We start from the raw sequence: 55,640 nt of genomic DNA, 5'->3' as shown, positions 1-55,640 counted from the left end.
CCGGCTCGTCCAAGACCAACGTACCGCCAGTCTCTGCCAGCCGCGCAAGAGTGCCGCCAACCGCCCCCGCGAAGCCGCCCGGACCACCGCGCAAACCTTGTGCCTCCAGCAGGCTGCAATCCACCACCTCCAGCGGCAGTTTTGCAAGCGGACCCGCACCGTGCAGCGCGCGGGCCAGCGTTTCTTTGCCGCTGCCTGCCCTCCCCTCGATCAACAGCGGCACCCCGCTTTTGACGAGGTCCAGCGCCTCAGCACAGATCGCGGCCAAGGTCGGGCCTGTTTCCGCGATGGCGGCAAGGTCTCCTCGCACCGTGGTGCCGCGTGGGCGCGCAGCTGTAAAGGTAAGCATCAGTCCAAAGGCCTCACCGTTTTCTGAGATCAGGCTCACATCGGCCTCGGGTAACGCCTCACGCATCCGCCCGGCCAGAGCACAGGGATTACCCTCGTCGCCAGGGAGCGCGATGGCGGCAAGCTCCTCCAGCATTCGTTCGCCAACGCGGAAATGTTCCTCGACGCGGTTGAAATTCTCACTGGCCCAGATCCGGTTGCCGTATCTGTCCAACAGCAGCAGTTCCTCACCGCCACGCCCCCGCCGCGACAGCAGCCGATCGAGGAGGAACTGATGCTCCTGCAAACCAAGCCGACGCAGCGACTCCTCTATCTGCATGGCTAGGCTGACCGACAACGCGGCGCCCTGGCGCATGTTCTCATCTGATGGGGCCGAGATATCGACCACGCCCAGGATACCGCCGGTGATCGGATCGCGAACTGGGGCCGCCGCACAGGACCAGCGCTGAATCGCCTCGCAGAAATGCTCGACCCCGGTGATGCTAACCGGCTTGCCCAGGTGCAACGCTGTGCCTATCGCATTGGTGCCGATCGCTCCTTCGTCCCAGCGTCCCCCCGGATGCAGATGGTTTTCCTCGCCACGTGAACGAACACTTGCATCGCCAGTGGCATCCAGCACCATTCCTGCCCGGTCGCACAAGAGCAGCATCGCCCCGGCACCGTCGAGCATATACCCCGCGCGACCGACCGCATCCCTCGCCGCACGCCGCAGCCGGGCGTTATGCAAGCGGATGGCGTACAATTCCTCATCAGCGACCAACGGAGCACGCTTCAGACGCTGTAGCCCGATGCTGTCGCGTGATCTGACCCATGACCTGAGCACGATTTCGCGAATGCTTGGGGGTACGCTCCCCAAGGCCCGAAAGCGCTCCCAGTCCTCCTTCTGGATGCTTTCCGCCATGTCTGACCTCTTGTGAATTGACAAACATAAGGCGGTCCCAGGACACCGATGTCAAGAAACGAATCCAGCCAGATGATCGCCCTGGAAGCCCGGGAAGACGAACTCACCAGAGCCTGCTGAGCAACCGGCCGGCCGAAGAACCGGCCCTGCATCCCAACCTGGCGACAATCTACAGGGACAAGGTGGCGGCGTTGCATGACGCCCTGGCCGACCCATCGACCAAGGACGAAGCCTTCGGGATTATTCGCGGCCTGATCGAGGAGGTGCGTCTTGTTCCTGAGAATGGAGAACTGCGCGTTGAGATCCGTGGTGCTTTGGCTGGGATTCTTGTGCTGGGTGCTGCAAACGGCAAAACCGCCCACATGTTTGCGGACGGTTCTATTTCTGTTCTTGCATCGCAAATGAAGTTGGTTGCGGGGGCACGATTTGAACGTGCGGCCTTCAGGTTATGAGACGGAATGGCATTAAATTTAATCAAGTATATTCTTCTATCTTTCGAAACCGCGCGTGCACTACCCTAAATAATACACTTAGAAATCCTCGCTCGCTTCGATTTTTGGCTCAAAATGCCCTAATTGGCCAACATAAACACCATGCCCGCACCGTTTAACGCGAGGGGTATCCAAACTACCCGTTGGTTTCCCAAAAACCCGGAGCGGGCTGAAAGATGTCACTTCGAAAAATGCAAACATATCTGGCCTTCGTTTGCTCCCGCCCTTCAGCATTCCTTCACCCGAAACACGTCCCCTGTCCCCGCATCGCGGACCAAATCAACGCGAGCCCCATCCCAATGATAATCAAGATGGCGCCCTTGCACAGGCGGCGAGGCTAGATCCGGATAAAACAGTCCTACACAAACACCGTTAGGATCGCGCCTGCTGGGATAAACCAGCCCTTGGGACCCGCCGCCCCGTAAGGCCACAGCCAATTGTTGCGCCATGGTGTAATCATCCGGGTCTAGTGCGGATGCGAATGCGTCAATCCCGCCCCGCAGGTCATGCAGCGAGGCCTGGATATCCAACACAAGCTCCCGGAACTGCGATGTCCAGCCAGGCGGTTGGCCGGTCTGTGCCATGAAGCGGGCGTGGTGGTGAATGGTTTCAAGCAGGGCCGTCTCATATGTCCGCGCGGCGTACAGCACACCATAAGCCCCTGCGCTGAACCGGCTCGGTCGCTCAGGGCTGACATGCGTGAAAGGGGCCATGAGGTAACTCGCCCCCGGCCCAGAAACGCGCCGCGTCACCGGTACCAGATCAAGGGCGCCAATCGTTTCCATGAGGCGCGGATTGGTCTTCTGCTCAGCGGCAATCAATAAGGGCCAATCTTCTGGATCGGCGATATCCTCGAACAAATCGACAGGCGGATACAGGCTGCGGATGATCCGCCTGGCACCAACCCAATGAACCGGCGAGATGGGGACGATCGACGGGTCGATCACCAGCCGCCACGCTCCGCATCCAGATAATGCCGCACCCGCATGAGATCGGTTAATTCGCCATGGAGCATGACATCCAGAGCCGAGCGGCCGCTAAATGCCGCATTTGGGGCCTTGATCCAGCCATAGCCGCGCGCCGGCTCCTTGAAAATGATCCGCAAGGCTTTGTGGATCCCCATGAGGTTGGAGAGCCTGGCCTTGCCGTCACGGCCAATCCGGCCAATCTCGCCTGCCTTCCAGCGGGCAAAGGTACGGCGGGGCAAGTCAAGAATGATCGCGGCCTGGTCGTCTGTCACCTCCCATAGGCGGAAGAGGTTCAAGGCCGCGCGGAACATGGCGCCTGCCTCTTCATCGGTGATCGGGTCAGGCGAAAAGGGCTTCGGCGCAACGATGATCTGGCTAAGCACAGACATAGGCAGCTCCTGTCATATGGCTATATATAAGAAATATATCGCCATATGGCAACAAGTTCTCTTCCCCGGCGGCGCTTAGCGAAGTTGATCCTCAGAATTATACGCCACTGGGCCGGGCCTTACGCCACCAGGCTCCAGAACGCATTTTTGCGGCCATGCTCCCGCCGTAGCCGGGCCACATAGGCATCGTGCGGTTCCAAGCCCCCGCATGTCTCAACTCCGGCAGACAGGCTGGTGCAGCTCAGCAAATGCCGAGCGGCGTGCTTGTAGCTGCTGGAACGGTTGTGGGTGAGCGCGAAATCGATCATCGCCCGCAGCACCAGCACGGCCGCTAGCTTATGCTTGCCCGCCAGCGCCTCTGATGCCGGGGTGAGGATTTCATACCGATCTCCGTCCAATTCGCGCCTGCGCTCCATTACCAGAGCCGCCGCGCGGTTCAGATCCGGCCATGAGATAAGAAATCCAAGCGCGCCCGAAAAATCCTTGTCATTCTTGACAAGATCAAGCGTCTTCGAAGGGCAATTGTATGGTGGCCAAAAAATGATAGGTCATGGGCGTTTCTCCGTTCTGTATCAGATGATGTCGTTCAGAGGCTGTTTTAGGATTCCGCGATTGATCTCGGTCATGTTGGGCAAGGAAAGCGCAATGCTCATGCGATTCCCAGCCATTTGAAAAGAGGGGCTTTCAATGCATCGAACAGAATGGCGAACAGCGCCGCTGCCCCGGCGATTTCCATGAGAAGCAGGGCGTTTAGCGGCGGTGTCAGCCAACCGGTCAGCGCGACAAGGGTGCCAATGCTAATATCCAGCGCGCTGGAGGCCAGCACCCAGCCGCCGGGCATGGATGACCACATCCGCCGGCGTTCGCGCACTGTGTAGACAGTGATTTGGGCATCGATCACCATGGTGAAGAAGGCAAGCGTGCGAAGCGGTTCGATCTCCAGATTCAGCTCAAAATGCCCGAAGGCCAGCACACCGATGAGGAATACCAGCTTGACCAAACCAAGCAGCACCGCCGCCGCGCTGACTGGACCGATCCTCCAGAGTTCTGGACGCGGGGATGGATGGGCGCGGTCGGTCGTGAGCGACATGGTCAGAAAATCGTTCACCACAAGCAGCAGCACCATCAACATGGGCGTCAGCACGGCGTGGCCGGTCATCAGCAGGCCAGCGGCAAGGAACAGCACCAGCTCAACCTTCCGTAGCAGCGCGTTCATGGTATAGGTCAAAATGCGTTGAAACGTGGCCCGGCCTTCCTTGATCGCGGTCACGATCCCGCCAAGCCCTGGCTCGGTCAGCACCAGCCCCGCCGCGGCTTTCGCAACATCGGTAGCCGTAGCCACGGCGATGCCAATTTGCGCCTGCCGTAAGGCTGGCGCGTCGTTCGCACCGTCACCGCACATGCCAACCGTATGGCCGCCCTTTTGAAAGGCTTTGACAAGGCGGAATTTGTCCTCGGGGAAGACGCCCGCGAAGACTGCGTAATCGTCCGGTGCAACTTGGGTGGGAATGCTACCTGCCGGGCATATATTGCCGTCGATGCCGACAGCGTGTGCGATAGTTTCGGCAGTGGCGGCGGCATCACCCGTTACCATCACAGTGGCAACGCCGAGATTGACCAGTTCGGTAATCAGCGGCGCGGCATCGTCACGCGGGCTGTCGCTCAAAGCCACAAGCCCCGCGATGTGCAGTGCGCCCATTGGTCCGCAGGCTACGGCCAGTACACGATTACCGTCGGCCGCGAGTTCATCAGTCATGCGTGCTGCCTCTGGGGGCACCGTTGTGACAGCCGCCAGCGCCGAGTATGCACCTTTCATCACCACCCATTCGGCACCATCCTGCCATATCAGCGCTTCAGATGCTTTCCGGGCAGGATCAAAGGGAACGAAGCGGCGTATGGGCAGTGGCGCGGCTCCGCTTTCGTGTGCGGCAAGCCGGATCGCCGAATCCACGGCATCCTTGCCGCCTTCGCTGCTCGTCGCGGCGGCCAGGGCCAAAACGCTGACCATGCTATCGCTGCCAAAGGCTCGCACCGCGCTTACGTGGAGCTGATTCTGGGTCAATGTGCCCGTCTTGTCGGCGCAGAGGACATCCATGGCGGCGGCTTCGTGCACGGCGGACAAGCGTGTTGGCAGCACGCCGCGGCGGGCAAGGCTTTGCGCGCCAAGCGCCGTGGCAAGGGTGAAGGTGGCCGGCAGAGCGACTGGAACGGTGGCCAGAATAACGGTCAACGTAAGCGCGATAAGATGCGTGACCGGCATGTCATGTTCGCGCGCATAGCCGATCATCAGCAGCAGCACGAAACCATTGAACACGGCAAGATTTCGTACAACGCGGAGGATCGCGGATTGTTCTGCGCTGGGCCCATGGGCAATGCGCACCAATTCGGCAGCCCGGCCGGAATAGGTGCGCGCGCCGGTAGCAATCACAAGCGCCTGCGCCTCCCCCCGGCGCACCATAGAACCCGCATAGCTTATTGCACCAATGCCAGCGTCAATGGGCAGCGATTCTCCGGTGATCATCGACTGATCGAGCAGCACATTGCCGCTGGCGAGGCGCACATCGGCAGGCACGATCGCACCGAGGGACAGCTTTACCAAATCCCCGGGAACAATCTCGCGCGCGGGCAGGGTGAGCCAGGCGCCATCACGCCGGACCGAGGCCGTGAGCGCCAAGCGCGATTTGAGCGCGGCCAAGGCGGTATCAGCCCGCCTCCCCTGCGCAAAGGATAGCGCTGCGTTGAATAGGAGGAGTCCGGCAATAACGGCCGCCTCCAGATAGGCCCCGGTGAGAGCCTGCAACAAGACCGCCGCCTCCAGCATCCACGGCACGGGCGCCCAGAAATTGCCCAATAAGGCCGTCAGGGGGTTGCGCCTGGGCTCGGCAACCTCATTGGGGCCATGTTCGGCCAGCAGCCGGCCCGCCTCCGCGCTGGATAAGCCCATAGGGAGGTTCGAGGGGGTGGCGGGACTATTCTCCAGCATGACAAGCGCGTTATGCCGCAAAATGGCAGGCTTTGCCCAGGAGTGTCCCCTCTCAGCCAGGCACAGAGCCTTGCCCGGCCCATGGCCTTGGCTCAAGCTCCATACATGCGTGTATTGCTGATCGAGGATGATGCGTTAATCGGCGCCGGCCTGGTCGCCGCGCTAAAGGCGGCTGGGTTGGCGGTGGATTGGGTCAGAGACGGTCTGACCGCCCAGGAGGCACTGCATGACACCGCCTATACAATTGCGCTGCTGGATCTCGGCCTGCCCGGCATGGATGGCATGGCCGTGCTGAAATCCGCCAGGCGGCAGGGGGTGGAGACACCCGTGCTCGTGATCACTGCCTGGGATGCGGTCGAGAGCCGGGTCGCAGGGCTGGATCTCGGCGCCGATGATTACCTGGTCAAACCGTTTGAGGTGCCCGAACTACTGGCCCGCATGCGTGCCCTCATGCGCCGTAGTGCCGGAAAGGCCACATCGCGGTTGAGCACAAGAGAGGCGGTACTCGATACAGGCACGCATGAATTTTCCCATGGCGGACGGACGGAGCTTCTGCCCGCGCGGGAATACGCGCTGATGCGGGCGCTGATGGAACGGCCCGGGCACATCCTCTCACGCGCACAAATCGAAGAACGCCTTTACGGCTGGGGCGAGGAGGTGGAGAGCAACGCGGTGGAGGTGCTGATCCATTCCGTCCGCCGCAAATTCGGCAAGGGGGTTATTCTCAACATCCGCGGCGCCGGGTGGATGGTAAAAAAATGAGCCACCGCCCCTCCTTGCGCCGGACTGCCCTGATCTGGGTGACCGTGCTTCTCGCCGCCGCCGGGCTGATCGCCGCCGGTGTGGCGTATCTGGACAGCGAAAGCGAGACCGCCGATTTTCTTGATGGGCAGCTTCGCCAGATCGCCCTGAACGCTGGCCCGGGGCCAGCCGCGGCCAACGCTCCTGCCGCGCCTGACCAAGACCCGGAGGATCGTTTCGCCGTGACCATCTGGAATGCGGAAGGGCAGATCGTGCATCAGTCCCTTCTTGGCGTGGCCATTCCAATCCCGCCGGCGTCCGGATTTTCCAGCGCCCAGATCAACGGCGAAGCTTGGCGGGTTTATACGCTGCGGGGCACCGCCCAGACGGTGGAAGTGGCGCAGCGCGTGACCGTGCGCGATGAAATCGCCAGCAATGCCGCCATCGGCGCGGCCCTGCCGGTGCTGCTGCTGATCCCGCTTTCCTGGCTGGTGGTGGGTTTGGCTTTGCACCGCACCTTGCGGCGGCTCGATGTTCTGGTCACCGAACTCGCCACGCGCAGCACCATGGCCAAAGAGCCCTTGCCGCTTACGGATATCCCTGTCGAGCTGACGCCGCTGGTAACCGGCATGAATGGCCTGATCCTGAGGCAGCACGATGCGCTTATGGCGCAAAAACGCTTCCTCGCCGATGCCGCCCATACGCTGCGCACACCGGTCGCCGCGATGCAAATCGAGATCGGCAACCTCACCGTCGAGGTGCCGCCGGCCCGCGCGCGGCTGGACGCGCTGGCGGCAGGCGCGCGCCGAGCCGCTCAGCTGGTGGATCAACTCCTGCGTCTTGCCCGGCTCGACGAGCCGCAACGTCCTGCCAGTATCCCATTTGATGCCGCCGCCTTGTTGCTCGACTGCGTTGCGGATCACGCCGCGCGCGCCGCGCGTAAAGGCATTGATCTGGGCGCGGAAATTGTCCCGCCGGTCATGATCAACGGCGCCGAGAATGAAGTGCGCACGTTGTTCAGTAATTTAATCGAAAATGCGCTGATCTACACGCAACCGGGTGGCAAGGTCGATGTGTCCCTGCGGCGGACCAAGAGCGGTTTTTGCGCGGAAGTGCTGGATACCGGCCCCGGTTTCCCCGCAGGTGCGGAAGCACATATTTTCGAACGTTTCTTTCGAGCGGCCCCCGAAGCGGCGGAGGGGACTGGCTTGGGCCTTGCCATCGCGCGCCGCATTGCCGATCGCCATGGCTTCGGGCTTGAGGTGCGCAACCGCACAGATGGCATAACCGGCGTTATGGCGCGCGTGACCATGCCCGGCGTGAGGAGCTAAGTTTCACCTAAGTCTTCTCCGGCAAAAGGATTGCGAGGCGTTCGGCGAGACCGACGCTGCGATTGAACTGTTGATGGAGAATGACGATGAAGTTTTCATACCCGGCCCGCACACTTGGTGCTCTTGCGATCCTGGCCGGATTTGCTGCCCCGGCGCTCGCCTATACCGGCCAGGATTTGGCCGGTGGCACCAAAATCAGCATCGATGCGGCGCGGGCAACTGCGCTGAAGGCACAGCCTGGGACCATTGCCGATGAAGAGCTGGAGAAGGAATCTGGCGGCAGCGGCCTGCGTTATTCGTTCGACATCAAGTCCGGAGCGGCGACGCATGAGGTCGGCGTCGATGCTGTGACCGGTGCCGTGCTCGAGAACAGTGTCGAAGGCCCGAACGCCGACTGACCAAAGCTGATGGCCAGATAGCCTGCTCCGATACGCATCGGCGCAGGCTATTTCATGGATAAAAGGGGGCGTTATGACCGGCATTGTCAAACAGGGGCTCAGCAAGGTGCCCGAAGTTGTACTGAGTTTTTGGATCATCAAGATTCTTGCCACCACGCTCGGCGAAACAGGTGGCGACGCGGTGACGATGTCAATGCATCTTGGCTACGCGGCAGGCACGATGATTTTCGCAGCCATTTTCGTGATAGCTGTCATCGGGCAGATGCGTGCCGAGCGCTTCAACCCCTATCTCTATTGGCTGACCATCGTGGCCACCACGACGCTTGGCACGACCATGGCTGATTTCGCGGACCGTTCGCTCGGCATCGGCTACGCCGGCGGTTCCTTTATCCTGGCATTGCTTTTGGCCACCTCACTCGCCGTGTGGCGCTGGACTGAGGGCAGCGTCTCGGTGAATCGCGTGGCGACGCCCCGCACTGAAACCTTCTACTGGATCACCATCCTGTTCTCTCAAACTCTGGGAACGGCGCTGGGCGACTGGATGGCGGATAGCAACGGCCTGGGTTTTGGCGGCGGCGCCGTGGTGTTCGGCACGGCTATCGTCCTGATTGCGGCGGCGTATTACTTCACCCGCATCTCGCATGTCATGCTGTTCTGGGCGGCGTTCATCCTCACCCGTCCGCTAGGCGCCACGGTTGGCGACCTGCTCGACAAACCCCTGGCCCAAGGCGGGCTTGAATTGAGCCGAATGGGAGCCTCCGCGGTGCTCATTGGTGCGATGCTCCTGCTGATTGTCGCTCTGCCGCAACGTGCTGGGTTGCACCCGGCACCGCAACGGATCAGTTAAGCGGTTTAAGACTGTCCAAGCAAAACCTCGCCATTCCATTCCGGCACTGTGAGCGAACGATTTTCCAATTCTATTCCCGGCAAGGCGGTTCGGAGCGTTTGCAAAGCGCCGTTCACGTCATTCCGCTCATCGACAAGGCTGGCGAATGGCGTCAAATGCTCCACTTTCTCCGCAACCACAGTGCCAATCCAAAGCGGCTGCGTAAGTCCTGCGTTGGTCAGCACCATGCCGGAAGGCCAAACCCTTAAAATCAACCGCTGGCCGAGTGGCACGTTGCCGCCAGTTTTAATCATCACCAATGCCTCTGACCGGCCATTATCGAGATGCGGCAGCACGGGCAGAGCGTCTGCCTTGGCGTTGGGCAATAGCCATTCCGCAGATGACGACAAATTCCACGGTACCGGCACCTGCCAGCTATGTTTCAGCAAGGTGGCTTTCAAGGGCGCCAAGGATCCTGCCCATTGCAGAACAAACGGCTCTTCATAATCGCCGGTGAGATCGACACGCCACACCGGCAGATTGGCCCATCCGCCGTGGCGCCAATCCGTGAGGGACATCTCCCGCACGGGCAAAGTGAGCGCATAGCGTCGCATATCCACGGCGTGTTTGGTTCCGATATGCAGCCCACCTGCCACGAGCAGCACGGCGAGCCCCGCCGTCGCGAGACCAGGGGCGCGCACCTCCCTGCGCGCATGCTGTAAATAGACGATCCCTAGTAATGCGACCCAGGCTACGCCAAAGGCCAGTCCCGCCGTCACGTCGGAAAGCCAGTGCGCGCCGAGATAAAGCCGCGAGAAGGCAATGGCGCCCACGAGCAGGACCGCGGCGAGCGTGACCGCCACCCGGGCTCGGGCGCCCACCTCGCGGCAGATCAACACCACCAAAAATCCATAGAGAGCCGCGCTGGCCGTGGCATGCCCACTGGGAAAGGAATAGGAATTCCACCCGGCAAAAATCGCGTCCGGACGGGTTTGCCGCAGGGTGATCTTCATCAGGAATGCGAACAGGCTGGCGCCAGCCACCGCGGCAAACCCGTAAATTGCCGCACGCCAGGCCCGCTGCCAGGCAAGCCAAGCCAACGTCACTATGAGAACGGGGACAACGACCGCCGCGTCGCCGAGCTCGGTGATGGCCACCATCACCTGATCGATCACAGGCGTGCGCAGCGATTGCAGAAAATGGAAAATCGCCGCATCCGCCCGCACCAGCGGATCTCCGGCGATGACATCCTGCAACACGCCGAAGAACAGCCATAATCCGCCGATGAGGGCGGCGCCAAGCGCCAGCAGGCCCAGCGCTTCTGGCCGCTCCGGGTCGAGCGCCGAGCGGACCAGCCGCCGCGCCCCGCCGTCTCCGGCCTCAGCCCATTGCCGCACCGGCCCGCGCAGGCGCGCCACCAGTCCGATGGTCCGCCGGATGGCCAGGGGCGTCAGCCACACCAACAGCGCCAGCGCTGCCACCAGAATGAGGACCAGCACGACCAGCCGGCCAGCAATGGCGTGGAGAATGGCCAAAGAGGCGCCAAGCGCCATGCCGAACCAGATATGCGCCAACGCAAACAGCACGGCGGCACATATATCGACCGCGTAGAACCGGACGGCGGACATACCCGACATGCCCGCCACCATGGGAATTGCGGCCCGCACACCAGGCAGGAAGCGGGAAATCAGCACCGCCTTACTGCCATGGCGGGCGAAAAACGCTTCGCCCGCCGCTAATAGGCCCGGTCTCGCCCGCAGTGGCCACATCCCCATGGCGCGTTGCTTATAATGCCGCCCGAACAAGTAGGAGAGACCATCTCCCGCAAGGGCACCGAAGGCCGTGACGCCGATCAGCGGCCACATCGCCAGCGCGCCGCCTGGCACCAGCGCGCCAAGCCCAACGATGACCGCCGTGCCGGGCACCAAGGCACCAACGACAGGAAACGCTTCCGCTGCCGTCAACAGGAAGGCTAGGCCGTAAGCCAGCAGTCGATGCCCGCCAGCGAAGATGACGATAGCGGAGATGAAGCTGTGGATGAGGTTCATAGGGAAAGCCGCCGCCTTTCAGACACCAAAACGCCGCTCGCGGCGCTGGTAGGCGCGGATGGCGCGCAAATAATCGATTCGGCGCATCACCGGCCAGTTCACGTCACAGAAATACAGCTCGCTATGCACGCTCTGCCACAGCATGAAGCCGGAAAGCCTCACCTCGCCGCTGGTGCGGATGATCAGATCCGGGTCGGGCACATCTGCCAGATAAAGATGCCGCCGGATTGTCTCGGGCGAGACCAGGACAGCGGCCTGCGCTGTGGAGAGACCCTGGGTCGCGTAATCTTCCAGTAGGGCGCGCACGGCATCGGCAATTTCCTCGCGTCCGCCATAGCCAATCGCCAATGTCACGGTGATTTGGTCGTTGCCGCGTGTCGCGGTTTCAGCCGCGTCGAGAGCCTCCACCAAAGCGGGGGGTAGCAGGTCGCGGCGCCCCATGGCGGTAATATGCACGCCTTTGTGGCGGATATGCGGATCGGCGGCGAGTGCGCGCATCTTGGTCTCGACCGCGCCGAAAATTCCGCCAACTTCGGCTTCCGGGCGGCGCAGATTGTCAGGCGAAAATACCCAAAGCGTGACCCTGCGCACGCCAAGGTCGACGCTCCAGGTCAGGATATCATCCAGCTTTGCTGCGCCGAGGCGGTAAATCGCATCCGGACTCTGTACGCCGGCCTCGCGCGCATGGCGCCGGTTGCCGTCGAGAATGATGCCGACATGGCCGGGCATTGGCAAAGCCCGCACCTGTTTTTCAAGCTGACGTTCGTAAAGACCATAGGCTAGCCGCCACACGGGTACTGCGGCCCATCGCAACCCCTGGTGCACCCATGTCAGACCAGTCGGCAATTCAGAACCCTCTCCCGAAAATGGCTTTGCACAGCATCGCAAAGGGCGCATGGCCCTGCAATGTCGGGATACTTGCGCTTCGGGTAGCGGGTTAGCGAGTCGCTCGGCCATGAACGGGCAAACCGAGCCCCAGCAGCGTGGCCAGAGAAACTTCGGCTGTTTGCAGCTGCGTGCGCAGTTGGATCGCCTCACGCCGACGGTCGCCTGCAGCAGTGATGAGATCGGTCTCCGCGCTGGCATCCAGCCCTCCTGCGAAAAAGCTATGGCGGGCATCCTCGGCGATGGCGGCTGCCTGCGCGGCGGCTTGATCCGCCTGCGCGCTCTGATGTTGCAGCATGGTTATGCTTTGCCCCAGCGCTTCGGCGCCGTTCCGGGCTGCGGCCAGACTCGCCGCATATTGCGCGCGCAGGGCGGTGCGCGTGGCTTCGTCAGTTTGGATCGCCGGGCGGTTGCGGTTGAACAAGGGCAAAGACAACGTAACCTGTGGTCCGGCGCTGGTCACGCCTGATGTATCGCGCCCGCCTTGCGCGCCGAGGCTGATGGGCAGGAACTGGCCGCGGATCGCAGCGCGGAGTTTTTCGTCAGCTTCGGTATAGCCATAGCGCAGGGCCAGCAGGTCCGGCCGGCGCTGCGGCAAGGTCGCCAATGCCTGTTGCTGAAGCCCTGGGGGAATTTGCGCCACATCGATCGGCGCCAATGCTATCGGGGTGCCGGGCGACAGCGCCAATAGCGCGTCGAGCTGCGCTTCATCCCGCGCCTGGGCTTGTTCCTCGCTATTGAGCGCGGTGCGGAGCGTGGCCAGCGCGATCTGCGTGGCGGACACATCCTGCTGGGTGAGATTACCCGCCGCCGTCTGTGCCTGCACATCCTGCTCCAGCGCTGTCAGCGCCTGATCATCGCTGTGCAGGCTCGCCAAATCGGCGGCCTCGCCGGTCAAAGTCACGCCAAGCTGCTCCGCCTGTGCCGCCACCTGCCATTCCTGCCAGAGAATGCCCGCATTCACCTGCAGCAGATGCGCCTTGGCGGCATTTACGTTGGCTGAGCGGGTGATGAGCGGCGAGACATCTTCCACCAGACTGCCGGCAATGGAAGACATGGAGGCTGGGCCGCCCAGCAGCGCCTCGAACCCAATGGAAAGCGAGGGATTGGGCGGCGTTCCGGCCGCCAATAATTCCGTCTGGGCAATGCCGGCTTGTGCCCGTGTGGCTGTCAGGTCCGGGTCTCGCCGCACGGCCAGGGCGGCAAGCTGCGTCAATGTTAAGGGCTTTGTGGCGGGCAGCGGGGCCACAACTGGCTCCATGCCTGGCAAAGGAGCGGAATGATAGGTGGCGCAGCTGGAAAGCCCGGCCAAGACCAGCACAAAAGCACGCTTCATGGCTGGTTCTCCGGCTTCCGCTCGCCGCGCCCAGCCAGATAAAGCGCCGGCAGCAGGTTGGTGCAGAGCAGCGCGCTCCAGAGAATACCACCGCCGATGACCACCGCCAGCCCCTGCTCAGGCGCGGCGCCTGTGCCAAATCCCAAGGCGGTGGGCAGCATGCCCAGAATCGCCACGGCGGTGGTGAGGAAGATGGGCCGGAAACGCACATTCAACGCCTCGTCGATGGCCTCTTCCGGGCTCATGCCCTCGGTCTCGTTGCGCTGGGCGCGGTCCAACAGCACCACGCCATGGTTCAGGCTGACTCCGGCCAAGGCCAGGAAGCCGATCAACCCGATGCCGTTCAGCCCCAGCCCGCTCACCGCCAGCGCCAGCCCGCCGCCGGTCATCGCCAGCGGGATTTGCGCGAGGAGCAAGAGCGGCACGCGCCGGCCGGAGAAGCGCAAAAACAGCACCCAGGCCAGCGATGCGATGGCAGCGATGGCGGCAATCCCCAACCCCAAGGCGGCGTGCTCCAGCATCGGGTAGAGGCCACCGAAAGCGATCCGCTCGCCCGGTGGCAACTTCAGCCCGGCCAAAGCGTGCTTCGCCTGAGCGATCGCGAGATTGGGCGCGGTGGTGGGGGTGGCGAGAATTTCCAGCGCCCGCGCGCCGTCTATATGCATGAACTGGTTGGGGCTGGTGACGAGCGAAATATCCGCCAGCGCGCCCAGCGGCGTGGCACTGCCCGGCCCCACCGGCAGGGCGTCGAGTTGGGCCAGTGAGAGCAGATGCGCATCCGGCAGGCGCAGATAAAGCGGCAACGGCGCGGCACCATCCGGCAGCTCGGCCGCAATCTGCCCGGCCATCAGGGCGGAGACCTCTCCGCTTAAGCCTGCCGGGGTCATCCCCGCCGCCGCGAGCGCGGCCGGGCGCGGGGTGATGCGCAACTGCGTTTCAGGGTAGCCCTCGTCGTTGAACAAATCGCTCAGTCCTGGCACCCGGCTCAGCCGTTGCGCGATCGCTTGGGCGGTTTCCGTCATCTGGCTGAGATTGTCGCCGTACAAATCCAGCGCGAAGGGCTGCGGCAGGCCGTTCAGGCTCTCGCCCAGCCGCTCGATGGTTGGCGTGTCGATGCCGGTTTGCAGCGAGGGGAATTGCGTCTCGGCCTGCACCCGGGCGGCGATGGCGTCCAGGCTGGCACCGCCAGCACCTGGCTTGAGGCAAATGGTGATCTCTCCGGCATAGGCGGGCTCCGTATAAGTGGAGTCAGCGGCCGAGCCGATACGCGCCAGCACATGCTCTACCGCCGGATCTTTCGCCAGCCGGGCGGAGAGGCGGCGCATCAGCGCATCCGTATCCGCCAGTGAGGTACCGGGGGCGAGGGTAAAGGATTCCAGTAGCACGCCCTCATTCGGCAGCGGCAGCACATTCACCGAAACCAGGCTCATCGCCCCCAGGCTGAGCAGCAGCAGCGCCCCGCAGGTAAGCACGGCGCGTTTGGGATAGGCCAAGGCGAGGCGGAATAGATGACGGTTCCAGCCCATCAACCGCAGGAGCAACGCATTGGCTACACGCGGCGGGCGTACGGCATGGCGGGGCAGCAGCCCGAGGCCCAGCGGGATCAGCGTGAGCGAGACCAGCAGCGACGCGCCGAGCGAGAAAATCATGCCCAGCGCGAAAGGCACACAGAACAGCCCCGCCAGCCCGCCGGTGAACAGCAGCGGCACGAAGACCAGAATGGTGGTGAGCGTGCCGATGATATCCGGCGCCATGATCTCCCGCAGGCCCCGCCAGATGCCGGGCCAGGTGTCATCACCAGCTTCCCAGCGATGAAAAATGCTCTCCAGCACGATGATGGAATCATCCGCCACCAGCCCGAGAGCGACGATGATGGCGCCAAAGGTAAGCAGGTTGAGACTCTGCCCGGTTGCGTACAGCCCGGCGATGCCCAGCAGCAGCGAGGCCGGGAGGGACAGCGCCAGCAGCCAGGCGCCGCTGCTCACCCCCAACACGGCGAGTAGCCCGGCAATGGCCAGCACGCCGCCGATCAGCAGATTGCGGCGCAGATCATCGCTCGTCGCGCCCACCAGATGACCTTGATCGTAAATCGGCACAACCGATACGCCGGGCGGCATTGGTACGGATTGAATGGCCGAAGATAACGCCCGGGTAACGGGCAGTGTGGAAGCGCCCTGTTGCTTGAAGATGGTAAGCGCGATGGCGGGCTCGCCGTCCAGCAACTCGCGCTGATGCACCGGCTCTGTGCTGTGAACAATGCGCGCCAGGGTGCCGAGTGGGATTGGCCCGTGCGGCCCCATCACCGGCACTTGCGCCAGCGCGCCGGCAGTTGGGGCGTTGCCGAAGGTGATAAGGGAATCCGTGTGGCCGAGGCTGAGAGAGCCGCCCGGCACTAGCATGGCCTGTCCGGCCAGCGCCTGTTGCAAAGCCTGCACGGAAATCCCAGCCTGTTCCATGGCGGGTAGGTTAGGCTGCACCCAGAGCGCCTCGCCCCCCAGCCCGGCGGTGGTGACAAGCTGCACCCCCGGCACCGCGCGCAAGGCCGGGGCCAGTTGCATAGCCACCGCCCGCGCCGCCTCTGCCTGCGATGTGCCGGGAGCAAAGCGCACGGCGTAATCCGCCAGCTCGTTGATGGCGTTGCCCATGATCTGCGTGAAAGGCTGTACGCCGGGCGGCAGGCTGGTCTGGGCGCGCTCGATGGCGCCATTCACCGCCTGCAAATCCGCCTGTGCGCTGGTGGTGTCGGCAAAACGCAGATCGGTCTCCACCAGCCCGTCGCTGATGGTGCTGCGGACATTCGAGACCCCCGGCAGGCCGAGCAGCACGCCCTCCAGCGGGGTGGCCACCATTGCCTCCATATCCGTGGCGGTGGTGCCGGGCAGATGCACCGTCACACTCACCTCGGGATAGTTGAAGGCGGGCAGTACCTCTTCCGGGATATTGAACAGGGCAAACAACCCGTAACCGAGCAGAGCGGCATAGATCATCAGCCACAAAGCCGGGCGGCCAAGCAGGCGGAGCAAAGCTGCTGGCATGGCTTAATCCGGCGGCTGATATTGGGCAGCGATACCCCGATGGTAGAGCAGTGCCGCATCCTGGACGATCACCTGGTCTCCAGCGGCCAAGCCGGAAAGGATGGGGGTTTGCGCGCCCTCCGCCTCGCCTGGCACCACCTGCACGGCGTGGTCCCCTTTTGCGTCATGCAGCATCACCCACCAGCGCCCGTCATCCAGCACCAGCGCTTCGCTGGGCACTAGCAGCACCGGGCGGGGTGACAAGGAGAGACTGAGCGTGCCCGCTTCGCCCGGCTGCAAGCCAGTGCCCGAGAAGGCCAGCACCAGCCCACCATCGGGCTGCGTGCCCTGAACGCCGCGCAGCGTAACGGACACTGCAGGCGCGCCATCGGCGGGGATAAACCGTGCCGCCATGCCGGGAGAAAGCCTGGCCGCCTGCGAGCCAAAAAGCACGGCCTTCACCCACGCTCCGGCAGCGGGCTGCACCACCGCTATGGCCTGGCCCGGCTGGAGCGATGCCCCCGGCCCGGCGGTGAGACTTTGCACCTGCCCAGCCACCGGGCTTTGCAGGCTGGATGCCGCCCGCAGTGCCGATAGATCAGCCCGCGCCGCTTTCGCCGCCGCCTCGGCCTGCGCCACCGCGGCTTTCGTGGAGAGATGATCCGCGAATTTACCGCGCTCGGCGGCCAGGTTGGTATTGGCGGCATTGCTGGCCCCTTGCGCCGTGGCCAGCGCCGCCGCGATCTGCGGCCCGCCAAGTAACCCTATGGTCTGGCCCGGCTGCACGGTCTCACCCGGCGTGATAGAGAGGCTGGTGAGCACGCCTGGTTGCAGGGCGGCAATGGTGACGGGCGTGCCCGGCTGCACGGCCGCGAAGCCGGAGAGGATGGGCGCCTGCTGGGTGGTCCGCACCGTTACCCAGCCGGATGGAGCCTGCGCGGTAAGGACCAACGCGGCCAGCATGAGCCAGAATGGCCGCGTAGATCTTGAGCGTCGAATCATCCAGCCTTGATAAGCGCGCCCGCCGGGCAGAACGGCGCTATTTCAATGATAATTTTATCATTTTCAGGCCTCCATGGGCGGAAAATGCAGGTTCACGCGTGTTCCCTGCCTTGGCACGCTCTCGATCGTCACCCGCCCGCCATGCAGTTCCATGATCGAACGCACGATAGACAGCCCCAGCCCTGAGCCTTGCGTTGCCTTGTGGCCCCGCGCCGGGTCGGTCTGGTAGAAGCGATCAAACAGCCGGGGCAGATGCTCAGGCGTGATGCCCGGCCCCTGGTCGGAAACAGAGATTTCCACGCCGCTGGCCGGGCTGCCCGAAATGGCCAGCACAATCTCCGAGCCCGGTGGCGCATGGCGCACGGCGTTGGCCAGCACATTGCCCAACGCCTGGCGGAGCAGCAGCGTATCCGCATAGAGCGTGGCAGCTTCCTCAATGCGCAGGCGCAAACCCTTGGGACGGGATTGAGCCTCATATTGCGCTACCACCCAGGCGCAGATATCTCCGGCCTCGCAACGCTCATGCCGCAGCGCGTGGCTGGGGTTCTCCACCCGGGCCAGAAACAGCAGATTCTCGATCAACCCGGTCAAGCGCTGGCTATCCTCCAGCGCGGAAGCGATGGCGGCGCGGTATTCCGCCTCGTCACGGGGGCGGGTGAGGCAGACCTCCAGACTCCCGGTGAGATTGGAGAGCGGAGTGCGCAGCTCATGCGCGATATCCGCCGAGAAACGGGAGAGACGCTCGAAGCTGGTTTCAAGATTATCCAGCATCTGGTTGAACACTTGCACTAGGCCAGTTAGCTCGCGCGGCCATGGCGGGTCCTGCGGAATGCGCCGGGAAAGTTGGGCAGGGGTAATGCTCTGCGCCACCTTGGCGATGCGCGCCAGCGGCGCCAGCGCATGGGCGGCGGCCAGCCGTCCGGCCCCCAGCAAAAGCGGCACCATCAGCAGGAAGAACACGGCCAGAGCGCGGTGAAAATCCGTTAGCAGTGCATTGTCCCGCGTAACGTCAAGCCCGATTTGCAGCACCAGACCCTGTGACCCTTGCAAGGGCAGGCTGGTGAGCAGCCAGGAGGTGTTGCCGGTTTGGTAGCGGGTGAGTGTTAGATTCTGCACCCCACGCACGGCGGGAAATAAGCGCGCGGGCAGCATGGTGGCCATGCCTGGCGTTTCACCCGCCTGCTTACCCGCCACCAGCACCCTCGCTTCGTAGGCGCGCAGGCGCGCGCCGTCAGTTTCCTTCAAGATTTCATTGATGAGCAGGCTTGGCTCGCCGCCGCCATCATTCAGATCATCCTGAAACTCCGCGACCTTGGCCTGGAGAAAATCCCGATGCGCGACAGTGAAATTCGCCTCAAGCTTCCAGTTTGCAAGCAGCGCGAACAACCCCACCGCCAACAGCGCCCCCAGCGTGTAGAGCAAGGCCAAGCGCCCGCTGATGGAGGCAGGGCGGAGGAAGCAGCGCATCATATATCCAGCACATAGCCCGTGCCGCGGATTGTGTGCAGCAAGGCCGTTTCAAAGGGCGTGTCGAGCTTGGCGCGTAGGCGGCGGACCAGCGCGTCCACCGCATTGGCTTGCTGGTCGTGGAACAGGCCCCAGATTGCCTCGGCGATGAGAGTACGCGAGAGCACACGCCCCTGGTTGCGCGCCAGCAACAGCAGCAGCGCATATTCCTTTGAGGTAAGGTGCAGCACCATGCCGGCACGGCTGACACGGTGGCGCAGCGTGTCGATCTCCAGATCCCCCACGGTCATCAGGCTGGAGCCGGGTACCGCCTTGGGCAGACGCGCCAGATTACGCAGCCGGGCCAGCAATTCCGCGAAGGCGAAGGGCTTGATGAGATAATCATTGGCGCCGAGATCAAAGCCGCGCACCCGGTCCTCCACATGATCTCGCGCGGTCAGGAACAGCACCGGCGTGGGCCGCCCGGCGGCACGCAGACGTTTGAGCACCTCCCAGCCATCGAGGCCGGGCATCATCACGTCTAAGATAATCGCGTCGAACTCCCTCGCCAAAGCCAGGGCCAGCGCATCCGCGCCATCACACACAGCATCCACGGCATGGCCGTCCTCACGCAACCCCTTAGTGAGGTAGTCGACCGTTTTCCGTTCGTCCTCGGCCAGTAGAAGCTGCATGATCCCTTCTGCGAAAGCAGGTCTCGGCAAGCATATCCCCCCAGCGTCGAAGCAGCTAGCTCCGTCCGCTTTCCGGCAACTTCCCCTCACAATTCCCTCGGGCGTGCAACGGTGATGGAGGGTGACGGGAGGCCACGGCGGGAGACAAAGGGTAGGCCCGAACCGCCAGACCAAGGGCGGCCGGTCGTGGTTCGCCTGAATACAACGTTCGTCGCTCCGGTATTGATGAACTTGACGGTCAGCCATTCGCCCTCGGCAGGCAGCCAACCGCGTGCCCTACGCCGCCGCGCTGTGCTCCTCGCGGGCGGCGGACCACACCTCACGGGCAGCATCCGCATTGATGATGGCGATGCCGAGGCCGACCAGCAGGTCGGGCCAGGCCGAGCGCCAGAAGGAGGCTGTGACCATACCTGTGAGGATGATGGCGATGTTGGCCAGCACGTCGTTGCGGGCGGAGAGGTAGGCGGCCTTGGCGAGACTGCCACCATGCGCGCGGTGACGCGCCAACATGAGCGCGCAGGTGGCGTTGATCAGCATCGCCCCAGCGGCCGTGGCCGAGAGCAGCAAGGGCGAAGGCGGCACGGGGTGGAGGAATTTCTGCCAGGCCATCCAGAGTGTGGCGAGGCCGGGCACCAGCAGGATGCCGGCCAGCGCCATGCCCAGCCGCGCCCGCTGCTTCAGGCCCCAGCCCAGCGCCAGCATGATAAGCAGGTTGACCGAGGCGTCCTCAAGGAAGTCGATGCTGTCGGCGAAGAGCGAGACCGAGCCAATGGCCAGCGCCACGGCGAACTCGATGCCGAAATAGGCGAGGTTGAACGTGCCTGCCCAGAAGACCGCACGGCGGAAAGTTGAATTTTTGGCGGCCTCGCTCAAGCTTGATCCTCTCTGGCACAGTCTCGTTGCGCGTCTTCCATGGCATAGGGGGGTAGACTATACAACCGGCATGACCCATACCGTCCGTGACAAACAGCGCCTGCTGGCGCGCGTGCGCCGCATCCGTGGCCAGGTTGAAGCCATCGAGCGCGCGCTGGAGAGCGAGGCCAGTTGCGAGAAGGTGATGCACCTGCTCGCCGGCATGCGCGGCGCCACAGCCGGGCTGATGGCGCAGATAGTCGAGGACCATGTCCTCACCCATCTCGTGGATGCCGAAAAACACCCCGGCGCCCTGAACGAAGACGCGGCCGAGCAACTGCTCGAAGTCGTCCGCACCTATTTGAAGTAATATCCTGATGCAGACTCAAACTATGCCCAAGGCCGGCCACAGCCATATTTTTCTAGGCGCCGATCATGACCGCAGCGAGCAGCGCACCTGGTGGGTGATCTGGCTCTGCGGCGCGATGATGGTGGCGGAAATATTAGGCGGTTGGCTGTTCGGCTCTATCGCCCTTGTCGCCGACGGGTTGCACATGAGCACCCATGCCGGGGCCATGCTGCTGGCCGCTCTTGCCTACAGATACGCCCGCCGGCACGCGAGCGATCCACGCTTCTCTTTCGGCACCGGCAAGCTGGGCGACCTCGCGGGCTTCACCAGCGCCATCATCCTGGCCATAATCGCGCTGCTGATCGGCTTCGAGGCGGTGAGCCGCTTTCTTTCCCCGGTGCCGATCCATTTTGCTGAGGCCATCCCCATTGCCTGCCTCGGGCTAGTCGTGAACATCGTCAGCGCCCTGCTGCTTTCCGGCGGGCACGACCATGGGCACAGTCATGGGCATGGACATGGACACAACCACGCACATCATGACCATGATGACGAATACATCATCCCTACTTCCTTTGGCGAGGTTCGGCTGGAGGTGTTCGAGCACGGTGTGCCGCCGCACTTCCGCCTGCGCGCCGCACCTGGGTTCGATATCTCCGCCGACGCCGCCATGATCGAGACCGTGCGTCCCAATGGCGCGTGCCAGAGCTTCGCCTTCGTGGCGCGCGATGGCTATCTTGAATCCGTCGATGAGATTCCAGAGCCGCACGAATTCACGGCCAGCGTCAAACTCTTCGATCAATCCTATGAAGTCGCGTTCGAGGAGCATGAGCACGCCAGTGGCGCCGCCGGGCGGGACAACAACATGCGCGCCGCCGTGGTGCACGTCGCCGCCGACGCGGCCGTTTCCGTGCTGGTGATCGTGGGTCTGCTGCTTGCCCGCGCCTTCGGCTGGCTGTGGATGGACCCGTTGGTCGGCATTGCGGGCGCGGCCGTCATCGCGAGCTGGGCCGTCGGGCTGATCCGCGACACGGGCGGCATCCTGCTGGACATGACGCCAGACAGGGGCATGGAGCAAAAGCTGCGCGACGCAATCGAGCGCGACGGCGATGAAGTGGCCGATCTGCATCTCTGGCGGCTCGGCCCTGGCCATCTGGGCGCGATCCTCTCCGTTACCACCTCAAGCGAGCGCACGGCTCTTCACTATCGTGAGCGCCTCGGCCGGTTCAAATCCCTGTCGCATCTGACCATTGAGGTTCACGAATCCCGGAGCCAGAATAGCTGAACCATGCGACTCTGACAGCTGAATGCGCCGCCGTCTCGCGGCGGCGTAGTTCTTGCGTCTTCTCGTGATGGTAAGCGCTATCTCGACGTGTGCGTGTTGACTTTCACTGAGAAGTACCCTGGGAATTCCGCTGAGAATGACCCGCCTATTGGTTATGGTTTGGGTTTCGTGAAGGGGTCAAAGGCGGACTTTTCTCCTTTCGTTTTGGGTGTTCTGATGTGGTGTGTGGCGACGCCCGGTTGGCAACTCTCCACACCACCTCTCTTGCAGCCTCCAGCGAAGCCGAGATATCGCCGATCGACCGGAACAGCATGAGCGCATTGTCTTTGGACGGCATAAACCCCCGGCGGCGCCAGAACGCGGCGGCGTCATCATCGATGGCATTGACCATCAGCGCCCGCCCGCCAATCAACGCGGCTCCATTTACACTGCGGGCCAACGCGTGATTGAGCAACCCAACGCCAATCCCCTGCCCCGCCCAGGCCGTGTCTGTGGCAAGCTGGCCCAACAGAATACACGGCATTGGGCTCGGCGGCTGGCCGGTGCGGATCGCGCGCGGGAGGCTGGCTGGAACAACGGCGGTGGGGGCCAAGCCGTAATAGCCCACCACTCGGCCCGCCACATGGACCACCATGACCACGGAGAATCCTTTCTGCTGGTTGGCCAGCGCCCGGCTCTTCAGCCAATGGTCGAGAGAGGGCTTACCGCAGGAGAACTGGGATACATCATGCTCGGCATGCAGAAGCTCCGGTGCGGAGAGCAATACCTCCCCCATCAACGCGTCGTGGCATCTTTTTCCCACGGCGCCTTGCGGCGCAGAGAGGCCACCATTTCCGGCACGGGCGCCGCAGGGGCGGAGACGGCTTGAACGAACGCCTCAAACCCTTCCGGGCTCATGCGCACCAGCGTGCTTTCCATCAGCACCTCCTCGGCGGCACGCACCGCGGCTTCCCGCACAAAATCCGTGCGTGAGCGCCCGCGCAAATCCGCCGCACGGTCGATAATCGCGATATCGCCTTCCGGTAGCCGCATCGAGAGCGGATGGTCTTTACGCTTGGGCGAAGCGGTCATGGCGGTGGTTCTTGTCATGACCGGGATATAGTTGATTGTAGCGCATTATGCAATACGGACTAGTGTTGCCGTCACCGCCCGCGCCGCCGCGATTGCCGGGGTTGCTTCTCCCACCCGGGCACTCGCTCAGCCCGCTGGCCGAGTTCACGCCAAAATTCCATATCGCTCTGGCGGCTTGCCGCCTGGCGGCGGGCAAGGCTGGCAAGTATTTCCGCCAAATCCGCGCCGATACGGGCCACCCGCCCCAGCACCTCACCATGACGCCGGAGTTGTGCCGCCAAACCAGGCAGCTGCTTTTCAAATGCCAGCGCTATCCGGCGGCTCAACATCCGTTCCCGCAGCACTGATGGCCGCTCCAGGCCGCTCCCCCGCGCTTCCCCCGCCTGGTGCACTCTCTGCACAACCTGAACCGTTCCCCGCCGCAGCCCGGCCGCACGCTCCATCAACCCCAGCGCCGCTTGCTTCTCGGGTGCTTGTGCAAAATTGCGTACGATGTTGTTCAGCACATCAGCGCGCCCAATCTCGCGCCGGTCGCCAAGCGGCCGCCGGGCGATGATCTCGGCGCGCTCCACCCCCTCCGAGGTCACGATAAAACTCTGCTCCCGGTGGCGGCTGCCTGAGGTATAGGCCCCGAATGCCGAGACCAGCTTCGTGCCAGCCGGCATCGCATGAATATGTTCGGTAACCGTACTCCCTTGCGCGGTGTTGGTGGTCAACGCATCGCCGTAGGCCAACTGAACTCTGCCACTTGGCTCGCCCCGCAAGCTCTCCCACGTCACCAGCCCTTCCCTTCCCGTGATGGTCTTCAAGGTCAGTCCAGCCTCATCAATGGCGGTAATTTCCAGCACCGTGCCGTTGCGCCCGATATTCCCGACCGTGCCGGTCTCCGTGAACTTGGCATTGGTCCGCCTGAACAACCGCACCCGGTCACCCAAGGCGAGCGCCAATTCATAGTCCCGCTCCCCTGCACCGTCGGTGGCCCTGAGTGTCACCACATCCATCCCGATCTCTCCCCTATCCCGGCGCTGCTGGCGGATGGCGCGGCTGATATCATGCGCCTCCGCGTTGCTCGGCGCGCTCACCGAAATGCTGAAGTCCACCCGGTCCCGGTTTGCCTCCCACCGTTGCCGCCAAAGCTGGGCAATGTATTGTACCGCGTCCTCATACCCGCCCGGCACAATTTTGAGGGTGCCGTTTTCATCTTTGCGGCGTATCGCTTCTTCCGTCTGGCCATTGCGCAACATCAGCACGGTCTCGCGCTCTTGCTCCGCTGTCTGCCGCACCGAGGAACCTAATTCCGGCACCTTGTCGGCCCCCAACGCCCGACGCAGTAGCTCGATCACCGGCCCGGCCTCCACCGCCTGCATCTGCTTCGGGTCACCAATCATCACCAACTGGAATTTGTGCGCCGCCTGCGCCGCCATGATCACGTTCAATTGCCGCGTGCCCAGTAGTCCCACCTCATCGACCACCACGACCGATTTGCGATCAAGCCGGATCGAGCCGCGCTCTATACCCCGAAAAAAGGCCGCGACCGCCCTGGTATCACCCGCCGGAATACCCGCCCCGGCCAAATCATCCGATTGCCGCCACGCCAGGGCAATGCCATGCACGGCCCTGCCATCCTCCTGCCAGGCCCGAACCAAGGGCTTCAGCAACGTGCTTTTGCCGGAACCCGCCACGCCAATGGCCAAACCAATCCGCCCGCCAGTGCCCAACTGGTCGATAATCTGCCGCTGTGCCCTACCATGCGCGCTGGTAAAATCGATCTCCGGGAATGTGGCCACCGCCGTCGCGATGGCTTTACGTGTGAGGGTTGCACTTCGATCCCGCGCCCCAGCCTGGACCGTTTCAATAAGCCGCTGTTCCTCACGCAGTTCCAGCGTGGTGGTTATCGCCACGCGGTCCCGGCCCTGCCGCCCCGGCACCCGGCCCCAGATCAAGGCGGCATCCTCACCCTGACGCTGCACGCCCCGCTCCCGGAAGGCTTCGGTCAGGGCATCCACGTCGTTGGCCTCGCCAATCCCCGCGGCGATCAGCCCCTTGGCAGCGGCGATCCGGGCATCGGCGCCGTCAATCACCGCCCGCCGGTCGAACTGCTTGCTCAGCAATGGCAAGGCCGCCTGGAATGCGCTCTCCAGCCGCTGCTCCCGGCTCGGCAGGGGGGCGATTTCACCAGGGCGCAAGACGCTGCGATGCTGGTAGCCGAGCCTCGCCGCCATTGCCTGCCAGGCGGCAAGGTCGCTGACATCATCGCTCTTGGCTTCGCGCGGATTCTGTACCCCGGATTTGAGCAGGGCGATTTTCCGGGCGGGCGCGAGATCATCCCACTCAAGCCCCTGCGCCCGCGCATAAACACGTGCCGCCTCGGTGCCGCTTACGGTCCGCTTACTGAATTGCGCCACGACGCTTTCTGGCACAGCGGAGAGCTTGGCCATCCCGGTGCGGGCATCGAGCTCCACCGCCACGCCATGGGCGCGCAGATGATTGGCGAGATAGGCCTGATACAGCGCGCCCCATTCATGGATCCTCCCTTCAAGCAAGGCGAGGTTGATGCTACCCACCCGCCCGCTCGGCGTCTCCACGATGTTGAACAGCGCGACATGGGTGTGCATCTGCATGTCGCCCGGCGCGCGGCCTTGCGTACCGGTCAGCGTGTGCAACTCTGTCACCGGCTCCCCACGCTCATCCGCCCGCACGATCTCAATCGTGGGCCGCGCCGCATAATGATCGAAGGACACCCAGCCAATGGCGCCAGCCTCATAGCCCCGCTTCGCCGCATCCCCGATCGAAGCGCGGCCGATCTCGTGCTCGATGACCGCCATGACATTGTCGATCGCGTCCCGGTGCGCCTGATGCAGCATCGCCTGTTCGGCTTTGGTGGGCGCAAAGGCCCAGGCAATGGAAAGGGACTTGGGCGCGGAGAAAGTCAGGTCGATATAGCCAATCCGCATCTTCGCGGCTTCAAGAATGGCACGGTATTGGCGAGCACTCACTTCCCTGCCCTCGGCGTCCCGACCGGCCAGAATATACGCAAGCTGTTCGGGGGCAGGTGTTTTGTCCTTCACACCCAGGCCCGAGAGCAAACGCCGCACCGCCCGCTCAGCTGCCTCGGCGGATAACGCCTCGCCATTGGCCTTCCGCCCCACCAGCATCTGCTCTAATTGCGCCCGTGTCGGCACCTGCCCCGCATCAAGCCCAAATATCTGCGCCAGTGGCAGGCTCGAGGCGCGCCGCACCTTCCCTTCGATGAAGCCGCCATCGGCGCGCCGGCCATTCAACAGGCACGCCACCTCATCTGGCTTCAGCCCGCGCCGCGGCTCAATCCCCAGCCGCCGCGCCAGCAGCGGGTTCATGTCCCGCCGTGGCGTTGCCGTTGCGCTGCTGCGGTCTGGTGTACTGGCGGCCGCGGCCATTGCGGCATCCAGGCGCTGAGCGATGTCCTCGGTGGCAGTGGCATGCGCGCTATTTGCGCTGCCAGCATTACCGACACCATAACCGGGGCCAATCCCTGACAGACGCGACAGACAAGCCAGCGCCTCGTCTCGGCCCGCCAGCCCCGCCGCCGCGAAGGCCGCGACGGCGGGCAAGACCAACTCATATCCGATTTGTTCCCGGCCCTGCCCCCAAGACACGCCACTCTCAGCGAGGCGCGCCGCTTCCGCCTGCACCAGCCCATCCAGCACCTCGGCCGCCAAAAGCGTGCCACCCGCCATGAACCGGCCGTAACGCGAAGCGGCGGCATCGGCGAGCGTCGGTGGGGTTACACCCTGCTCGTAATATTCTGCCATCGCCGCCATTTCCGGGGACAAGGTCTGCTGCAATAAATGCTCGCTCATGAACCGCGCTGCACCCGATGCCCCTGCTGCGCCGGTGCGATAGGTCAGCATTCAACCGCCCTCGCCGTCCATGGCCGGACCTTGCGGCCATGCCGGTCCGTTTTGATCGGAAGGCGTTTCGGCAGGCGGTCCGTCAAAGGCCATGCTCAGAATTTGCGCCAGCCCGTCGAATTTGCGTTCCACATCCCCAACCGACGCATCCAGCTCCATGATCGCGGCGGTGAGGCTCTGGAGTGTTGTGAGCAGCGGCGAAGGTGCCGCATCCTCAGCGGCGAACTCGTTGAGCTTGCGCAGCAGCGTTGTCTGCACATGCAGCGTATCCAGCATCAGCCCCAGCGCGCCACTCATCGCCGCCTGCCCGGCATCTAACGCCGCCAGCCGCGCGGCAATCAACTCCAGGGATATAGGTGGCGCTGGCTGCCCCCTGCGATGTTCCGCCTTGTCGCTCTGACGTTCCATCACAGGAGCGGAGGAATGCTGACGCAACCTGGCGCGGACCGTCCAAGGATCGTCACGGCGTCAGCCGCCGCCGATGCGCCACATCCATGGGCGGCGCGTCCAGATCATTGAGTGTTGGCTGGCGCGCGCTGTCAGGGATACGCGCTTCCGCCCGCGCATCGCGCAGCAGGCTCGCCGCCCGGGAGAGGGCCGCATTCTTCTCCGGCCCGGATTTACTGGCCACCGACAGCCAGTACGCGGCTGCGGCACGGTCGAGATCGGCATCGATTTCAGACATTGGGTTATGCTCCTTCCCGGTTTGATTGCTGCTTGGCGCCGGTCTGATGTGCCGGCTTGTGGAAGCGGTTTTCCGCCACACGCGCGCGCATCTCGGGACGCCTAAAATAAATCGCCCGTCCGCAGCGCAGCGGCGCCATGCCGCGCGCCAGTACAAACATTTCGTCGTCGCGCACATCGTGCATCAGTTCGGCCTTGCGGATCAGCGGGCGCCCGATTTCATGATAAGAAATATTCGAACCGCGCGAGAGCGAAGAAGATTGCATCGCTTTGCCGGATTTACCGGTATTCATGCCCTCGGAGCTTGCCATGACACCGTAGGTGCCAAACGAATTTTCCAACTCGGTGGCGGTGTCCAGATCCTGTACCGCCGCATAGCAGCGATAAGACACGCCATCATACCAAGACCGCTTGCCCTGCTCGCCCCATTGTTCGACGATCTGCCCGCTCGACTGGTAGAGCAGCTGCATGGTGATGCCGTATTTGCGTCCGGCATCGCGCGCGGTCTCCAGAATTTTCATATAGCCCAGCCGGGCCGCCTCATCGAGCAGGAACAGCACCCGCCCCTGCATCGCCCCATCGGCCTCGTACACGGCATTGAGCAACGCGCCGATGATGGTGCGCGATATGCCAGGCTCTGTCTCCAGCGCCTTCAACGGCATTTTGAGAAAGATCGTCACCTTGCCGTCGAGCAGGGCGGAGGTCCTAAAACTGTTGCCGGAGACCAAATTGGCGAAGGCAGGGTTGGCGAGCCAAGTGGTGAGCTCGGCGGCACTGCCGATCACCCCGCTGAACGTCTCCTCGACCAGCCCGCAAACCGGCCCCGCCAGCTGGCGCGCATAGAGGCTGGGGCTCGTCTCAAATATCCCGCGCAACACGGCCCGGACCTCCTTGACCGGCATGGCGATTGCCTGACGGACCGCCCGCAAGGTTTTAAGTTTTTCGGGTGCAGCCTCGTCGAACAAAATATGCGCCAGGAAGCAGCGCACGACATTACGGGCCATGCTATCGAAAAAATCATCCTTCTTAGCTGCCGGCTTGTGATCCCCGCAGACCCAGGCCACCACGGAATCGATATTCGTTGCCGCCAGTGGTGAGGTGGTGTCGATCCAGTCCAGCACATTGAACCCAGTCCCCGCGCGCGGATCGAGTTCATGCACCTTGTGCCCCATCGCCTTGCGCGCCTCCCGCAGCATCGGCGCCAGTTCGCCAGCAGGGTCGAGAATGACCGCAGCACCCGTCCAATGCAGCAGGCTGGAGACCGCCGTGGTGGTCTTAAAGCCGCCGCTGCCGATGATCATCAGCGAGTGCGTTGGCCCCTCCCGGCACGGGTCAATCAGCAGCGGCGCCTGCCCGCCCTGCCCCCAACTTTTGGCGTCCTCCGGGTCGAAGCGCCGTGCCGCTATTTTGTCCTGATCGACCCGATAAGCCTCGCCCACGACGATACCACCAAAGCCAGGGTTAGGCCCCGGGAACCGCTCCCGCGCCGCCGCCATCCTCATCCAGGCCGCGCGGCCATGATTATCCGTCACCGCCAGAGGGGATTTGACGATGCCGCCCAATAGCGGCCGCCGGAGCTTTGGTCCTACCACGCGCTGGGCACGATAAATCAGTGCCCCGATCATCAGTCCCGGCGGTAAAACGCCTACCCCAGCGCCAATTTTAAGCCAGAGCGCGACACGCGGGTTGCCATCAAAGTTCAGCGCATAGAGCCACCATTGCCAGAAAGGGTGGGCAAATGCGTGCAACAGCCCGGTCCCAAACAGAAACACAAAGGACGCCACCACCGTCCAGGCAATCAGCGCCAGGATAATACCAAAACCGGCTTTGACGATGAGCTGCCCCGCTTGGTCTGAGAGGGTGATGCTCATGGCTCAAGCCGCCCGCAGCAAATGCGCTGCCGTCTCACCACGACGAGCGGCATCGGCGGCGAACCAGACCTCGCCGATCTGATAAACCGCCCCTTCATTGTGAAACGGGATGATCAGATCGACAGCAGCGGACAAGAACTCCATCAGTGTTCTGTCATCCCAACGCCCGCCTTGCGGGCTGCCCTTCACCAGCGCGAACAGCCGCCGGAAGGCCTGTTCAGGGTTCCGGCCATGGATGGTGGTGATCGAACCAGGATGGCCGGAGACGATCTCATTGATATAGGTCCAGGCCGAGTCATCGCGCAGTTCCTGCAACAAGATCCGGTCCGGCTTCATGCGCAGGCTGGCCTGCAGCAGCATCTCCGGCGTCACCCGGGCTGAGCCGATATTATCCTTGCCGTAAAGCAGGCGGACATGGTTGGGCTGCGGAATCACCAGCTCGAGCGTATCCTCGATGGTGATCAGGCGCTCATGGGCCGGGATGGCGCTGATCAGGGTCTTGCTCATGGTCGTCTTGCCTGAGCCGGTGGCGCCACAAAGCAGAATAGTCAGCCGCGCCCGCACCGCGCGTTCCAGGAACTTTTGGATATCCCCTTCATCGTACAGAGCGAGCAAAGCGGCATAATCATGCTGCGCCGCTTGCTCACGGCCAGCCCAGAGATTCCAGCCCGTCACTCGGTAGCGGCTCACCAGCGAGTCGAGCGGCGCCACCGAGACCCCAGGCTTGCGGATGGTGATACTCAGCGAACCTCGCGGCACGGCGGGCGGCATGCAGATTTGCAGCCGCTCACCACCCGGCAGCTCCGTGGCACAAAGCGGGCTGCGCGGCCCGACATCCTGTTTGCGCAATGCCCCGGCCAAGGTGGCAATATCCTCGAGGTCCGCATAATCGAACGGCACTGCTTCGGCACGGAACTGGCCGCGCTGGCGCACGAACAGCTCGCCGGGCCGGTTGATGCAAATCTCCTCCGTCGCCGGGTCATCCAGCCAGGGCGCCAGAGGCTGCATCAGGTAATTCAGCAATTGCGCCGCCTCACCCACCATCGCCGGTCTCCGCACCAATATTGTCCAGCCGCAGACGGTACACGCTGGAAAAATCCAGATCATGCGCGACGATCAATGACACGGTATCACCCTGGTTCTTGGTCAGGGTCGGCGGGATATTGATCGAATTGGCCAGTGCCGTATTGGCAACCGATTGGCCATTGCTTTGCGCGGCATAAACAAAACCGAGGGCCGCCTGCTGCGAGGTCGAGTTGTTGTTGCCATTGCCCGCTGCCGCCAGGGTTCCGGCCTGCAAGCCGCCCTGCACCAGTGTCAGCATCAGCGCCCCGCCAAACCTGTCCCAGAAATGATTATTCACCGCTCCCGGCAAACCCGCCCGGCCCAGCTCATCAGAGCCAGGTGAATCCAGCGTGACGATCACATGATCCGGTGTCTCCGCCCGGGTCCAATCGACGAACACCCGGTTCTGCCCCTGCAGCAGCCCGGTTTCCAACTGACCGATGATTTTGGTGCCGCGATCCAGCAGCACGACATTGCCCGTGGCGCCTCTGATATCGATCGGCACAACACAGGTGACCAGCCCCGGCAGCTGACTGTCGATGGCGGTTTGCAGGGTGCAGGGAATTATCGTGCCTTCAGTGATCACCATGTCCGGATGCCGCATAACCGTGGCCTGTTCGCCATCCAGAACTGTCGGCTTCAGCCGGGCCGCCAAAGGGGATTGATCGGGTGCTGGCGGGACCACCGCGCCGCCAGGCTGAGCGCTCGCAGTGGATGCCGAAGCCTGCTGAACAGGCACGGGCACGCTCGAGCCAGAATATGCCAGGATCGGCGCCGATTGCGGTGAGGATTGCGATGCAGACCCAAGCAACGGCGCCTGTGCATCCGTTGGCGTAGGCAAGGTCTGTACAACAGGCTTGGTGGCTTGCGCGGGCGGGGCGGCAAATACCTCGCCCCCACTCGTGTACAAAGCTGGGACAGCGCCGCGTCCCACCGCCCGCTTATGGCTGAACAGCGCGTTGAACCAGATAAACCCCAGCCCCAGCACCCCGATCAGCGCCAAGAGACCGAGCTTGGTGCCAATGCTCAACTCCCGGCGCGCAGTACCTGCAACCGGCGAACGCCCATCCTCGACGGGTGATCCCCCTGCCTGCGATGCTGTTTGCGCCGCTGACGTTTGAGCGGCCGGGGCCGAGCCGGGAGTCTGCTGGCCGCCCGGAACCTGTCCGCTCATGGCGATGCCTCTTTCTGCGGCGCGCTTGGCGGCACAACGACCCGCGACACGTCCGGGCTAGTCGTCCCGGTTTCGGGATTACCACCCACCGACTGATAGCCAAGATTGTAGATATTCAGCACCGTGCCGCCATCGCGCAGCCGCCACTCCCGCGCGGTCTGGTCAAGCTGTACGATATCGCCATTGACCGCGTAACTGGCGCTGGCCTCCTTGCCATCCGGGTCGATCACGAAGATCGAAGGAATGCGCTGATTCCCGGCAAATTGCAGCAGGGTGGAATAGCCGTTATCCCACACCGCCACCGGCGCGAGGGAGCGGTCACCTTGGGCAACATAGCGGTAATTGCGCGGCCCGGCACTGGGATTGGTCTGCTCATCTTGCAGCGCCGCATTCGCCGCCATTTGCGTCGCCCGCCGCAAGGCCTGCTGGTTGAGCTGCTCCACCTTTTTGGCATCGAGAGCCGCGCGCGCCGCCGCAGCTTTGGCCGCGTCCGCCGGATAGGTGAACTGCACCGCATAGAACACGCCCTTGGCGCCATCCGCCGTGCTCGGCGCGCTCACCGTCTCGATCTCAAACACATAGCGGCGCAGCGACCCATCCGAGCGCTGGGTCAGCACAATAATTGGCTGCAATGTCAGCGCCGCACTGGGCTTGAGGAACAGATAATTCCCCTTCGGCACAGCCGCCAGATGCAGACTGTCGGTTTCCGCGACGGAGGTTACGGTTTCGTCGGGGGCGAAGCTGACCACCATCGTTGCTCCCACGATGGTCGATAAATGCACCACCTGCCCGGGATTATAGGCGACATAGCGCATGCGGCTGTCATACCGTCCGGCGACCGGGGTTTGATCCGCATGAGCCTGATGCGCCACCGCCATGGTCAGCCACCAGCCAAATGCGGCCGCTGCAAGAACCCGCCTCATGGTGCGGTATCCTCTTCATCCTGATAGCTGGTGATAATGATCCCGCCCGGATCGGTCAGGCGTTCAGCATCGGGCAAGGTGTCGACCTGCTCGAATTGTTCGGTGGCGGTCCAGGTGGTCGTGACAGCGCTATTCATGCCCGCCTCGAAAATCCGCTGATAACGCACCTGCGCCACACCCGGCCCGATCAGCGCCACTGAGATCGGCTCAACCGTGACCACACCGTTCTTGCCGATGATCACTTGTGGGGATTGCGGGTTCGGATAATTGAACCAGGCTTGATACGCGGCTTTGGTGGCAGCATCCGACATGCCGGAGACAATGTCGTAGCGATAGCGCGCTGTGTCATAGGAGTACCCCTCGCGCATCTGCACATATTGCCAGAGGGCAGAGCGGATCACCGCCTGATGCGTGGAAGCCGGCAAGGTGGAAAGCGAAACAGAATCATCGATCGTGCCGTCCGGGCGGATCAGAAAATACACCGGCACCAATTTGGTCAACGGCAGCATGGAGGCCACAGCCCAACCCAGACCGGCATTGGCCACCATGGAAACCACTAGCGCCACCAAGGCACCTTTGGAGAGCAGCCGCGCTGAGCGCGTCCGCGCTTCCTGGAAGGACAGCACTTGCTTGTAATGCTGCTCCAGCATGGCGGGTGCGAGGGGGAAAGCACCTGAGGATTGGTCCATAGCGCCCTACCGATCCGCGACTTTTGGGGGTGCCGCCAAATCACGCGGCGTTGGCTGCCAATGCCCCGCATTCAGCGCGAAGAGCGGCCCGGACGCCACAGCAAGCGGATCGGGATTGGAGCAACCAGCGAGGAGGCCAAAAGTGATAAGAACCAAGCACAATTTCACGAATTTTCCAGCAAGGCGCAAAACACCAGGCAACGGTTTGGCAGAGATGAATTTCCGGCACAAAATCCATCCCCAAAAAAAGCAACTGGCGCTTTCAGCAAAATATGGAACAAACTGCGCGTTTGCGTTCATCTGACCGACCCCGTATTTGCTTTACTACGTGACGTCTGAACGATACGCCTCGCCTGCGTTGCCGAAGCAGCCATGGCAAGGGGACTTACAGAGATTCCACCGCCAATATAGGCGGCAATCCCTGGCAGGAAGCAGGTTATCAAGCTGCCAATCGCCAGGAAGATAACGAGCTGTGTGCAAATCAAAATTGCTTCTGGTTTTGATGCCGTTGCGACATCACCCAATGTGCTGTTCACGTAGGTGATAAAGCCATTGATGATAATGGCTAAAACGATGTCGACCAGCAACGTCAAAAGCGTTAGTCCTATAAGCTTTCCAACAAACCGGTCGGCGACACCCCTTGTAGCTCCGAACAAGTAACCCGCAAGAACAAACGATCCCAAGCAAACGACAACATCCGTTAATATTCTTGTTGCTTCGTAGATCAAAAAGACCAAACCAATAGGGAAGACCATCAGGCTTTGCAAGATCGCAAGCTGAACGGAGTAAAGCACATTCAGAAAATTCATGTGATTTTCAGCGATGGCAAAGACCTCTGACGCCGAATTCCAAAGAGCGTCGAATTGATGCGCGGCCGGTGCCGAACCCGTGACGCCCAAAAACGTAGATGCCAAATAGTTTGGCAACCCCACCGTGAAGAACGTTACGACATACTGGTCATAGAGAGTTGTTGACATCAAAACCCCGGTGACCAGGCTAATCGTTATAATCCGGCTGACGCCTTGGCGAACAGCGACATCACCCCGCATAACCAAGATACCTGTTACAATGATCCACAGAACCACAAGTGCGGTTAAAGGCCCCTGGATCGCTGACATCGCCGCATTGACAGTTGTCTCCAAGCTGCTCGTAAACGGCGCCTGGATGATTTGATCAAAAGTATAGAATGGCGCGTAATTGTCCGTACTGGCCATTTTTACCTCATGGCACTTTCATGGCGTTTGATTTCGCCAATGCATTATTTTGAGCGGCGGCATTGCGCATTTGAACGGCAAGCAATTGCTCCTCGGCCGACTCGACATTCTGACAGGCGGCTTGAGATATCGTAGCGGCATTATCGCCGCACCGCGCCTCGTCCTGTTTGACGATGTCGGGATGTGCGACATACCAGCTGGCTGTATGCACAATTGCGGTTGGAGGGAGCTCGAACACCTGCCCTTGCCCGGATATCGAGCGGCCAGAGCGATGTGCGCTATATTCGATGCCGCCGATCAACCCACTCACACCGGCTATCGCTACAACGGCAACAATGATTTGTATTCGGGACGGGTAAAACATCATTGCCCTCCATTTGCGGCTGCATCAGCCTGCAATTCGCTTACAAGATTGGTCTGGTCCTCATCATATTGTTCTTGTTGCTGCTGTTGCTGAGACTGCGCCTGCTCGCTGGCCAGCACCTGAAGATTCTGCGCCTGCGCCTGTTGCGCCTGTACGAACTGGCTCTCCGCCGCGATACGGCCGTTGATCGCGTCAACCTGCGTGATGGAACTTGCCGCGTTCAGATCCGATTCCAAACTCGGCAATTCCTGCATGCGCTGCTGAATAGAAGCAAGATTCGTTGCCGCCATGCCTTCGATATTAGCAATGCTATTACCATTGGCATTCAGCTGCGCACTCGCGATCGAGCCATCCGTTGGCGAATAAACATGGCTTTGGTTATAATAACTCGCCGCCGCACCGGTGGGCGAAGTAGAGCCGTCGACCAATCCCGCCATCGCATTGGCCACCGGCATCGGATTTTCAATGGACTGATTTTCCATCCCCGCCGCCATACCGAGAATATTGGTGGGGTTGGTGAACATCTGATAAGTCTGCTCAAGCTGGGCAAGTTGCGCCTTGAGCTGCTCAACCGCAAGAACCTCCTGTGCCGCGGTTCGAATATTCTGTGCCAGATTGGCGCTATCGATCACCGCCATCTGTGCTACGGCCTGCTGCGCCGCGCCCAGGTCAAACATCACGCCGGCGCCCAATATCACAGCCGCGAACAATGCTGGTCTCATAAGATCCTCCTGTCAGTCCTTGGCATCATGATAGGAACGCAAAAATTCCGGCAGCCATTGCTCGGGAACATCGCCCAGCCGCCGGCGCAGTTTTTCCGCGAAGCGCACAGTATTAGCGCGACCTGAGAGAATGGCGACATAGTCGCGCATCGCACTCAAATCGAATTCGCAGATGACACTGGCTTTCTCGCGTTTGAGCAGGAACCGGCGTTTGCCCACCACCATGTACTCGCGCACGGCGCGATACTCACCTTCGGTGCATTTGAGCCCATCAATATAGACCGCTCGATCCGCCGTCGGCGACGGGAACATGATTTTCGTTTGGCATTGCGCCACGATCGATGGCCCAAGCGGGCTTTCCAGAATATGCTCGGGCATCTGTAAGGCCAGAAATACCGCGCCATTGCTCTTGCGCACGGTCAGCAGCAGATTATCCACCACGGCGGCGAATTGTGGGTTCTTGAGATAGAAGCGGAATTCATCGATGCTCAGCACCACCCGCCGCCCATCGAGAATCTGCGTCACCCGGTAGAGCAGATAAGCCCCGGCGGGCGCACAGACCTCGTCATGCTCCAGCAATTGCGTCATATCGACGCCGGTAATCGCGCCATCGAGACTGACGTCATCCCGCTCGCCGTCAAACGCCCAGCCCAGGGCGTTGCCTCGGCACCATTTCTCAAGCCGGGGGCCAAGCCCCATCGGGTCGGTATGACCGAGGAACTCCCGCAGACCCGCAAGCGAGCGCAACTCCTCCGGCATACTCAACTGCCGGGCGATGGCGCGCTCCAGGCGCTTTTCTTCATCGGGGGCGAGACCGCCTTTGCCGTCGCTTTGCACCAGCGCGATCAACCAGCCCCGCAGAAAATCCCGATCCGCTTCGGTATCCTTGAGGCCTCGTAAGGGTGCGAGGCCGGAGGCTTCGCCGCGCCGCAATTCGAGATATGTCCCAGCCGTGGCACGGACCAGCAATTCTCCGCCCCGGTCCTTATCGAAAAACACCACAGACCCATTGGGCCGTGGGGACGGCCCCTCCGCGTCAGCGTGCGGCACCATCGCCTGCTCGAACATCGCGAGCAGAAACATCAACAGCGCGGTCTTGCCGGAGCCGATGGGTCCGAAGATGATCGTCATCGCCACATCGGCCACATGCGGCACGTAATCATAAGCAGTGCCGCCATCGGTACGGAACCGCGCGATGGGAGCGCCCCAGTGGCCGGCTTTTTCTCCGGCGGGGAAATTGTCGAAGCTGGAAAGCCCGGCGAAATTGCGTGAGTTGATCGCCCCCGGCCGGGTCCGCCATTCCAGATTACCTGGCAGTTGCGACCAGAAAGCCGCCTCCAACCCTAGCCGCTCCTCAACCACCACCGCCCCGGCATCGGCCAACCGTCCGCGCGCCAGCCCCGCCCGCTCCTCCACCTCGGCCAGCGAAGTGCCATATACCGCCAGCGAGAGGTGGTGCGCGCCCATGACGAATTCGTTGGATGCCAGGGCATCCGCCGCCTCATCCAGCCCGGCAATCTGGCTTAGCGCCTTATCCTGCGCGCCCAGCATCTGCGCGGATTTCAAGGAAAGCCGGTCCTGCGCCTGGGCGCGGGTGACGAAGGCGAAGGATTGCGACAACACGATGGGGAACGGCACCGAGAGCAGCGTGTTGAGCATCCCCGGCCTGGTCTTGGCCGGGTATTCGCGGAAGGAAAAAATGGTCCCGAACAGGCTTTTGTCCGGGGCACGGATTTCAATGCCGCGCCGCCCGCAAATCACGCGGTCAGTGTAGATCGAATCTCCCAGATGCCCGGAGATGATCGGTACGGGTAGCGGCCGGGCGGTGACGACCAACCGCAGCGCCTCAGCTATTTCCGAGAAGGCAATACCATCCCGCTCAACCACCCCCAGCCGCCGGACTCTGAACCCTTCCAGCCCATTCGCCAGAATGATCCACTTATCCTCTAACTCCCGCGCCAGCCCCTCCGAGGTCTCCGGTATTTTACGCCCCCGCCGCGCCCATTTTCGGGCTATGCCCGTGCCCAGCGGGCTGCGCGGTGAAACAAGCAGGCTGACGAAATAATCATTCCGATACAGCCGGCCATCCAGAGCGCTCCGCCTGTAGGTTTCATCCAACGCCTGGGCAAAGCCCGAGCGGAACCGGCGGGCGGGAACCGCGCCCGCGTCTTCATGGCGGATAAGATGCGTATGGAGGGTGACGTTATCATCGGCGAGATTGCGGTACAGAGTGTTGAGCAGCCGCAGCCGGGCGTTACGCGCTGCATGGTCAGCCAGTTCGAACGCCTGACCCTCCACATTTGCCATTGCCAGCAGCGCGCCATTTTCCAGCAGCAGGGTTTGCGGCCCGATATGCCCGATATAGGGCAGATACTGCGTGGCGGCGCGCTCGGTGCGGCTGGCATCACCCCACATCGAGCATCCCCCGCCCATGGCCATTACGATGGCCACGAACCGGCGCCGGCGACACCGACGCCCCGCCCCAGCGCTTGCTATCAACCGAGCGGCCTGCGGTGCGCAAATAAAGCAGCACAACACCAACCGCGTTATAATCGCGCGCCACCAGCTCGCGTGCCGCCAGCCAGAGTGGCGCCATGACTGCCAGATAAAGCGGGTTCTTCAGCACCACCACGATCAGCCCGGCCAGCATGAGCAGCATGGCCCCGAGACTGAGCGGCACGCCCATGAACATCGCGGGTCTCGTTGCCGCGAGGTACAGCGTATCGGTCTCCAGGGGCTCCATCTCAACCGCCCCCGGTCAGGGTCTGGCCCAGATAGGAGGCCCCGAACATGATGACGATGCCGCCGATAATGCCCGCGATCACCCCAAGCGAGGCCCGGCCGAACATGAACAAAAACCCGATGCCGATAATCCCGAGCACGGCGATCGTCTCGCCGAACGGCCCCAGGATGAAGGTGCAGACATTATTGATCATGGTCTGTGGACTGGCACCGCCTGAGACGGTCTGGGCATAGGCGAGCGTGGGAATGCCCAGCATTCCCACCAGCAGCGCCAAGGGCCACGCTCGGGCCAACACGGGCCAGAAACTGGTCATGCGCAATCTCTGCCCCTGCGCCAAAAGCAGCGGGGCGATCATGTTCATCATGGCGACCTCATCGTTTGGTGTGGAGAACCGGACTCGGCTGCCGCGGCAGTGTTGTTGCCGGCCATGTCCAATCCCAGCGGCACCAGCCATGGTGCGCCATGGACCTGTGTGTAGTTGCCGGTGGCCGAAACATTCCATGCGGGCGGCATATCCGGGGTGGCATCTGGTTGGGCTTGTGGCAAAGGCGCCGACAAAGGAACCGCGCTGGCATTGCGCATCACTGTCCTCGCATAGCCATTCATGATGCCTTTGAGCGGCGAGCCGGTGTTGTAAACCGAGAGCGCCATCAGCAAAGCAGCCTGCTGCCCCGCCTTGACCGGGCCGCCGCCATAAGCCGCCCGTAGCACCGCGGCGCCGGCCGCCAGTGAAGCGCATGGGTCTAGCGCTTCGTTCACATTCATCCCCAACGCGGGTAAATTGCCACTGTTGATCTGCATCAGCCCCAGATCGACGGAATGACCTGCGGCCATCCACGCTGCCGCTTCGGTCTCGGCCGCCTCCAGGCTGGGCGGATCGCTGCTGACGCGCGCCGTATTGTCGTGCAACCGCCAGGGATGGAAATTGCTTTCTGTACGCGCGACGGCACCGAGCACCCATTCTGGAACGGCGGGCGCACAGCGGCCTGCCAAAATGGAAAACCTCGCGGCAGATACAGCTGATGCGGAAGTGGCTTGCGCGGGCGGGCCGGCAAATGCCATCAGGCTGGTCAACCCAACAAAGCTCACCACAGCCAAGGACGGACCGCGTGTCAGCCTGTCGCGTTGCTCGGACATCTACGCGGTCACAATTTGTCGCACGCCGATCCGGGCGGACAGACGCCGACGCATGGTGGCAAGCACCTCTGGGTTGGCCTCCCAAATACCAGCCTGAATGTCGCCGATCTCCGGGCGCGCCTGCGCCAGCTTCTCCGGGCACCAACCGATCCGCGCATAAAGGCGGGTCATCGGCGTCTCGTACACACCAAGTATAAATTCGATGCCGGAGTTCAGACAAAGCTCGCATAAGCCAATCAGCAGTTCGGCGGAGACATTGCTCACATTCGGGGCTGCACCGTCCGCAACTGGCGGCACGCAAAACCGCGTGCATTCCCAGATGGTGGGTGCCGCGACATCCACATCGTCATCAAAGAAATGCTTGAACTCGCTTTGCAGCATGGTCGGCCCGGTTGTCGCCAACAGTCGCAAGGACCCGAGCACGCGCTGCCCGTCATCAACAGCCAGCAGATAAACCGGATCGGCTTGCCGATCATACCAATCCATCTCGCGGCCATTCTCAACCGTCACATCCCAGCCCAGACGGTCATGAAATACCGCCGCGCGCGATTGAAACATCTGATCGAACAAAGCAGGTCGCTCGGCCCGGTCAGCATTGCTCAAAGTAATGATCATTACCATTCCGCTTTCCTTCAATGAAATGTCATCATTGTCGTTGGCCTGACGCTTTGTCGGCACAAAATCTCATCCGCCTTAGGGGCGTCGATTCGACTTTAGATGCGGAGTTTTTCTGACCACAAGATTCCGAATCGGAATCTTGACACACCTATCGAACCCTCTTTCAATCGACGATTTTATTCGGACTGAAAGAGTATTATTTTAAAGCCAAGACAGCATCGAACACGCCGGGTCATAGAGAATGACCAAGCGATATTCCGTTTAGAAATTGCGAGGAATTATCCGCTTATCAGCGCGTTGTATGATAAGACAGCCATGCCATCTGTTGCCCCGTTTATGGGCGTAGCATTTCAAGTGAAACCATTTTGCCAATTGCCTGTTGCGTATTGGCGCAGTCGAGCTTGGTGCAGGCGGAGCTTAAAAACAAACGCACGGCACGGTCAGATATTTTGAGCTTAGCGCCAGTTTGCTTGGGAGTGGCACCCTGGGCAGCCAATTCGAGGCACGCGATCTCACGCCGGGATAGAGATGGCTTTGGCTTTGCATCTCGATAGCCTGAAATCTCCACAATCCGATCATGCATATAATGCGCGATCATCTGGAATTCTCTTTTATACGAAACCCGCCGCTCCTCCCACTCAGGCACCGACATATTCGCGGTAATTGTGAATAATGCCCGCTCGCCCCCAGCCCCGCGAACGGGCCAAGTCATGCCTTGCCGGCCAACAGCAAACCGGTCAGCTTCCGCGAAAAAATCACGCGCAATGTGGTTGCCACGGTCAAGATGCGTCCAGTCCAGCGGCAGGAAGCCTTTGGTGCCAGACACTACCACCGGATCAATTTTGAAGTAGTCATTGCTTTTATAACGTTCGATCCATTCCGGCTCATAAGTCAGAACCAGGATCGGGTTGAAAATTTGAGCGCCTGGAAGATAAACCGCGTGATACGCGATATTGGCGAGATGATACGCTTTGCATATACCGGCGGCCACGTCTTGCATTTGCGCGAGACTATTCGCCGCTCCAATCTGCGTTACGATCTCTTCGTAGCAATCATCGTCACCGGCTATCATAACAAGCCTCCCGGTCGAGCGGAGACAACGCGAAATTGCATTACCGCGTTACGAATGGTTGCGTAAATTGAAACATCGGTAATGTCACAGGAACACGAGCAGAATGCACATTGGCCGTGAAATCGTATTGCCTAACCCCTATCATATTACCGCACCCGCATGCGCTAGCATTCCTTGGTCTGTCGTAGAAACGTAATCCGATACCACACCTGACCGACGAAATTAGAGATCAGGATTGAGCATAGAGATGAGGTTAGGATTGCACTCAGGATTGAGATTAGGAAGCAGCATAGGAATGAGCACAGCTTTGGGCTGAGAAACCAAATCTGGCTTTGTCAAGATTCCGATTCGGAAGTTGAAATACCAGAAGCAAAAATGCCAGGGTGACGCGTTTAGATTTCACCAAGCCGGTTCACCACATGGCCCTCAAGCGCACCCCTTCCGATGATGAGATCAATGCCCTGGCGGCAAGGTTTCTTGCGCTATGGTCATCAGGTGATGTCATCCGCCCCTGGTTGCGCCTGCACGCTGAAATGCTGCTGGCGTTGGTGCAGAGCGGCTGGTCATGGGCAGCAATCGCGCGCGCCATGACACTGGCAGGCATCACCTACCGCACGGGCAAACCATGGACGGCGGATTGGCTGCAGAGCGAAGCCTATCGGGCACGCCTGCCATTAAAAGGGTATCGGCGCCGCAACCAGACAATGTCTTCTCAGGGTTTAGCGGCGCAAACACCGATGCCATCCGCTCCGCCAGTATCCGCACAATTTATCGAGCCATATCCATCGGATGTTGCGGGCGAACCAGAATTTCAGCCAGCACGTTTTATCGATTGGGAGGTCAGACGTTTAGCAACTGACGCACCACCTGCTGACGAGCAAGCCGCCCCGATCATCCGGCCGCCAGCCCCCACTTATGACGAAGTCATGGAACGCCTGCTCGGCAAAAAGTCGCCGTCATAAGCAAGGCTGATTGACCTCTTTGAAAGGAGCCCAAAATGCCTGAACAGAAAGACAACACGCCAGAATTGCTGCGATTTCCAAATCCAACTTCCGGCCGAACATCTGCTTCCCCAATCACAACATCAATATTCAATTTTGGGCAGGACGAAGATACTGGCCCGGAGATGGAATTGGTCTGCGCCGCCGGTCAGGCAATGTCTTCGCCCGGGCCGACACCCCTGACAGGCATGGATTTAAGCGGGCGGCACAAAATCATCTTCTGGGTCGGGCGGGGCAAAACGGGCAAAACCACCGGCATACGCTGGCTGGCGGAAAAAACCCTGCTGAACGGCACGCCTTTGCTGATGGCGGATCTGGACACCACGAATGACACCTTCTCCCGCTATATCGACAAGGTGGCGCGCCCGCCGGAAGCCATCGACCCCGCGATGTCCCTCAAATGGTTGGATCGATTACTGCAGCACAGCCTGAACCAGAAAATATCGGCGCTGATCGATCTGGGCGGCGGCGACACTACGTTGCGCCGCCTCGCCGTCGAGCTGCCCGATCTGGTCGCGCTGTTTGAGGCGCAGGGCTTCGCGGTCGTGCTGTTCCATACGGTCGGCCCACAGGAAGAGGATTTATCACCACTCGCCACCTTGCAGGGTCTGGGCTTCAAGCCAACCGCCTCCGCCATCATCCTGAACGAAGCCATGATGGATATCGGCGAGACGCGAGAGACAGCTTTCGCGCGGATTTTACGCCACAGCGTGGTCCGCCACGCCATCGGCGCGGGCGCGGTGCCGGTGTTCATGCCCAAGCTGTTCGCCGCTCAAGCTGTGGAAATCCGTCGGCTGAAATTTCACGATGCCGCCGCGGGCAAAACCGGTCGGGCCGACACGCCGCTTGGGCCATTCGACCGCTCACGGGTCAAGAATTGGCTGGCCATGATGGATGATCATTTTGCCGGAATACGCTCATGGCTACCATGACCGGGCCAGAGGGCACGCTTGATTTACGCCGAGACAGCGAAATCCTCGGCCAGGAAATCGCCCGCATGCAGGCCGAGTTGGAACGCATTATCACGGTCGCCGGGCTGACCAACGACCCGACCCTGCCGTTGCTCAAAATTCTGTCCGCATCGCTGCGTCTGCAATGGCGCCTGCATAACCAGGCCGTGCGTTATTTCCACGACGCCAGCGACCGGCTCGACCGCGCCTACCATGAAACCATACAGAAAACTGACCTGGCTGTGCGGCAGGCCGAGGCGGTATTACAGACCAAGCAGGCCGGCATCGTGGAACAGTTGGCGCCAAAACTCGCCAGTACGGTGAGTTACGCCGCAGTTCAGCACGCCAAGATCGTGAAATATAAAACCCTCGGCATCTGGTCGGCAATCGTGCTCGCGCTCGGCGTGGCGCCCTGTATCTTCACCTATGCCGCGGGGCTGAATGCCGGGCGCTTCCAGGGCGAGGTTGCGACCCATCTGATCAATGTCGCCATGAAGGCCAGCCCGGCCGAGGCCACCGCCTGGGGGCAACTGATGCAGGATAATGACGGCGTCGTTGCCATGGCCGCCTGCCGCAAATCCATGCAGCAGGACGCCGACGGGCGGCATTACTGCTTCATGCCGGTATGGACCGACCCGATGTCACCGGCAATCCCAACTGCATCCGGGCAATAGCCGTGCGTTATACGCCACGGGTCTTTATGGTTGCCGAGCGAACAAGGCCCGCACCGTTTCGATCGGCATCATCATCACCTTCTCACCCAACGGCGAGGCCACAAAGCCATGCCGCCCGTAAAAAGCCATGGCGGATTCATCGATGGCATGTGTCACCACTGCCCTAACCCCCGCCACCTCGGACACGGTCAGACAGCGCTTGAGGGCATCCGCCAACAGGTCCGTACCCAGACCAACACCATGGTAGCGCTGTTCCACCGCCAAACGGGCTAGCAACATGAGCGGAATTTGTTCTGGCATACCCCGTCGCAATTTGGCACTGGGCAGGGAAAGCCGCTGCTCCATGGCCGTGGTGATCGCATAATAGCCCACCACAACGTTAGGCGCCTCAGCAGCGCAGACCACATAGGTTCGGGCTGACAGCCCCTCACTGGCCAAAGCTCTCTCCCGTAGCCACTCATCCAGCGAGGGGTGCTGGCCATTCTGGAATCCCGAAACATCATGCGCGGCGGTCAGACGCTCCGGCGGCAATATCCGCAGCTTCACCGGCTTGACGCCGGCTGGCAGCTTCCCGCCGGGCTTTACCATCAGCGCTCCCAGGCCGGAGGCCGGGTCAACAGCGCGCGCAATTCCGGCACGCTTTGCGCCGGTTCATCCAGCATCGCCAGAAACGCCTCATGGGCCTTGGGCGACAGATAGAACACACGCTGATCGAGGATCGTATCCTCAGCCTGACGCCGGGCTGATTCCAGCATGAATTCCGACAGTTTCTGCCCTCGCAGCGACGCCGCCCGGGTCAAAATCGCCTTGGTCTCAGCCGTCGCCCGGATCTGAATGACATCGTCCTTGCGTGCCGGGCCGACAGTGGTGGACTGGGCCATATCTAGTCTCCGCTTCAGGTTTTGGGTATCGCATAATGTAACTACAACGTCAATACAAATTGGCCGACCAACCGGCCTCCCGGCGGTCTATCAGAGCGCGCCCGAGGCCAGGGCCATGCCCACGGCTTCGCCGACATCATCATCGCCGCCACCGCCCAACGCCACGGGCTGACACGCAAACTGCGGCATTTTGCGCTGCTCGACGTGCAAGTGCATGATCCGTTTGTCCGCCCGCCCTGAGCATAATCGCGGCCGAGGAAAAGCCTTGGGGAGCTTGAACACCAGATACGAGTCAGGAATCAGATGGCGCGCAACATGCATATTGAGACGGAAAGGAGAACTCTAATGACCTATCATTTCTCGACGGCCATGAACGGACCTTTTGAGGACGCAGTTGAAGCCACCAAGGCCATGCTGAAACAGCATGGTTTCGGCGTACTCACATCCATTGATGTGCAGACGACACTGAAGGAAAAATTGGGCGTCGATTTCCGGCCTTATCGCATTCTCGGCGCCTGCAATCCGCAAATGGCTTACAAGGCGCTGCAAGCCGAGGATAAGATCGGCACGATGTTACCGTGCAATGTGATATTGCAGGACCGCGGCGATGGCACGATCGAAATCTCGGCTGTCGATCCCGTGGCCTCGATGCAAGCAATCGATAATCCTGCTCTTGGAGAGGTCGCGCAAAAAGTGCGGGAGCAACTGAAGGCCGTGATTGATGGCATCGCCGCCATGGTACGCTGAACTCCCTCCCCTACAGCCGCAACCGGCGCAGGCGCAGCGCATTGGTGACCACCGAGACTGAGCTGAGGGACATTGCCAGGGCGCCGATGACAGGGCTCAGCAGAATACCGAACCACGGATACAGCACGCCAGCCGCAATGGGCACACCGGCGGCGTTGTAAATGAAGGCGAAGGCCAGATTCTGGCGGATGTTGCGCATCACCGCGCGGCTCAGGCGCCTGGCCCGCACGATGCCGCCCAGATCGCCCTTTACGAGCGTGATGCCGGCGCTTTGCATTGCCACATCCGTGCCCGTGCCCATGGCAATGCCGATATCCGCCGCGGCCAGGGCCGGGGCATCGTTCACCCCATCACCCGCCATGGCCACCACGCGCCCTTCACCGCGCAGACGCTGAATGACCGCATGTTTCTGCTCCGGCAGAACCTCGGCCTCGATATCGGTAATGCCAAGCTGGCGGGCGATGGCCTCGGCGGTGCGGCGGTGATCGCCGGTGAGCATGACGATGCGCACGCCCTCCGCCCGCAATGCTTCCAACGCCGCCTTGGTGCTGGTTTTGAGCGGATCGGCAATGGCGATCACGCCCGCTGGTTGCCCATCCACCGCCACAAACAAGGCCGTGGCCCCGCTGGCGCGCAGTTGCTCGGCTTGTTGCATGAGCGCGTTCAGATCCATTCCAGCCAGCAGCGCCGCGTTGCCAGCTTGCACATGCCGGCCCTCAATGATTCCCGCCACGCCCTGGCCGGTTGTGGATGCAAACTCCCTTGGCGATGAGAGCATCAGCTTGCGAGCCTCAGCTTCACGCACAATCGCCGCCGCCAGCGGGTGTTCGCTGCCGCGCTCCAGCCCGGCGGCCAGCCGCAACACATCCGCCTCGTAGAACCCCGGGGCCGGCACAATTTGCGTGACGCGGGGCTTGCCCTCGGTGAGCGTGCCGGTCTTGTCCACGACCAGCGTGTCGATTTTTTCCATGCGCTCCAGCGCCTCGGCGGATTTGATCAGCACGCCCGCCGCCGCCCCCTTCCCCACGCCGACCTGCACGGACATTGGCGTCGCCAGGCCCAGCGCGCAGGGGCAGGCGATGATGAGCACCGACACTGCCGCCAGCAGCCCATAGCTGAGCGATGGAGCCGGCCCCCAGACGGCCCAAACGACGAAAGCCAGCAGCGCCACGCCGATGACGGCCGGGACAAAATATCCCGCCACGATATCGGCCAGTCGCTGGATCGGCGCGCGGGAGCGTTGCGCCTGGCTGACCATGGCGACGATTTGCGCCAGCATGGTCTCGGCACCGATTTTCTCGGCTTGCATCACCAGAGCGCCGGTGCCGTTCACTGTGCCGCCAATGAGGGTCGCGCCAGCGGCCTTGGCCACGGGCATTGCCTCGCCCGTCACCATCGATTCATCGAGATGGCTGCTGCCTTCCAGCACCACGCCATCCACCGGCACGGCCTCGCCGGGGCGGATGCGCAGGCGGTCGCCTTTTACCACTTGCTCGACCTGAATTTCATCCTCGCCGCCATCCTCGCGCAAACGCCGCGTGGTCTTGGGCGCCAGCCGGAGCAAGGCGCGGATGGCGCCCCCGGTTTGCGCCCGGGCGCGTAATTCCAGCATCTGGCCCAGCAAAACCAGAACGGTGATCGTGGCAGCGGCCTCGAAATAAGTGGCCACGGTTCCATCGGCGGCACGAAAACCCGCCGGGAAGATACCCGGCAGCACAACCGCCAGCACGCTATAAAGATAGGCGGTGCCCGTGCCCATGGCGATGAGCGTGAACATGTTCAGGCTGCGCCGCAAAACCGAGTGCCAGCCCCGTACGAAGAACACGGAACCCGCCCATAATACGACCGGGGTGGCCAGGAAGAGTTGGATGAGGCCGGAGAGCCTATGCGGCAGCGCGCGGTCTAATGCAGGACCAAAACCGGGAATGAGGCCGCCCATTGCCAGCACCACCACCGGCACGGTCAGCGCCAAAGCCATCCAGAAACGCCGCCTCATGTCCTGCAATTCATGGTCTTCCCCGGCCTCGGCAGTTGGGGCCAATGGTTCCAGTGCCATGCCGCAGAGCGGGCAGGCCCCGGGATGGTCTTGCCGGATTTGCGGGTGCATCGGGCAGGTATAGATGGTGCCGCCGGGCGCTGGGGGCGGCTCCATGGCGGGCGCCATGTAGCGCGCCGGATCCGCCATGAATTTCTCGCGGCAGCCATTCGAGCAGAAATGGAAAACCCGCCCCTGATGCGTGGTCTGATGCTTGGATGAGGCGGGATCGACGGTCATGCCGCAGACCGGATCCCTCAACACGCCCAGGGCAGGCGCGGCCGCGTGATGGGCATGATGCTGATGTTCAGACATGAGACTGGCTCCATTACTGGCCGGGCAAGCCCTTGAATGGTTTGCCAACGGACTTATCTCCATGGCAATATACCCTGCATGGGTATTGTATCAAGGGCCTGACACCATGCATGACACGACACGGCGGAAAGTAACCCAGCGGTTGAAGCGGGTCGAAGGCCAGGTTGGCGGCGTGCTGCGCATGGTCGAGGATGATCGTTATTGCATCGATCTTTTGACACAGATCAGTGCAATGCGCGCCGCTTTGCATAAGGTTGAGGAAGAGATTCTACGTGACCACCTCAACCATTGCGTCGCCGATGCCTTCGCATCCGGCGATGCGGTGGATCAACGCCATAAGGTGGAGGAGTTGGTGCAAACCTTGGGCAGGATGACCAGATGATGCGGCACAGCAGGGGGCTGCAGGCGCATAAACGGCAGCTGCGCGGCATTGCCCGGCTACCCCTTGCGCTTATGCTGGTGTTCTCGCTTGGATTATTGCCTGGATGGGCGGCGGCGCCCTGTCCGGCCGTGCCGCGTGTGCAGGTTATGACCACAACTTCGCCCTTGGCCGCACCCACGCAAACCGGGCCATCACCTGCCTGCCCCTGCTGCCCGGACCAGGGCGCAAATTGCACATTCGGCACGGGCATGGCGGGAATCTTCACTAGGAGTTCGGCAAACCTGCCGATTGGTCAGGCGGTCAGTGCCATCTATCCGCTATCCGCCGCATCCTTCCCGCCCGGCCGCACAATCAGCCCCACCGCGCCGCCGCCGCGCCGCATCGGCTAACCTTTGGCGGGATCATCCGCCGTATCTTCAGGGCTTTGCCCTTTGAACAATATCAGACCATTTTGAAGGTTATCGACAATGACGGGAATTTTTTCACGCCGCCAGATTTTGACGGCGGGCGCTGCCACGGGCGCGCTGGCCTGGCTACCATCTGCCCCGGCCCTTGCGGCGCCAACACACCGCCTGCGTGCCACCAAACGCGTGATCGAGGTGAACGGCAAAGCCGCTTCCATGTTCGCCATTGCAGGCGATGACGGTCTCGATGGCGCGCGGCTGGCACCGGGCGAGCGCTTTGCGCTGACGCTGGAAAACACCTGCGGCGCACCGACGATCATCCACTGGCACGGCCAGACGCCACCGGTTGCGCAGGATGGCGTGACCGCCACCGGCTACGAGCAACCCATCGCCGATGGCGCTTCAGCGGATTATGACTACGCGCCCCGCCCCGGCACGCATTGGATGCATTCGCATCTCGGCCTGCAAGAGCAGCAGCTCATGGCCGCGCCATTGATTGTGCATACCGTGGAGGATTTACGTGCCGACACCCAGGAGGTGACGTTGCTGCTGCATGACTTCACCTTCCGCGACCCGATGGAGATTCTCGCGAGCCTCACCTCTGGCAGCACCCAAGGCGGCATGGGCATGATGGGTGGCATGGCCATGGGCAACGGCCCGGACCTTAATGACGTCGATTTCGACGCCTATCTCGCCAATGGACGCACGCTGGACGATCCGCAGATCGTGCGCGTGGAACGCGGGGGGCGCGTGCGTCTGCGGCTGATCAATGGCGCCACCGCGACCGCCTTCTGGATCGATACCGGCGGTGTTGCCACGCAGCTGATCGCCGTGGATGGCGATGCGGTGCAGCCGCTCGACATCTCCGCCCCCATGCCCGTGGCACAGGGCCAGCGGCTGGACCTGCTCTTGGCTCTGCCCGCCGGTGATGGCGCCTATCCCATCCTCGCGCAGCGTGAAGGCGATGTCGCCCGCACGGGCATTATCCTCGCCACACCCGCCGCACAAATCCTGAAAATCAGCCCACAGGCAAACGCGGCGGCGGGGGCTTGTGGCATCTCGCTGGAAGCTTATCTGCAGGCGCAGGCGCCACTCACGAGCCGGCCTATCGACCGCGTGCATCGGGTGGTACTCGCCGGCAGCATGGCGGCGTACGATTGGACGATCAATGGCAAGACCTGGAAAAATCACGATCCCTTGCAGGTGAAGCAAGGCGAGCGCGTGGCATTTGACATCTTCAACCACAGTATGATGGCGCATCCGATGCATCTGCACGGGCATCATTTTCAGGTTCTCGCCATCGATGGGCACCCACTCCCGGGCGCCGTGCGCGACACCGTATTGGTGCCGCCAATGACCCTGATGCGCATTGGCTTCGATGCCAATAACCCCGGACGCTGGCTGTTTCATTGCCATAATCTCTACCACATGGCGGCCGGCATGATGACGGAGGTGCGCTATGTCTGAAACCAAGCTGGTAAATTTTTCACGAGAGACAAAGAGCGAGTTCATGAAAACGACTCTTCGTAATATTGTGGCGGCGGTTTTGGCGCTGGGCGCAACCACGCCGGCGGCATTGGCGGATTCATCGGCGCCCCCAACGGCTATTGCCGGCCCAGGCTGGACTGGTTACGGCCCGGGGCCGTGGATGATGGGCGGCTGGGGCGGCGGCCCCATGATGGGATATGGTGGAGGCGGTTGGATCATGATGATTTTTGGCGCGGTTATCGTTGTCGCTCTTCTGGTGTTCCTCTTCCGTGCGTCCGCATGGACGGCACATCCGCCGCAACAACCAATGCCGCATAACCGGGCAAATTCAGCGGGGCTACATGCGCTCGATGAACGCTATGCGCGTGGCGAGATCAACCGCGAGGAATATCTTCAAAAGAAACGCGACATCCTCGAAGGATAAGCCCGCAGGAACGGCTGCCGCCGGAAATGGTGGCAGCCTTGCCACAACCGCCTCTCTCGCGGGTGGGATCGAAGTTTAGCCATCATCGCCGCATGGCACTGGGATGGCGGCTTATCCGGTGTGACGATCAAAACGCAGCCCGGCAGGGTTCGGCCCAAGCTACTCCCCTAAATCGAGAAGTTTTTGGCGCAGCTTTTTTCAAAAAGCTGCGTTCTTCTTATCAAGAGCTTTTTGAGCTCCCGCCAGTTTTCAAAACACTCCCCCCGCCCGGCATCGCCGGGCAGGGTTCATCGTGGTTCTTACTCCCCGTTTTGCTTGCGACTGCGCGACCAGATGAGGCTGTAGCCCTCGCCACCTTCATCGTCGAAGAGGTTGGCGTAAATCGGTGCGCTGAAGCTCGGATCATCCAGCTTGACCGAGATATAATCGCGTCCCTCGGCGGAGCGCCGTGACCATCCAGCCCCGATCTCAGCCCTTGAAACGTACACGCGATGGCTGGGTGCGTTGTCATTGCTGCGGTTGGTTTCAGGCACGATGCGCACATTCTTCGTCTGCACGCTCAGGGTTACGATTTCGCCGTGGATTTCATTGCCGGCTTTCTTGAAGGTTCCGATGGTAGCCATGTCAAATCTCCTTTGCTGTTTCGAGCCCGCGACCATCGCAGCCTCGATGGCGATCAATTGACCGGGGGCACGGTCGGCCTGCACCGCCTTCGGCCGAAGCGTCAGCGGAGGATGGCGGCTTCCGGCTTTTTTGGAGCGCAGCGTCCGCGAGGAGGCAGCATCGCTGCCGGGGAAAAAAGCCGGAAGCCGCCATTGCAGGAAGGCGATCGTCCTTCGGTCAGATCAGCCACGGAGAGGCCGCGTGGCGCGGCTTGGGGCACGCATTCAGGAGATATTTGGCGATACTCGGGGCTTTCATCAAAGTGGTATCACCCATGGCATATGAGCGTAACCTGTCTTGCAGACGTCACCGCGTTATCATGCCGCGTATAACCGGTTGCTCCGAGGCCATCCTGCCGTCACATCAATGGACAAGCGGATCGGCCGGCACATGGCCATGAGTTTCGCCGTCAAGCGATCATTCTGTCCAAGCGATGAATCGAGATTCACACCTGACTATGCCAATCCACGACAATACCGCACGAGGCGAATATCTTTTACGTCCCGCTCCGAAAACAAACCGGGACAAACACCGCGATGAATTCCGCCTGGTGATGCCGGCGCGAGCATCATACCGCGGAAAGCGTCTCGATCAGCGGGCAGGCCGCATCGGCACCCGCAGCGCAACGCTTTACAGCATCCGCCAGCACGCGCTCCATGGCCTTCAAATCGGCAATCCGTGCCCGCACATCGTTCAAATGCGCGGCGGCGAGTTCCCGCACTTCCCCGCATGCTTCTGCTCCGGCACCGGACAGACGCAGCAATTCACGCACCTCATCCAGGGTAAACCCCAGCTCCCGCGCGCGCCGAACGAAGACAAGGCGGCCAATGTCGGCGGCCTGGTATAGCCGGTACCGCCCACGCCTGCGCGGTTTCGGCAGAATGCAAATCTTTTCGTAAAACCGGATCGTCTCGATCGCACAGCCCGTGCGGCGCGAGAAGTCTCCAATCGGCATGTCATCGTGGCTCATGGCATCTCGGTTCATCGGCCACCTCAATTCAGGGCTTGAGTCTGTAGTAACTATAGATGTTACGAGGCGATGGCGCCCACCGCAAGGAACCCGTGACATGCCGCCAGACCCAACCGAACCCAGCCCCACCGGACCAGCCCGGCCCAATCGTCCCATGCGCGACACCAGCGCGGCGTTGTTGACCCTGAGCGGCCTCGCCGCCGCGTTTGGCGTGGCCTCATGCTGCGGCCTTCCATTCCTGTTGGCGACGGCGGGGTTCAGCACGGCATGGTTGGGGGGCGTTGCGCTGCTCGCGGCACCACACCGGCCGCTGTTGCTCACCCTGGCGGCGCTGTGCCTCATCGCGGGGGCTGGCTTGCTGTGGCGGCGTCAGCCGGCTGGTATTTGCGCAACCGGCTCACTCTGTTCCAAGCCACTGACTCGTGGCCTGACAACCATCGGCCTCATCGCCGGGCTGGTGCTGCTGGTGATCGGCTATCTCTATGCGTGAGGCATCCGTGATCTTGGAATCGGCCATCACCTGCCCGCATTGCGGCTTCCAGGCGACCGAAACGATGCCGACCAATGCCTGCCAGTATTTTTACGAATGTAAGGGATGCGGCACCCTGTTGCGGCCAAAGCCGGGGGATTGCTGCGTTTTTTGCTCCTTCGGCAGCATTCCATGCCCGCCCATCCAGGCCGAAGGCGGCAAAGGCGGGTGCTGCCCGCCTGCGCGCGGTGCTGCCGGTTAAAGCGGCGCCTCAGCGTTGTGGGAACTATGCGCCCCCACTCCCAAAGCTCCACACCGGGATGCCGAGTTTCTTGGCCTTGTCGGCGAGATTGTCCTGGATACCAGTGCCGGGGAATACCATGACGCCAATCGGCAATGCCTCCAGCATCGCGTCATTGCGCCGGAACGGGGCGGCCTTGGCGTGCCGGGTCCAGTCCGGGCGGTAGGCAATCTGCGTGACCTTGCGCGCATCCGCCCAGGCGGCGGCAATGCGCTCGGCTCCCTTCGGGCTGCCGCCGTGCAACAACACCATATCCGGGTGCTTGGCGTGCACTTTGTCCAGCTTGTCCCAGATCAGAATGTGATCATTGCACTCCATCCCGCCAGTGAAGGCGATTTTTGTACCGGAGGGCAGAAGCGGCTCGGTCTCGGCCCGGCGTTTGGCGGCGATAAAGTCGCGGCTATCGATGAGGGACGCGGTCAATGCCCGGTGGTTAACCATCGAGCCTGAGCGCGGTCGCCAGGCGGTGCGCGTGTGGCGCTCGAACTGCTCGGCGGCCTGGTCACGGAAGAATTCCAGGCAATCCCGGCGTTCCAGTAAGGTCTGCCCTTCCGCCGTCAGCCGTTCCAGCTCGACTGAGCGGATCTCGGAGCCGTCCTGCTCCTTCTGGCTGCGCTTTTGCGCCTGCTCGTTATCGTCGAGCTGCCGTTCGATCCGTCCGGTGGCGCGGTGGAACAGATTGACCGTGGCCCAGAGCAATTCCTCGAGGTCAGGCTCCAGGCGGGTGTCACTCAGGGTGGCGGTGAAAGCGTCGAAGATATCCGCGATCGCCCCGGCGATCAGCGGGGCTTCGGGCAAGGGCCGTGGGTCGGGCTCTTCCTGGCCGGGGTGGTAGCCATAGAGTTGCAGTTCGCTGAGGATATGTGCGGTCGGTGAAGCGGCGTGGGGTGGCTCATAGCCGGTCTCGTCATAGTCGCGGGTCATGGGATGCTCCTGTTTGCCGGAAGCCCGCGCCCATCGCGGCCTTCCATGGCGATCCCAGCCGGGGGCGGCGGCGGCCCGCACCCGCCATGGCTCTCCGTGACGCCATGGGCTGGATTTGCGGGCCGGAGCGTCAGCGGAGGATGGCGGTGGGGCCGCTATTTTGCTTCGCGCTGCAAAGCCCCGGAATCACTCAACATGCCCAGCGCCGCTGATAAGTCCCCGGGGCGGCGGAAAATAGCGACCCCGCCGCCATTGCGGGCCGCCGCCGCCCCCGGCACAGAGCGCCCTCTCGGAAGGCCGCCAGCGCGGCCTCCTGGTAGGCAGGGGCATGAAGTGCCCAACGGGTGCGATGATCCCGGCGTTGGCGGGCCATTATCTCGTCATCCGCCAGACTAAGTCTCAGCCGGACACCAAGAAGCGTTGCGCGTCCTCGGGCGCCAATTGCACCCGCAGGTTTGCCCGCAATTCAGATGCGCCAAGCTCGCGGAGGTCATCGTTGAAATCACCAAGGTAGGGCGAGAGCGTGATCGCCTGGATCCCGGCGGCCCCTGCGCGTTCGGTCAAGCGTGCCACGGCGCGGTCACCGGCCGCATCGGCGTCACGGGCGATGTAGAACCGCCGCAGCCCGGCAGGGAGCAAAAGAGCGGCGAGATGCCCAGCCGAGAGTGCGGCAGCCATCGGGATGGCGGGAAGCAAGCAGCGCAGCGATAACATGGTCTCGATGCCCTCGCCCGCCACAAGCAGATCGTTCACCGGTTCGCCGTCCAGCCCTGCCGTGATGCCAAACCGCACGGCATGGCCCAACAGCAGTCCCATCGCCCGGCGTGGCGTTGCCACTGGCGCCTTACCCAACCGGATGCGATCGAGGGGATCAAACCCGTCTGGATCAAGCCAAGTGCGCTGGATGCCGGTGATGGTGCCATCGAGGTCCGTAACCGCTGCGATCAGTGCTGGCCAAGGTTCAGGCTGTGCCTCCGGCGTCGCACGGTGGAAACAGCGCGGATGGAACCGCAAGGCGTCGATTCCGGTAAGTGCCGCTGTCGAGATGCCGCGCCGGTGCAAATAGGTCTCGCCAAGCGTACCAGGGAGTGGCTGCGCCATACCGAACAATCGCCTACCAGCGCGTTGGGCTTGGGCGGCATCAGGGGCGGGATCACGGCCATCATCCGCCTGGGGCTCGGAGACGGCACGAGCATCCGGTAAGCTGGGCAGTTGGCCCAGAGGGTGGCAGCAGCGTTCGCGAGCGGCAGCATGATCACCTCCTGCCAGCCCCAGAAACCGCCGCGCCTCCTCGGCCACGTCGCGGAAATCCGTCAGGCCGCAGTTTTCCCGGATCAAATCCAGCAAATCGCCATGCGTGCCCTCGGCGGCATCCTGCTTATGTGCAGTTACACATAAGCAGGAATATGTTGCTTAGCGTATTATGTTGCGGAGTGCCCGTCATTGGTAGCCGGCCCGCCAACTGGCTAACCGGCAGTCAACATAATTTCCCA

The 55,640-nt window shown here is 62.1% G+C and carries 59 protein-coding genes (1 of these 59 running past the window's edge); 19 read left to right on the top strand and 40 right to left on the bottom strand.

The annotated features are described in order from the left end of the window. Positions 1 to 1,249, bottom strand: the 5' portion of a protein-coding gene (locus BUB54_RS12685) for a sigma-54-dependent Fis family transcriptional regulator (protein ID WP_048878545.1). It extends 593 nt beyond the left edge of the window; 1,249 of the gene's 1,842 nt are visible here — the first part of the coding sequence; it begins with the start codon at positions 1,247 to 1,249; its stop codon lies beyond the left edge, outside the window. A gap of 17 nt (positions 1,250 to 1,266) precedes the next feature. Here BUB54_RS12685 and BUB54_RS20825 point away from each other — a divergent pair, with 17 nt between their 5' ends. After that, on the top strand, positions 1,267 to 1,701 hold the full coding sequence (locus BUB54_RS20825; protein WP_175556509.1) for a hypothetical protein: 435 nt from the start codon (positions 1,267 to 1,269) through the stop codon (positions 1,699 to 1,701). A gap of 266 nt (positions 1,702 to 1,967) precedes the next feature. On the opposite strand, the gene BUB54_RS12675 is transcribed toward BUB54_RS20825, so the two are convergent. The 4 genes from BUB54_RS12675 to BUB54_RS12660 all read right to left on the bottom strand — a co-directional run bounded on the left by BUB54_RS12675 (position 1,968) and on the right by BUB54_RS12660 (position 6,080). Further along, the gene (locus tag BUB54_RS12675) at positions 1,968 to 2,687 is read right to left on the bottom strand and encodes an RES family NAD+ phosphorylase (protein WP_048880223.1); all 720 of its coding nucleotides are present in this window, start codon (positions 2,685 to 2,687) and stop codon (positions 1,968 to 1,970) included. Beyond that, positions 2,684 to 3,097 carry an MbcA/ParS/Xre antitoxin family protein gene (locus BUB54_RS12670; protein ID WP_073211710.1) on the bottom strand — a complete coding sequence of 138 codons (414 nt, stop codon included), beginning with the start codon at positions 3,095 to 3,097 and terminating at the stop codon, positions 2,684 to 2,686. Before BUB54_RS12670 ends, BUB54_RS12675 begins: the two co-directional genes overlap by 4 nt. Before the next feature lie 119 nt (positions 3,098 to 3,216). Beyond that, positions 3,217 to 3,639: a DUF6880 family protein gene (locus tag BUB54_RS12665; protein ID WP_342351564.1), complete on the bottom strand. Its 423-nt coding sequence runs from the start codon at positions 3,637 to 3,639 to the stop codon at positions 3,217 to 3,219. 107 nt (positions 3,640 to 3,746) lie between these two features. Continuing rightward, the gene (locus BUB54_RS12660) at positions 3,747 to 6,080 is read right to left on the bottom strand and encodes an HAD-IC family P-type ATPase (RefSeq protein WP_048880621.1); all 2,334 of its coding nucleotides are present in this window, start codon (positions 6,078 to 6,080) and stop codon (positions 3,747 to 3,749) included. A 105-nt stretch (positions 6,081 to 6,185) separates the two neighbouring features. On the opposite strand from BUB54_RS12660, the gene BUB54_RS12655 reads away from it, so the two are divergent. From BUB54_RS12655 to BUB54_RS12640, 4 genes are all read left to right on the top strand, one after another. Beyond that, positions 6,186 to 6,842, top strand: coding sequence for a response regulator (locus BUB54_RS12655; protein WP_048880624.1), 657 nt, complete (start codon positions 6,186 to 6,188; stop codon positions 6,840 to 6,842). Further along, positions 6,839 to 8,152, top strand: a complete 1,314-nt coding sequence (locus BUB54_RS12650) for an ATP-binding protein (RefSeq protein ID WP_048880620.1) — start codon at positions 6,839 to 6,841, stop codon at positions 8,150 to 8,152. Before BUB54_RS12655 ends, BUB54_RS12650 begins: the two co-directional genes overlap by 4 nt. Positions 8,153 to 8,232: 80 nt before the next feature. Further along, a complete protein-coding gene (locus tag BUB54_RS12645; protein WP_048880619.1) occupies positions 8,233 to 8,550 on the top strand; it encodes a PepSY domain-containing protein in 318 nt (105 codons plus the stop codon). Between the two features lie 73 nt (positions 8,551 to 8,623). Beyond that, positions 8,624 to 9,397, top strand: coding sequence for a COG4705 family protein (locus BUB54_RS12640; protein ID WP_048880618.1), 774 nt, complete (start codon positions 8,624 to 8,626; stop codon positions 9,395 to 9,397). Positions 9,398 to 9,402: 5 nt separating this feature from the next. On the opposite strand, the gene BUB54_RS12635 is transcribed toward BUB54_RS12640, so the two are convergent. The 8 genes from BUB54_RS12635 to BUB54_RS12600 form a co-directional block, all read right to left on the bottom strand. Continuing rightward, on the bottom strand, positions 9,403 to 11,424 hold the full coding sequence (locus BUB54_RS12635; protein ID WP_083553817.1) for a bifunctional DedA family/phosphatase PAP2 family protein: 2,022 nt from the start codon (positions 11,422 to 11,424) through the stop codon (positions 9,403 to 9,405). Between the two features lie 18 nt (positions 11,425 to 11,442). Further along, a complete protein-coding gene (gene uppS / locus BUB54_RS12630; RefSeq protein WP_241869382.1) occupies positions 11,443 to 12,270 on the bottom strand; it encodes a polyprenyl diphosphate synthase in 828 nt (275 codons plus the stop codon). A gap of 91 nt (positions 12,271 to 12,361) precedes the next feature. Next, complete coding sequence (locus tag BUB54_RS12625) at positions 12,362 to 13,645, bottom strand: TolC family protein (protein WP_048878990.1); 1,284 nt, start codon at positions 13,643 to 13,645, stop codon at positions 12,362 to 12,364. After that, complete coding sequence (locus BUB54_RS12620; protein WP_048878991.1) at positions 13,642 to 16,680, bottom strand: efflux RND transporter permease subunit; 3,039 nt, start codon at positions 16,678 to 16,680, stop codon at positions 13,642 to 13,644. The genes BUB54_RS12625 and BUB54_RS12620 overlap by 4 nt, the downstream gene beginning before the upstream one ends. A 3-nt stretch (positions 16,681 to 16,683) precedes the next feature. Continuing rightward, positions 16,684 to 17,622 (bottom strand): efflux RND transporter periplasmic adaptor subunit, encoded by a 939-nt coding sequence (locus tag BUB54_RS12615; RefSeq protein ID WP_048878992.1) that lies wholly within the window; start codon positions 17,620 to 17,622, stop codon positions 16,684 to 16,686. Between the two features lie 102 nt (positions 17,623 to 17,724). Further along, complete coding sequence (locus BUB54_RS12610; RefSeq protein ID WP_082075661.1) at positions 17,725 to 19,131, bottom strand: heavy metal sensor histidine kinase; 1,407 nt, start codon at positions 19,129 to 19,131, stop codon at positions 17,725 to 17,727. After that, on the bottom strand, positions 19,128 to 19,799 hold the full coding sequence (locus tag BUB54_RS12605; protein WP_048878994.1) for a heavy metal response regulator transcription factor: 672 nt from the start codon (positions 19,797 to 19,799) through the stop codon (positions 19,128 to 19,130). Before BUB54_RS12605 ends, BUB54_RS12610 begins: the two co-directional genes overlap by 4 nt. A 276-nt stretch (positions 19,800 to 20,075) precedes the next feature. Then, positions 20,076 to 20,672, bottom strand: a complete 597-nt coding sequence (locus BUB54_RS12600; protein WP_048878995.1) for a cation transporter — start codon at positions 20,670 to 20,672, stop codon at positions 20,076 to 20,078. A 70-nt stretch (positions 20,673 to 20,742) separates the two neighbouring features. Between BUB54_RS12600 and BUB54_RS12595 the strand changes: the two genes are divergently transcribed. Together BUB54_RS12595 and dmeF are read left to right on the top strand one after the other, a co-directional pair. Next, entirely contained in the window at positions 20,743 to 21,021 is a 279-nt protein-coding gene (locus BUB54_RS12595) for a metal/formaldehyde-sensitive transcriptional repressor (protein WP_048878996.1), read from the top strand. 7 nt (positions 21,022 to 21,028) lie between these two features. After that, positions 21,029 to 22,282 carry a CDF family Co(II)/Ni(II) efflux transporter DmeF gene (dmeF, locus tag BUB54_RS12590; protein ID WP_048878997.1) on the top strand — a complete coding sequence of 418 codons (1,254 nt, stop codon included), beginning with the start codon at positions 21,029 to 21,031 and terminating at the stop codon, positions 22,280 to 22,282. Between the two features lie 145 nt (positions 22,283 to 22,427). On the opposite strand, the gene BUB54_RS12585 is transcribed toward dmeF, so the two are convergent. Genes BUB54_RS12585 through BUB54_RS22095 form a run of 11 tightly spaced genes read right to left on the bottom strand, consistent with a single transcriptional unit; the run spans position 22,428 to position 33,748 of the window. Further along, positions 22,428 to 23,084, bottom strand: a complete 657-nt coding sequence (locus tag BUB54_RS12585) for a GNAT family N-acetyltransferase (protein ID WP_456303988.1) — start codon at positions 23,082 to 23,084, stop codon at positions 22,428 to 22,430. Continuing rightward, positions 23,057 to 23,371 carry a type II toxin-antitoxin system TacA family antitoxin gene (locus tag BUB54_RS12580; protein WP_244890782.1) on the bottom strand — a complete coding sequence of 105 codons (315 nt, stop codon included), beginning with the start codon at positions 23,369 to 23,371 and terminating at the stop codon, positions 23,057 to 23,059. Before BUB54_RS12580 ends, BUB54_RS12585 begins: the two co-directional genes overlap by 28 nt. Before the next feature lie 53 nt (positions 23,372 to 23,424). Beyond that, on the bottom strand, positions 23,425 to 27,243 hold the full coding sequence (mobF, locus tag BUB54_RS12575; protein ID WP_048878998.1) for a MobF family relaxase: 3,819 nt from the start codon (positions 27,241 to 27,243) through the stop codon (positions 23,425 to 23,427). Further along, positions 27,244 to 27,651 (bottom strand): hypothetical protein, encoded by a 408-nt coding sequence (locus BUB54_RS12570; RefSeq protein ID WP_048878999.1) that lies wholly within the window; start codon positions 27,649 to 27,651, stop codon positions 27,244 to 27,246. A 52-nt stretch (positions 27,652 to 27,703) separates the two neighbouring features. After that, entirely contained in the window at positions 27,704 to 27,928 is a 225-nt protein-coding gene (locus BUB54_RS12565; RefSeq protein WP_048879000.1) for a hypothetical protein, read from the bottom strand. 4 nt (positions 27,929 to 27,932) lie between these two features. Beyond that, positions 27,933 to 29,798: a type IV secretory system conjugative DNA transfer family protein gene (locus BUB54_RS12560; protein WP_048879001.1), complete on the bottom strand. Its 1,866-nt coding sequence runs from the start codon at positions 29,796 to 29,798 to the stop codon at positions 27,933 to 27,935. 3 nt (positions 29,799 to 29,801) lie between these two features. After that, positions 29,802 to 30,857, bottom strand: coding sequence for a P-type DNA transfer ATPase VirB11 (gene virB11 / locus BUB54_RS12555; RefSeq protein ID WP_244890781.1), 1,056 nt, complete (start codon positions 30,855 to 30,857; stop codon positions 29,802 to 29,804). Next, on the bottom strand, positions 30,832 to 32,037 hold the full coding sequence (virB10, locus tag BUB54_RS12550; RefSeq protein ID WP_052948363.1) for a type IV secretion system protein VirB10: 1,206 nt from the start codon (positions 32,035 to 32,037) through the stop codon (positions 30,832 to 30,834). The genes virB11 and virB10 overlap by 26 nt, the downstream gene beginning before the upstream one ends. Continuing rightward, positions 32,034 to 32,960, bottom strand: coding sequence for a TrbG/VirB9 family P-type conjugative transfer protein (locus BUB54_RS12545; RefSeq protein WP_048879003.1), 927 nt, complete (start codon positions 32,958 to 32,960; stop codon positions 32,034 to 32,036). Before BUB54_RS12545 ends, virB10 begins: the two co-directional genes overlap by 4 nt. Further along, complete coding sequence (locus BUB54_RS12540; RefSeq protein WP_048879004.1) at positions 32,957 to 33,649, bottom strand: type IV secretion system protein VirB8; 693 nt, start codon at positions 33,647 to 33,649, stop codon at positions 32,957 to 32,959. The genes BUB54_RS12545 and BUB54_RS12540 overlap by 4 nt, the downstream gene beginning before the upstream one ends. Before the next feature lie 6 nt (positions 33,650 to 33,655). Further along, positions 33,656 to 33,748: a type IV secretion system lipoprotein VirB7 gene (locus tag BUB54_RS22095; RefSeq protein ID WP_373318357.1), complete on the bottom strand. Its 93-nt coding sequence runs from the start codon at positions 33,746 to 33,748 to the stop codon at positions 33,656 to 33,658. Between BUB54_RS22095 and BUB54_RS21525 the strand changes: the two genes are divergently transcribed. Then, a complete protein-coding gene (locus BUB54_RS21525; protein WP_241869383.1) occupies positions 33,710 to 33,988 on the top strand; it encodes a hypothetical protein in 279 nt (92 codons plus the stop codon). The genes BUB54_RS22095 and BUB54_RS21525 overlap by 39 nt on opposite strands. Here BUB54_RS21525 and BUB54_RS12530 read toward each other — a convergent pair. The 9 genes from BUB54_RS12530 to BUB54_RS12490 all read right to left on the bottom strand — a co-directional run bounded on the left by BUB54_RS12530 (position 33,946) and on the right by BUB54_RS12490 (position 41,519). Continuing rightward, complete coding sequence (locus tag BUB54_RS12530; protein WP_048879006.1) at positions 33,946 to 34,863, bottom strand: type IV secretion system protein; 918 nt, start codon at positions 34,861 to 34,863, stop codon at positions 33,946 to 33,948. The two genes, BUB54_RS21525 and BUB54_RS12530, sit on opposite strands and share 43 nt — an antisense overlap. A 7-nt stretch (positions 34,864 to 34,870) precedes the next feature. After that, on the bottom strand, positions 34,871 to 35,230 hold the full coding sequence (locus tag BUB54_RS12525; protein ID WP_139284893.1) for a hypothetical protein: 360 nt from the start codon (positions 35,228 to 35,230) through the stop codon (positions 34,871 to 34,873). Further along, entirely contained in the window at positions 35,227 to 35,865 is a 639-nt protein-coding gene (locus BUB54_RS12520) for a type IV secretion system protein (RefSeq protein ID WP_158320112.1), read from the bottom strand. The genes BUB54_RS12525 and BUB54_RS12520 overlap by 4 nt, the downstream gene beginning before the upstream one ends. A 96-nt stretch (positions 35,866 to 35,961) precedes the next feature. After that, entirely contained in the window at positions 35,962 to 38,400 is a 2,439-nt protein-coding gene (locus BUB54_RS12515; protein ID WP_277813457.1) for a VirB4 family type IV secretion/conjugal transfer ATPase, read from the bottom strand. After that, positions 38,354 to 38,692 (bottom strand): type IV secretion system protein VirB3, encoded by a 339-nt coding sequence (locus BUB54_RS12510; protein ID WP_048879010.1) that lies wholly within the window; start codon positions 38,690 to 38,692, stop codon positions 38,354 to 38,356. The genes BUB54_RS12515 and BUB54_RS12510 overlap by 47 nt, the downstream gene beginning before the upstream one ends. 1 nt (position 38,693) lies before the next feature. Further along, the gene (virB2, locus tag BUB54_RS12505) at positions 38,694 to 39,056 is read right to left on the bottom strand and encodes a pilin major subunit VirB2 (protein WP_048879011.1); all 363 of its coding nucleotides are present in this window, start codon (positions 39,054 to 39,056) and stop codon (positions 38,694 to 38,696) included. Beyond that, a complete protein-coding gene (locus BUB54_RS12500) occupies positions 39,053 to 39,829 on the bottom strand; it encodes a transglycosylase SLT domain-containing protein (RefSeq protein ID WP_048879012.1) in 777 nt (258 codons plus the stop codon). The genes virB2 and BUB54_RS12500 overlap by 4 nt, the downstream gene beginning before the upstream one ends. After that, entirely contained in the window at positions 39,830 to 40,444 is a 615-nt protein-coding gene (locus BUB54_RS12495; RefSeq protein ID WP_052948365.1) for an acyl-homoserine-lactone synthase, read from the bottom strand. A 337-nt stretch (positions 40,445 to 40,781) separates the two neighbouring features. Continuing rightward, positions 40,782 to 41,519: a LuxR family transcriptional regulator gene (locus BUB54_RS12490; RefSeq protein ID WP_048879013.1), complete on the bottom strand. Its 738-nt coding sequence runs from the start codon at positions 41,517 to 41,519 to the stop codon at positions 40,782 to 40,784. Between the two features lie 383 nt (positions 41,520 to 41,902). Here BUB54_RS12490 and BUB54_RS12485 point away from each other — a divergent pair, with 383 nt between their 5' ends. Genes BUB54_RS12485 through BUB54_RS12475 form a run of 3 tightly spaced genes read left to right on the top strand, consistent with a single transcriptional unit; the run spans position 41,903 to position 44,144 of the window. Next, on the top strand, positions 41,903 to 42,481 hold the full coding sequence (locus BUB54_RS12485; protein WP_073211704.1) for a hypothetical protein: 579 nt from the start codon (positions 41,903 to 41,905) through the stop codon (positions 42,479 to 42,481). Positions 42,482 to 42,516: 35 nt separating this feature from the next. Next, a complete protein-coding gene (locus BUB54_RS19995; RefSeq protein ID WP_052948364.1) occupies positions 42,517 to 43,452 on the top strand; it encodes a P-loop NTPase family protein in 936 nt (311 codons plus the stop codon). Then, positions 43,440 to 44,144, top strand: coding sequence for a hypothetical protein (locus BUB54_RS12475; RefSeq protein WP_048879015.1), 705 nt, complete (start codon positions 43,440 to 43,442; stop codon positions 44,142 to 44,144). Before BUB54_RS19995 ends, BUB54_RS12475 begins: the two co-directional genes overlap by 13 nt. A gap of 24 nt (positions 44,145 to 44,168) precedes the next feature. Here the strand turns inward: BUB54_RS12475 and BUB54_RS12470 are convergent, their stop codons facing one another. Beyond that, on the bottom strand, positions 44,169 to 44,732 hold the full coding sequence (locus BUB54_RS12470) for a GNAT family N-acetyltransferase (RefSeq protein WP_048879016.1): 564 nt from the start codon (positions 44,730 to 44,732) through the stop codon (positions 44,169 to 44,171). After that, positions 44,732 to 45,025 (bottom strand): type II toxin-antitoxin system TacA family antitoxin, encoded by a 294-nt coding sequence (locus tag BUB54_RS12465; protein WP_048879017.1) that lies wholly within the window; start codon positions 45,023 to 45,025, stop codon positions 44,732 to 44,734. The genes BUB54_RS12470 and BUB54_RS12465 overlap by 1 nt, the downstream gene beginning before the upstream one ends. 303 nt (positions 45,026 to 45,328) lie before the next feature. Between BUB54_RS12465 and BUB54_RS12455 the strand changes: the two genes are divergently transcribed. Continuing rightward, on the top strand, positions 45,329 to 45,772 hold the full coding sequence (locus tag BUB54_RS12455; protein WP_244890780.1) for a DUF302 domain-containing protein: 444 nt from the start codon (positions 45,329 to 45,331) through the stop codon (positions 45,770 to 45,772). 10 nt (positions 45,773 to 45,782) lie between these two features. On the opposite strand, the gene BUB54_RS12450 is transcribed toward BUB54_RS12455, so the two are convergent. Continuing rightward, positions 45,783 to 48,122 carry a heavy metal translocating P-type ATPase gene (locus BUB54_RS12450; RefSeq protein ID WP_048879020.1) on the bottom strand — a complete coding sequence of 780 codons (2,340 nt, stop codon included), beginning with the start codon at positions 48,120 to 48,122 and terminating at the stop codon, positions 45,783 to 45,785. Positions 48,123 to 48,228: 106 nt separating this feature from the next. On the opposite strand from BUB54_RS12450, the gene BUB54_RS12445 reads away from it, so the two are divergent. The 4 genes from BUB54_RS12445 to BUB54_RS12430 all read left to right on the top strand — a co-directional run bounded on the left by BUB54_RS12445 (position 48,229) and on the right by BUB54_RS12430 (position 50,820). After that, positions 48,229 to 48,504: a metal-sensitive transcriptional regulator gene (locus BUB54_RS12445; protein WP_048879030.1), complete on the top strand. Its 276-nt coding sequence runs from the start codon at positions 48,229 to 48,231 to the stop codon at positions 48,502 to 48,504. Next, complete coding sequence (locus BUB54_RS12440) at positions 48,501 to 48,893, top strand: hypothetical protein (RefSeq protein WP_048879021.1); 393 nt, start codon at positions 48,501 to 48,503, stop codon at positions 48,891 to 48,893. The genes BUB54_RS12445 and BUB54_RS12440 overlap by 4 nt, the downstream gene beginning before the upstream one ends. 78 nt (positions 48,894 to 48,971) lie before the next feature. Beyond that, positions 48,972 to 50,375 carry a multicopper oxidase family protein gene (locus tag BUB54_RS12435; protein WP_048879022.1) on the top strand — a complete coding sequence of 468 codons (1,404 nt, stop codon included), beginning with the start codon at positions 48,972 to 48,974 and terminating at the stop codon, positions 50,373 to 50,375. 43 nt (positions 50,376 to 50,418) lie between these two features. Then, the gene (locus BUB54_RS12430) at positions 50,419 to 50,820 is read left to right on the top strand and encodes an SHOCT domain-containing protein (protein WP_175556508.1); all 402 of its coding nucleotides are present in this window, start codon (positions 50,419 to 50,421) and stop codon (positions 50,818 to 50,820) included. 299 nt (positions 50,821 to 51,119) lie between these two features. Here BUB54_RS12430 and BUB54_RS12425 read toward each other — a convergent pair whose 3' ends face one another. Together BUB54_RS12425 and BUB54_RS12420 are read right to left on the bottom strand one after the other, a co-directional pair. Beyond that, on the bottom strand, positions 51,120 to 51,443 hold the full coding sequence (locus tag BUB54_RS12425) for a DUF736 domain-containing protein (RefSeq protein WP_048879023.1): 324 nt from the start codon (positions 51,441 to 51,443) through the stop codon (positions 51,120 to 51,122). A gap of 608 nt (positions 51,444 to 52,051) precedes the next feature. Continuing rightward, positions 52,052 to 52,453 (bottom strand): MerR family transcriptional regulator, encoded by a 402-nt coding sequence (locus BUB54_RS12420; RefSeq protein ID WP_048880602.1) that lies wholly within the window; start codon positions 52,451 to 52,453, stop codon positions 52,052 to 52,054. A 97-nt stretch (positions 52,454 to 52,550) separates the two neighbouring features. Between BUB54_RS12420 and BUB54_RS12415 the strand changes: the two genes are divergently transcribed. Next, entirely contained in the window at positions 52,551 to 52,943 is a 393-nt protein-coding gene (locus BUB54_RS12415; RefSeq protein WP_082075816.1) for a mercuric transporter MerT family protein, read from the top strand. Then, positions 52,936 to 53,184, top strand: a complete 249-nt coding sequence (locus BUB54_RS21815) for a GDCCVxC domain-containing (seleno)protein (RefSeq protein WP_048880600.1) — start codon at positions 52,936 to 52,938, stop codon at positions 53,182 to 53,184. Before BUB54_RS12415 ends, BUB54_RS21815 begins: the two co-directional genes overlap by 8 nt. A gap of 24 nt (positions 53,185 to 53,208) precedes the next feature. Here BUB54_RS21815 and BUB54_RS12405 read toward each other — a convergent pair whose 3' ends face one another. Beyond that, complete coding sequence (locus tag BUB54_RS12405; protein ID WP_073211701.1) at positions 53,209 to 54,147, bottom strand: DUF2493 domain-containing protein; 939 nt, start codon at positions 54,145 to 54,147, stop codon at positions 53,209 to 53,211. An 86-nt stretch (positions 54,148 to 54,233) separates the two neighbouring features. On the opposite strand from BUB54_RS12405, the gene BUB54_RS21810 reads away from it, so the two are divergent. Further along, positions 54,234 to 54,359, top strand: a complete 126-nt coding sequence (locus tag BUB54_RS21810; protein WP_280521941.1) for a hypothetical protein — start codon at positions 54,234 to 54,236, stop codon at positions 54,357 to 54,359. 187 nt (positions 54,360 to 54,546) lie between these two features. On the opposite strand, the gene BUB54_RS19985 is transcribed toward BUB54_RS21810, so the two are convergent. Further along, positions 54,547 to 55,485, bottom strand: coding sequence for a DUF7146 domain-containing protein (locus BUB54_RS19985; RefSeq protein WP_342351563.1), 939 nt, complete (start codon positions 55,483 to 55,485; stop codon positions 54,547 to 54,549). Positions 55,486 to 55,640: the final 155 nt, after the last annotated feature.

Origin of the sequence: Acidocella aminolytica 101 = DSM 11237, from assembly GCF_900129125.1 — a bacterium.
GTDB classification, from domain to species: Bacteria; Pseudomonadota; Alphaproteobacteria; order Acetobacterales; family Acetobacteraceae; genus Acidocella; species Acidocella aminolytica.
This window is presented reverse-complemented; position numbering and strand designations above follow the sequence as displayed.

Bases quoted from the DNA above. Each gene is read 5' to 3' on its own strand.
- BUB54_RS12670 (WP_073211710.1), bottom strand. From the start codon at position 3,097: ATGTCTGTGCTTAGCCAGATCATCGTTGCGCCGAAGCCCTTTTCGCCT.
- BUB54_RS12660 (WP_048880621.1), bottom strand. From the start codon at position 6,080: ATGCTGGAGAATAGTCCCGCCACCCCCTCGAACCTCCCTATGGGCTTA.
- BUB54_RS12655 (WP_048880624.1), top strand. From the start codon at position 6,186: ATGCGTGTATTGCTGATCGAGGATGATGCGTTAATCGGCGCCGGCCTG.
- BUB54_RS12650 (WP_048880620.1), top strand. From the start codon at position 6,839: ATGAGCCACCGCCCCTCCTTGCGCCGGACTGCCCTGATCTGGGTGACC.
- BUB54_RS12645 (WP_048880619.1), top strand. From the start codon at position 8,233: ATGACGATGAAGTTTTCATACCCGGCCCGCACACTTGGTGCTCTTGCG.
- BUB54_RS12640 (WP_048880618.1), top strand. From the start codon at position 8,624: ATGACCGGCATTGTCAAACAGGGGCTCAGCAAGGTGCCCGAAGTTGTA.
- BUB54_RS12635 (WP_083553817.1), bottom strand. From the start codon at position 11,424: ATGAACCTCATCCACAGCTTCATCTCCGCTATCGTCATCTTCGCTGGC.
- BUB54_RS12625 (WP_048878990.1), bottom strand. From the start codon at position 13,645: ATGAAGCGTGCTTTTGTGCTGGTCTTGGCCGGGCTTTCCAGCTGCGCC.
- BUB54_RS12620 (WP_048878991.1), bottom strand. From the start codon at position 16,680: ATGCCAGCAGCTTTGCTCCGCCTGCTTGGCCGCCCGGCTTTGTGGCTG.
- BUB54_RS12615 (WP_048878992.1), bottom strand. From the start codon at position 17,622: ATGCTGGCCGCGTTGGTCCTTACCGCGCAGGCTCCATCCGGCTGGGTA.
- BUB54_RS12610 (WP_082075661.1), bottom strand. From the start codon at position 19,131: ATGATGCGCTGCTTCCTCCGCCCTGCCTCCATCAGCGGGCGCTTGGCC.
- BUB54_RS12605 (WP_048878994.1), bottom strand. From the start codon at position 19,799: ATGCAGCTTCTACTGGCCGAGGACGAACGGAAAACGGTCGACTACCTC.
- BUB54_RS12595 (WP_048878996.1), top strand. From the start codon at position 20,743: ATGACCCATACCGTCCGTGACAAACAGCGCCTGCTGGCGCGCGTGCGC.
- dmeF (WP_048878997.1), top strand. From the start codon at position 21,029: ATGCAGACTCAAACTATGCCCAAGGCCGGCCACAGCCATATTTTTCTA.
- BUB54_RS12580 (WP_244890782.1), bottom strand. From the start codon at position 23,371: ATGACAAGAACCACCGCCATGACCGCTTCGCCCAAGCGTAAAGACCAT.
- mobF (WP_048878998.1), bottom strand. From the start codon at position 27,243: ATGCTGACCTATCGCACCGGCGCAGCAGGGGCATCGGGTGCAGCGCGG.
- BUB54_RS12570 (WP_048878999.1), bottom strand. From the start codon at position 27,651: ATGGAACGTCAGAGCGACAAGGCGGAACATCGCAGGGGGCAGCCAGCG.
- BUB54_RS12565 (WP_048879000.1), bottom strand. From the start codon at position 27,928: ATGTCTGAAATCGATGCCGATCTCGACCGTGCCGCAGCCGCGTACTGG.
- BUB54_RS12560 (WP_048879001.1), bottom strand. From the start codon at position 29,798: ATGAGCATCACCCTCTCAGACCAAGCGGGGCAGCTCATCGTCAAAGCC.
- virB10 (WP_052948363.1), bottom strand. From the start codon at position 32,037: ATGAGCGGACAGGTTCCGGGCGGCCAGCAGACTCCCGGCTCGGCCCCG.
- BUB54_RS12545 (WP_048879003.1), bottom strand. From the start codon at position 32,960: ATGAGGCGGGTTCTTGCAGCGGCCGCATTTGGCTGGTGGCTGACCATG.
- BUB54_RS12540 (WP_048879004.1), bottom strand. From the start codon at position 33,649: ATGGACCAATCCTCAGGTGCTTTCCCCCTCGCACCCGCCATGCTGGAG.
- BUB54_RS21525 (WP_241869383.1), top strand. From the start codon at position 33,710: ATGCCCCGCATTCAGCGCGAAGAGCGGCCCGGACGCCACAGCAAGCGG.
- BUB54_RS12530 (WP_048879006.1), bottom strand. From the start codon at position 34,863: ATGGCCAGTACGGACAATTACGCGCCATTCTATACTTTTGATCAAATC.
- BUB54_RS12525 (WP_139284893.1), bottom strand. From the start codon at position 35,230: ATGATGTTTTACCCGTCCCGAATACAAATCATTGTTGCCGTTGTAGCG.
- BUB54_RS12520 (WP_158320112.1), bottom strand. From the start codon at position 35,865: ATGGCGGTGATCGATAGCGCCAATCTGGCACAGAATATTCGAACCGCG.
- BUB54_RS12510 (WP_048879010.1), bottom strand. From the start codon at position 38,692: ATGGAGCCCCTGGAGACCGATACGCTGTACCTCGCGGCAACGAGACCC.
- virB2 (WP_048879011.1), bottom strand. From the start codon at position 39,056: ATGATGAACATGATCGCCCCGCTGCTTTTGGCGCAGGGGCAGAGATTG.
- BUB54_RS12500 (WP_048879012.1), bottom strand. From the start codon at position 39,829: ATGTCCGAGCAACGCGACAGGCTGACACGCGGTCCGTCCTTGGCTGTG.
- BUB54_RS12495 (WP_052948365.1), bottom strand. From the start codon at position 40,444: ATGATCATTACTTTGAGCAATGCTGACCGGGCCGAGCGACCTGCTTTG.
- BUB54_RS12490 (WP_048879013.1), bottom strand. From the start codon at position 41,519: ATGATAGCCGGTGACGATGATTGCTACGAAGAGATCGTAACGCAGATT.
- BUB54_RS19995 (WP_052948364.1), top strand. From the start codon at position 42,517: ATGCCTGAACAGAAAGACAACACGCCAGAATTGCTGCGATTTCCAAAT.
- BUB54_RS12475 (WP_048879015.1), top strand. From the start codon at position 43,440: ATGGCTACCATGACCGGGCCAGAGGGCACGCTTGATTTACGCCGAGAC.
- BUB54_RS12470 (WP_048879016.1), bottom strand. From the start codon at position 44,732: ATGGTAAAGCCCGGCGGGAAGCTGCCAGCCGGCGTCAAGCCGGTGAAG.
- BUB54_RS12465 (WP_048879017.1), bottom strand. From the start codon at position 45,025: ATGGCCCAGTCCACCACTGTCGGCCCGGCACGCAAGGACGATGTCATT.
- BUB54_RS12455 (WP_244890780.1), top strand. From the start codon at position 45,329: ATGGCGCGCAACATGCATATTGAGACGGAAAGGAGAACTCTAATGACC.
- BUB54_RS12450 (WP_048879020.1), bottom strand. From the start codon at position 48,122: ATGTCTGAACATCAGCATCATGCCCATCACGCGGCCGCGCCTGCCCTG.
- BUB54_RS12445 (WP_048879030.1), top strand. From the start codon at position 48,229: ATGCATGACACGACACGGCGGAAAGTAACCCAGCGGTTGAAGCGGGTC.
- BUB54_RS12440 (WP_048879021.1), top strand. From the start codon at position 48,501: ATGATGCGGCACAGCAGGGGGCTGCAGGCGCATAAACGGCAGCTGCGC.
- BUB54_RS12435 (WP_048879022.1), top strand. From the start codon at position 48,972: ATGACGGGAATTTTTTCACGCCGCCAGATTTTGACGGCGGGCGCTGCC.
- BUB54_RS12430 (WP_175556508.1), top strand. From the start codon at position 50,419: ATGAAAACGACTCTTCGTAATATTGTGGCGGCGGTTTTGGCGCTGGGC.
- BUB54_RS12425 (WP_048879023.1), bottom strand. From the start codon at position 51,443: ATGGCTACCATCGGAACCTTCAAGAAAGCCGGCAATGAAATCCACGGC.
- BUB54_RS12420 (WP_048880602.1), bottom strand. From the start codon at position 52,453: ATGAGCCACGATGACATGCCGATTGGAGACTTCTCGCGCCGCACGGGC.
- BUB54_RS12415 (WP_082075816.1), top strand. From the start codon at position 52,551: ATGCCGCCAGACCCAACCGAACCCAGCCCCACCGGACCAGCCCGGCCC.
- BUB54_RS21815 (WP_048880600.1), top strand. From the start codon at position 52,936: ATGCGTGAGGCATCCGTGATCTTGGAATCGGCCATCACCTGCCCGCAT.
- BUB54_RS12405 (WP_073211701.1), bottom strand. From the start codon at position 54,147: ATGACCCGCGACTATGACGAGACCGGCTATGAGCCACCCCACGCCGCT.
- BUB54_RS21810 (WP_280521941.1), top strand. From the start codon at position 54,234: ATGGCTCTCCGTGACGCCATGGGCTGGATTTGCGGGCCGGAGCGTCAG.